The sequence below is a fragment of the Undibacterium sp. SXout20W genome (assembly GCF_049340285.1).
GTDB lineage: Bacteria > Pseudomonadota > Gammaproteobacteria > Burkholderiales > Burkholderiaceae_D > Undibacterium.
Genome location: NZ_JBMPPH010000011.1, coordinates 57,672 through 112,784 on the forward strand (window position 1 = coordinate 57,672; position 55,113 = coordinate 112,784).

General features: G+C 47.2%; 47 protein-coding genes and 5 pseudogenes (1 of these 52 cut by a window edge). 31 read left to right on the top strand and 21 right to left on the bottom strand.

The window, feature by feature from the left end; translation table 11 throughout:
* The 4 genes from ACO0K1_RS08135 to ACO0K1_RS08150 form a co-directional block, all read left to right on the top strand.
* Positions 1–36: the final stretch of an ABC transporter permease gene (locus ACO0K1_RS08135; protein ID WP_423024534.1), read on the top strand. It extends 831 nt beyond the left edge of the window; 36 of the gene's 867 nt are visible here — the last part of the coding sequence; its start codon lies off the left edge, out of view; its stop codon occupies positions 34–36.
* Entirely contained in the window at positions 33–893 is an 861-nt protein-coding gene (locus ACO0K1_RS08140) for an ABC transporter permease (RefSeq protein WP_423024536.1), read from the top strand. Before ACO0K1_RS08135 ends, ACO0K1_RS08140 begins: the two co-directional genes overlap by 4 nt.
* 219 nt (positions 894–1,112) lie before the next feature.
* Positions 1,113–2,678 carry an HD domain-containing phosphohydrolase gene (locus ACO0K1_RS08145; RefSeq protein ID WP_423024538.1) on the top strand — a complete coding sequence of 522 codons (1,566 nt, stop codon included), beginning with the start codon at positions 1,113–1,115 and terminating at the stop codon, positions 2,676–2,678.
* Positions 2,679–3,185: 507 nt separating this feature from the next.
* Positions 3,186–3,428, top strand: a complete 243-nt coding sequence (locus tag ACO0K1_RS08150) for a hypothetical protein (protein WP_423024540.1) — start codon at positions 3,186–3,188, stop codon at positions 3,426–3,428.
* Positions 3,429–3,586: 158 nt separating this feature from the next.
* On the opposite strand, the gene ACO0K1_RS08155 is transcribed toward ACO0K1_RS08150, so the two are convergent.
* Positions 3,587–4,474 (bottom strand): c-type cytochrome, encoded by an 888-nt coding sequence (locus tag ACO0K1_RS08155; RefSeq protein WP_423024542.1) that lies wholly within the window; start codon positions 4,472–4,474, stop codon positions 3,587–3,589.
* Between the two features lie 376 nt (positions 4,475–4,850).
* Between ACO0K1_RS08155 and ACO0K1_RS08160 the strand changes: the two genes are divergently transcribed.
* From ACO0K1_RS08160 to ACO0K1_RS08185, 6 genes are all read left to right on the top strand, one after another.
* A complete protein-coding gene (locus ACO0K1_RS08160) occupies positions 4,851–5,786 on the top strand; it encodes a cation diffusion facilitator family transporter (protein ID WP_423024544.1) in 936 nt (311 codons plus the stop codon).
* A gap of 146 nt (positions 5,787–5,932) precedes the next feature.
* Positions 5,933–7,360, top strand: coding sequence for an acid phosphatase (gene acpA, locus ACO0K1_RS08165; RefSeq protein ID WP_423024546.1), 1,428 nt, complete (start codon positions 5,933–5,935; stop codon positions 7,358–7,360).
* Between the two features lie 152 nt (positions 7,361–7,512).
* Positions 7,513–8,727, top strand: a complete 1,215-nt coding sequence (chrA, locus tag ACO0K1_RS08170; protein WP_423024548.1) for a chromate efflux transporter — start codon at positions 7,513–7,515, stop codon at positions 8,725–8,727.
* A gap of 103 nt (positions 8,728–8,830) precedes the next feature.
* Positions 8,831–9,211, top strand: coding sequence for a hypothetical protein (locus ACO0K1_RS08175; RefSeq protein ID WP_423024550.1), 381 nt, complete (start codon positions 8,831–8,833; stop codon positions 9,209–9,211).
* A 19-nt stretch (positions 9,212–9,230) separates the two neighbouring features.
* The gene (locus tag ACO0K1_RS08180; protein WP_423024552.1) at positions 9,231–9,569 is read left to right on the top strand and encodes a hypothetical protein; all 339 of its coding nucleotides are present in this window, start codon (positions 9,231–9,233) and stop codon (positions 9,567–9,569) included.
* A 20-nt stretch (positions 9,570–9,589) separates the two neighbouring features.
* Positions 9,590–9,763, top strand: coding sequence for a hypothetical protein (locus ACO0K1_RS08185; protein ID WP_423024554.1), 174 nt, complete (start codon positions 9,590–9,592; stop codon positions 9,761–9,763).
* A 284-nt stretch (positions 9,764–10,047) separates the two neighbouring features.
* Here the strand turns inward: ACO0K1_RS08185 and ACO0K1_RS08190 are convergent, their stop codons facing one another.
* Positions 10,048–10,689, bottom strand: coding sequence for a c-type cytochrome (locus ACO0K1_RS08190; RefSeq protein WP_423024556.1), 642 nt, complete (start codon positions 10,687–10,689; stop codon positions 10,048–10,050).
* A 40-nt stretch (positions 10,690–10,729) separates the two neighbouring features.
* Positions 10,730–12,121: a cytochrome C gene (locus tag ACO0K1_RS08195; RefSeq protein WP_423024558.1), complete on the bottom strand. Its 1,392-nt coding sequence runs from the start codon at positions 12,119–12,121 to the stop codon at positions 10,730–10,732.
* 494 nt (positions 12,122–12,615) lie between these two features.
* On the opposite strand from ACO0K1_RS08195, the gene ACO0K1_RS08200 reads away from it, so the two are divergent.
* The 4 genes from ACO0K1_RS08200 (at position 12,616) to ACO0K1_RS08215 (ending at position 14,983) form a co-directional block, all read left to right on the top strand.
* Entirely contained in the window at positions 12,616–12,894 is a 279-nt protein-coding gene (locus ACO0K1_RS08200) for a metal/formaldehyde-sensitive transcriptional repressor (protein ID WP_423024560.1), read from the top strand.
* Between the two features lie 95 nt (positions 12,895–12,989).
* Positions 12,990–14,381, top strand: a complete 1,392-nt coding sequence (dmeF, locus tag ACO0K1_RS08205) for a CDF family Co(II)/Ni(II) efflux transporter DmeF (protein ID WP_423024562.1) — start codon at positions 12,990–12,992, stop codon at positions 14,379–14,381.
* Complete coding sequence (locus ACO0K1_RS08210; protein ID WP_423024564.1) at positions 14,381–14,587, top strand: DUF1289 domain-containing protein; 207 nt, start codon at positions 14,381–14,383, stop codon at positions 14,585–14,587. Before dmeF ends, ACO0K1_RS08210 begins: the two co-directional genes overlap by 1 nt.
* 45 nt (positions 14,588–14,632) lie before the next feature.
* The gene (locus tag ACO0K1_RS08215) at positions 14,633–14,983 is read left to right on the top strand and encodes a DUF3147 family protein (protein WP_423024566.1); all 351 of its coding nucleotides are present in this window, start codon (positions 14,633–14,635) and stop codon (positions 14,981–14,983) included.
* 43 nt (positions 14,984–15,026) lie between these two features.
* On the opposite strand, the gene ACO0K1_RS08220 is transcribed toward ACO0K1_RS08215, so the two are convergent.
* Together ACO0K1_RS08220 and katG are read right to left on the bottom strand one after the other, a co-directional pair.
* The gene (locus ACO0K1_RS08220) at positions 15,027–15,812 is read right to left on the bottom strand and encodes an EAL domain-containing protein (protein ID WP_423024568.1); all 786 of its coding nucleotides are present in this window, start codon (positions 15,810–15,812) and stop codon (positions 15,027–15,029) included.
* 303 nt (positions 15,813–16,115) lie between these two features.
* Positions 16,116–18,308 carry a catalase/peroxidase HPI gene (gene katG / locus ACO0K1_RS08225; protein ID WP_423024570.1) on the bottom strand — a complete coding sequence of 731 codons (2,193 nt, stop codon included), beginning with the start codon at positions 18,306–18,308 and terminating at the stop codon, positions 16,116–16,118.
* A gap of 525 nt (positions 18,309–18,833) precedes the next feature.
* Between katG and ACO0K1_RS08230 the strand changes: the two are divergent.
* Positions 18,834–19,061: pseudogene (locus tag ACO0K1_RS08230) on the top strand (DDE-type integrase/transposase/recombinase); the annotation flags it as partial.
* A gap of 394 nt (positions 19,062–19,455) precedes the next feature.
* On the opposite strand, the gene ACO0K1_RS08235 reads toward ACO0K1_RS08230, so the two are convergent.
* Positions 19,456–19,686 (bottom strand): hypothetical protein, encoded by a 231-nt coding sequence (locus tag ACO0K1_RS08235; RefSeq protein ID WP_423024572.1) that lies wholly within the window; start codon positions 19,684–19,686, stop codon positions 19,456–19,458.
* A gap of 306 nt (positions 19,687–19,992) precedes the next feature.
* Here ACO0K1_RS08235 and ACO0K1_RS08240 point away from each other — a divergent pair.
* A protein-coding gene (locus ACO0K1_RS08240) for an IS6 family transposase (protein WP_423024624.1) occupies positions 19,993–20,630 on the top strand; the annotation gives its coding sequence in 2 pieces (ribosomal slippage) (positions 19,993–20,041 and positions 20,041–20,630; 639 coding nt in all).
* A gap of 384 nt (positions 20,631–21,014) precedes the next feature.
* Here the strand turns inward: ACO0K1_RS08240 and ACO0K1_RS08245 are convergent.
* Complete coding sequence (locus ACO0K1_RS08245) at positions 21,015–23,747, bottom strand: hypothetical protein (RefSeq protein WP_423024574.1); 2,733 nt, start codon at positions 23,745–23,747, stop codon at positions 21,015–21,017.
* Positions 23,748–23,876: 129 nt separating this feature from the next.
* A pseudogene (locus tag ACO0K1_RS08250) lies at positions 23,877–24,475 on the bottom strand (integrase core domain-containing protein); the annotation flags it as partial.
* A 63-nt stretch (positions 24,476–24,538) separates the two neighbouring features.
* Between ACO0K1_RS08250 and ACO0K1_RS08255 the strand changes: the two are divergent.
* Both ACO0K1_RS08255 and ACO0K1_RS08260 read left to right on the top strand, forming a co-directional pair.
* Positions 24,539–25,245, top strand: a protein-coding gene (locus tag ACO0K1_RS08255; protein ID WP_423024576.1) for an IS6 family transposase whose coding sequence is annotated in 2 segments (ribosomal slippage) — positions 24,539–24,650 and positions 24,650–25,245 — 708 coding nt in all. Because the reading frame shifts where the segments join, the coding sequence is not laid out codon by codon here.
* A gap of 228 nt (positions 25,246–25,473) precedes the next feature.
* Complete coding sequence (locus ACO0K1_RS08260; protein WP_423024578.1) at positions 25,474–26,787, top strand: ATP-binding protein; 1,314 nt, start codon at positions 25,474–25,476, stop codon at positions 26,785–26,787.
* Between the two features lie 125 nt (positions 26,788–26,912).
* On the opposite strand, the pseudogene ACO0K1_RS08265 reads toward ACO0K1_RS08260, so the two are convergent.
* The 5 genes and pseudogenes from ACO0K1_RS08265 to ACO0K1_RS08285 form a co-directional block, all read right to left on the bottom strand.
* Positions 26,913–27,470, bottom strand: a pseudogene (locus ACO0K1_RS08265) (IS6 family transposase).
* Positions 27,471–27,499: 29 nt separating this feature from the next.
* Entirely contained in the window at positions 27,500–28,237 is a 738-nt protein-coding gene (gene arsH, locus ACO0K1_RS08270) for an arsenical resistance protein ArsH (RefSeq protein ID WP_423024626.1), read from the bottom strand.
* Positions 28,203–28,637 carry an arsenate reductase (glutaredoxin) gene (arsC, locus tag ACO0K1_RS08275; RefSeq protein WP_423024628.1) on the bottom strand — a complete coding sequence of 145 codons (435 nt, stop codon included), beginning with the start codon at positions 28,635–28,637 and terminating at the stop codon, positions 28,203–28,205. Before arsC ends, arsH begins: the two co-directional genes overlap by 35 nt.
* Before the next feature lie 12 nt (positions 28,638–28,649).
* Positions 28,650–29,372 carry an aquaporin gene (locus tag ACO0K1_RS08280; RefSeq protein ID WP_423024580.1) on the bottom strand — a complete coding sequence of 241 codons (723 nt, stop codon included), beginning with the start codon at positions 29,370–29,372 and terminating at the stop codon, positions 28,650–28,652.
* A gap of 184 nt (positions 29,373–29,556) precedes the next feature.
* Entirely contained in the window at positions 29,557–29,898 is a 342-nt protein-coding gene (locus ACO0K1_RS08285; protein ID WP_423024582.1) for an ArsR/SmtB family transcription factor, read from the bottom strand.
* 206 nt (positions 29,899–30,104) lie between these two features.
* On the opposite strand from ACO0K1_RS08285, the gene ACO0K1_RS08290 reads away from it, so the two are divergent.
* Together ACO0K1_RS08290 and ACO0K1_RS08295 are read left to right on the top strand one after the other, a co-directional pair.
* Positions 30,105–31,829, top strand: coding sequence for a molecular chaperone HscC (locus ACO0K1_RS08290; protein ID WP_423024584.1), 1,725 nt, complete (start codon positions 30,105–30,107; stop codon positions 31,827–31,829).
* Positions 31,830–31,846: 17 nt separating this feature from the next.
* Positions 31,847–32,881, top strand: a complete 1,035-nt coding sequence (locus tag ACO0K1_RS08295) for a hypothetical protein (protein ID WP_423024586.1) — start codon at positions 31,847–31,849, stop codon at positions 32,879–32,881.
* A 12-nt stretch (positions 32,882–32,893) separates the two neighbouring features.
* On the opposite strand, the gene ACO0K1_RS08300 is transcribed toward ACO0K1_RS08295, so the two are convergent.
* Positions 32,894–33,691, bottom strand: coding sequence for an acyl-CoA thioesterase (locus ACO0K1_RS08300; protein ID WP_423024588.1), 798 nt, complete (start codon positions 33,689–33,691; stop codon positions 32,894–32,896).
* Between the two features lie 196 nt (positions 33,692–33,887).
* Between ACO0K1_RS08300 and ACO0K1_RS08305 the strand changes: the two genes are divergently transcribed.
* The 7 genes and pseudogenes from ACO0K1_RS08305 to ACO0K1_RS08335 all read left to right on the top strand — a co-directional run bounded on the left by ACO0K1_RS08305 (position 33,888) and on the right by ACO0K1_RS08335 (position 42,069).
* Positions 33,888–34,826, top strand: a complete 939-nt coding sequence (locus ACO0K1_RS08305; protein WP_423024590.1) for a LysR family transcriptional regulator — start codon at positions 33,888–33,890, stop codon at positions 34,824–34,826.
* A 203-nt stretch (positions 34,827–35,029) separates the two neighbouring features.
* Positions 35,030–36,340 (top strand): annotated as a pseudogene (locus ACO0K1_RS08310) (3-hydroxyacyl-CoA dehydrogenase NAD-binding domain-containing protein); the annotation flags it as partial.
* 70 nt (positions 36,341–36,410) lie between these two features.
* Positions 36,411–37,592: an acetyl-CoA C-acyltransferase gene (locus tag ACO0K1_RS08315; RefSeq protein ID WP_423024592.1), complete on the top strand. Its 1,182-nt coding sequence runs from the start codon at positions 36,411–36,413 to the stop codon at positions 37,590–37,592.
* 11 nt (positions 37,593–37,603) lie between these two features.
* Positions 37,604–38,740: pseudogene (locus ACO0K1_RS08320) on the top strand (acyl-CoA dehydrogenase family protein); the annotation flags it as partial.
* 81 nt (positions 38,741–38,821) lie between these two features.
* Positions 38,822–39,967 (top strand): acyl-CoA dehydrogenase family protein, encoded by a 1,146-nt coding sequence (locus tag ACO0K1_RS08325; RefSeq protein ID WP_423024594.1) that lies wholly within the window; start codon positions 38,822–38,824, stop codon positions 39,965–39,967.
* Positions 39,960–40,781: an oxepin-CoA hydrolase, alternative type gene (locus tag ACO0K1_RS08330; protein WP_423024596.1), complete on the top strand. Its 822-nt coding sequence runs from the start codon at positions 39,960–39,962 to the stop codon at positions 40,779–40,781. Before ACO0K1_RS08325 ends, ACO0K1_RS08330 begins: the two co-directional genes overlap by 8 nt.
* A gap of 79 nt (positions 40,782–40,860) precedes the next feature.
* Complete coding sequence (locus ACO0K1_RS08335) at positions 40,861–42,069, top strand: CaiB/BaiF CoA transferase family protein (protein ID WP_423024598.1); 1,209 nt, start codon at positions 40,861–40,863, stop codon at positions 42,067–42,069.
* A 614-nt stretch (positions 42,070–42,683) separates the two neighbouring features.
* Here the strand turns inward: ACO0K1_RS08335 and ACO0K1_RS08340 are convergent.
* The 3 genes from ACO0K1_RS08340 to ACO0K1_RS08350 form a co-directional block, all read right to left on the bottom strand.
* Positions 42,684–43,667: a tetratricopeptide repeat protein gene (locus ACO0K1_RS08340; protein WP_423024600.1), complete on the bottom strand. Its 984-nt coding sequence runs from the start codon at positions 43,665–43,667 to the stop codon at positions 42,684–42,686.
* A gap of 321 nt (positions 43,668–43,988) precedes the next feature.
* Positions 43,989–44,690, bottom strand: coding sequence for a DsbA family protein (locus ACO0K1_RS08345; RefSeq protein ID WP_423024602.1), 702 nt, complete (start codon positions 44,688–44,690; stop codon positions 43,989–43,991).
* A 49-nt stretch (positions 44,691–44,739) separates the two neighbouring features.
* The gene (locus ACO0K1_RS08350) at positions 44,740–45,636 is read right to left on the bottom strand and encodes an MBL fold metallo-hydrolase (RefSeq protein ID WP_423024604.1); all 897 of its coding nucleotides are present in this window, start codon (positions 45,634–45,636) and stop codon (positions 44,740–44,742) included.
* A 141-nt stretch (positions 45,637–45,777) separates the two neighbouring features.
* Between ACO0K1_RS08350 and ACO0K1_RS08355 the strand changes: the two genes are divergently transcribed.
* Positions 45,778–46,668 (top strand): LysR family transcriptional regulator, encoded by an 891-nt coding sequence (locus ACO0K1_RS08355; protein ID WP_423024606.1) that lies wholly within the window; start codon positions 45,778–45,780, stop codon positions 46,666–46,668.
* A gap of 212 nt (positions 46,669–46,880) precedes the next feature.
* Here ACO0K1_RS08355 and ACO0K1_RS08360 read toward each other — a convergent pair whose 3' ends face one another.
* Positions 46,881–47,528 carry a LysE/ArgO family amino acid transporter gene (locus tag ACO0K1_RS08360; protein WP_423024608.1) on the bottom strand — a complete coding sequence of 216 codons (648 nt, stop codon included), beginning with the start codon at positions 47,526–47,528 and terminating at the stop codon, positions 46,881–46,883.
* 73 nt (positions 47,529–47,601) lie between these two features.
* On the opposite strand from ACO0K1_RS08360, the gene ACO0K1_RS08365 reads away from it, so the two are divergent.
* Together ACO0K1_RS08365 and ACO0K1_RS08370 are read left to right on the top strand one after the other, a co-directional pair.
* Positions 47,602–48,504: a LysR family transcriptional regulator ArgP gene (locus tag ACO0K1_RS08365; RefSeq protein ID WP_423024610.1), complete on the top strand. Its 903-nt coding sequence runs from the start codon at positions 47,602–47,604 to the stop codon at positions 48,502–48,504.
* 18 nt (positions 48,505–48,522) lie between these two features.
* Entirely contained in the window at positions 48,523–50,907 is a 2,385-nt protein-coding gene (locus tag ACO0K1_RS08370; protein ID WP_423024612.1) for a DNA polymerase II, read from the top strand.
* Between the two features lie 70 nt (positions 50,908–50,977).
* Here the strand turns inward: ACO0K1_RS08370 and ACO0K1_RS08375 are convergent, their stop codons facing one another.
* The 3 genes from ACO0K1_RS08375 to ACO0K1_RS08385 all read right to left on the bottom strand — a co-directional run bounded on the left by ACO0K1_RS08375 (position 50,978) and on the right by ACO0K1_RS08385 (position 53,690).
* Entirely contained in the window at positions 50,978–51,547 is a 570-nt protein-coding gene (locus ACO0K1_RS08375) for a DUF7482 domain-containing protein (RefSeq protein WP_423024614.1), read from the bottom strand.
* A 949-nt stretch (positions 51,548–52,496) separates the two neighbouring features.
* Positions 52,497–52,895 carry a hypothetical protein gene (locus ACO0K1_RS08380; RefSeq protein WP_423024616.1) on the bottom strand — a complete coding sequence of 133 codons (399 nt, stop codon included), beginning with the start codon at positions 52,893–52,895 and terminating at the stop codon, positions 52,497–52,499.
* 165 nt (positions 52,896–53,060) lie between these two features.
* Positions 53,061–53,690, bottom strand: a complete 630-nt coding sequence (locus tag ACO0K1_RS08385) for an FMN-dependent NADH-azoreductase (RefSeq protein WP_423024618.1) — start codon at positions 53,688–53,690, stop codon at positions 53,061–53,063.
* 350 nt (positions 53,691–54,040) lie between these two features.
* Between ACO0K1_RS08385 and ACO0K1_RS08390 the strand changes: the two genes are divergently transcribed.
* Positions 54,041–54,865, top strand: a complete 825-nt coding sequence (locus ACO0K1_RS08390; RefSeq protein WP_423024620.1) for an AraC family transcriptional regulator — start codon at positions 54,041–54,043, stop codon at positions 54,863–54,865.
* Positions 54,866–55,113 lie beyond the last annotated feature (248 nt).

A 55,113-nucleotide genomic window follows, 5' to 3' on the forward strand; every position in this document is an offset into this window, starting at 1 on the left:
CGTCAATCATTCACTACCGTCATGAGGCGTACATGATTCCTACTATCCCTCAGTCCGCGACTACCCGGACATTACGGCTGACATATGTTGTTGCCTTCTTTTTGTTTTTATTTGTGCCTTTAATTGTGGTTGTGGCCTTTGCTTTTAACGATGCGGCCTACCCGATGCCACCGTGGCATGGCTTTACACTGGACTGGTTTTTTGCGGACGGCAGCAAGGAACGCACGGGTTTATTTTTTGACCAGGATATTCAAACCAGCTTGTGGTTTAGTCTCAAGGTCGCGGTCTCCGTTAGTTTGATCAGTGTTTTTCTTGGCACTTGCAATGCATTTTTATTGGAGCGCTTTAGTTTTCGTGGACAACAGGCTTTATCCGTGATGATGTTGTTGCCATTGGTGATACCTGGTGTCATTTTAGGCATCTCTATCCTCGCGTTGATGAGTCATATCGCCCAGTTTGCAGAAGACCTGACTGGCTTTGATCCGGATTTTTTACGGCCGGGTCTGGTCTTAGTCACAATAGGCCAAATTTCGTATATTGCGTCGATTACAACGCTCACAATTAGTGCCCGTTTGAAACGTTTTGATGTTAGCCTTGAAGAAGCGGCTTTAAATTTAGGGGCCACCAGATGGGAAATATTGCTCACGATTATTTTTCCATATTTAAAACCTGCCCTGGCAGGCGCGGCAATGATTGCGTTTTTGCTCTCGTTTGAGAATTTCAATACCACTTATATGCTCACTGGTAGCGACGCGCCATTGACTGTGATGGTATATGGCAGAATGAAAGACGGCGCAACGCCTGTTGTGAATGCGATCAGTCTGATGCTCATGCTGGTTTCGGCACTTTTGGTATTGTTTATGAATTTGCGTAAATCAAAAAATGATCAATAAGTTGCTATTGCTATTTTGTCACATACTGCACCAAATATAAGTTTAAAGATTGCTTTTAAGCTATTGTCGACATAGTATTCACTAAGTGCTTTTGGGCGCATAGCGAAGCAGCTTTTCGGGCAATTTATGATGTAAGCAATCCGAATAGCCAGGTGACGTAAGCCTTTTTGGGACGATAGGCCACCTAGCTACCTCAGTATCAACGATACGGACGGCCAAATGAATGCTACAGATTCACAAGCGTATGGAGACACGTCAATTTATGTTGGCGCGTGGCAACACTCCCTATTTCCGCTGTTAGCCATCAATCGGAATACTGGCGCTATCGTTGCAGTTAATAAAGCCACTGAGGATATCACCGGCTTCGATGCAACGGAATTGGTCGGACAGCCTTATCTTTTTTTGCATTTCCCAGAAGAACAAGCCTTGGTGACCGATGCCATTCGTGATTTGTCGATACCAACGGTCCTTCGAAACATTCATATTAAGCATAAAAACGCTCAGCAAATTCCGTTGGAAATTTCTTTTGCATGTACTCTCAAAGTAAAAAGCCAACCGATCATTATTGTCTCTTTCCGAGATCTGAATAAGGTCTCGCCAACTGAGCATGAAATGCAGGTCAAACGATGGGAATTGACTGCCTACGCCAGCGCTATTGCTGCTCTATCCAAGGCCAAATCGCGCGAAGAATTGATGCAAGCAGTGTGCGATGCGCTAACACACGAGCACAGGTATGTACTTGCATGGGTCGGCATTGCCGAAAATAACATCAACAAAGAAGTGCGGATTGCCGCTGCGTCGGGTCGTAGCAAAGCCTATCTCGATGATTTAACCATCAGTTGGGCGGTTGACTCACCGCATGGGCAGGGGCCAACTGGTACAGCCATCCGTAGCGGGATTAATCAGGTGTTAAGCGATGTAGAAACGCACCCTCACTTCAAGCCTTGGAGCGCGAAAGCTAAACACGCGAAGATCAGTTCAAGTGCAACGATTCCATTTACATTTGAACAGGACCGGCGCGGTGCCTTGATGGTTTATTCCTCTGAAGTCAGTAGTTTTGGTCCGGCTTTAATTGAATTGTTTGAACGTTTAGCCAATGAAATCGCACACGGACTTGATTTTTTTTCGCATTTTGACATCATCGACGAAGAGCGGCAAAAATGCATCGCTGCGGAAATGAAGTTATCCACAGCATTGTTAGAAACCATCAAGGCCATGGCAAAAACCATGGAAAACCGCGACCCTTATACGGCAGGTCATCAAGACAGGGTCTCCATTATCGCTTGTCATATTGGTCAACGGCTAGGTTGGTCAGATGATCAACTGAAAGCGCTCGAGATGGCTGCTCTCGTGCATGACATTGGAAAGATTGCTGTTCCGATTGAAATTTTGACCAAACCTAAAAGTTTGAGTGACGCTGAGTTCACCTTAATTAAAGAACATCCATTTAATGGCTACAATATTTTAAAAGATGTTCCTTTTCCGTGGCCGGTTGCAGAGATTGTCTATCAACATCATGAAAAAATGGATGGTTCAGGCTATCCGCGGGGTTTAAGTGGCGAGCAAATTTTACCTGAGGCACGCGTTCTGGCAGTCGCAGATATTGTCGAGGCGATGGCCTCTTATCGCCCTTATCGCCCTGCACTTGGTATTGATTTCGCCTTAGCAGAAATTCAAAAACAGTCTGGTCGTCAACTCGATCCTTTTGTCGTTGAAGCTTGCGTTAAGTTATTCAAAGAAGATCAGTTCATGGTGCCAATTCCCGGCCATTTACAGATGCGGTAAGGTTCCTGTCTCCTATGCAACAGAACTCAGACACGCTGTGAGGCAGAATAATGATCAAGCTTACAAAAGATCGGGACGATTTTTATTGATCTTTGATGGTCTTTACTATTATTAATAAATTTTATTTAAAGACGTATTTTTCAGCAAATATCAGAATAAATGATTATTTCTTAGGAGTATTTTTTTCATGTACGCCAGAGCTTATGCAAACGTTGCTAACTTGTCCTACACTGGCGTTTCAGATCTGGATTTTTTCCATGCAAAAAATAGTCTAAGAGTCTAAGAATCCAAGGATCTAAGGATCCAAGGATCTGTCAGACAGATTATAAAAATGCAGGCTCAGAAAATGCAGCTGGTGAAAACGCGGGCAGTAAAACTGCAGAAAAGTAGACACAATGAGTTCAGAAATCTGGGCGAATTTGAGTATATTTTTCAGTATGTTTGGCAGAACAATTGCCAATATAAAAAGTAATATTGAGTAAATTTGATCGATGTAGGGAGTGAGAAATGAGTATCAGTTCAATCAATACCAGCGGTTTTACCAGCGAAGCTGGCAATTTAAAAGCTGACCCACTGCAGGTAAAAAAAGCTGTGCAGCAAAATCATGATGTTAAAAATGCGGTCGCTTCTGCATTTACGCCCGCGGCGAAAGGCACAACACAAGCTCAGGCAATTCAACCGAGCCCGCTTATTCCATCCATCAACACAGATGGGCAAACGGTTGGACAATTCATCAGTATCAAAGCCTGACCACAACTTAAACGCTTGTCGTTCAAAAATACCAACTAGCGATCAATAACAGTGTTTGCCGGATTTTTGACGGTGTCGACGCTACGCAATATTGAATAAGCTCACATCGAATAAAGATGAAAAGATAACGATATCGACGCCATCTTTATTTAAAGCAACTAGTTACCGCGTTGAATGGCCATTTGGTGCAAATAGACCAGCAAGTCATCCAGCTCTGGCTCGGAAATCACCGCAGTTGTAAATCCTGGCATCGATGATTGAGACCATGTCCGCACCGATCCTGGATGTCGAATCAGATTACGCAAGGCCGACGCTTGAAAATATTCCGTCGGGTTCATTGGCAAATTCAAGTCGGGTCCTATTTTGGCATCACCGCCGTGATTCAGACTGTGGCACGTCGCACAATTCTTAGTAAATACCTGCAATCCCCGTTCCGCAGCTACTTGGCTCGCGCCTGCCGCATGTGGCAGCAATTGTGGATAGCGTGACTCTAACGGCGTGGAGGAACTGATTTTAGCAATTTGATAAGGCCATTGCTCACCGGATATATGCGATTTTTCAGGGGCAAGCCAGACCAGATAAAATGGCCCTGCGCTTGGCTGTCCGGGCTTTAAGGCATCCCAGGCTTGCGTGGCGCTTTCGATGGCCAGCCACGCTTGCGCCGCGTCATCTTGCGCTTGTATCAACTGATTTGGAATCGTCGCTACAAAGCCATCCAAAGCAGTAAATTGCAAACTACCTCCTGCAGGCAAAGCGGTCAGTAGCGACTGCAACGGGATTGCCTGATAGGTTTGCTGACGGTGATAGGAAGCATCTTCAGGAATGACAATGGTTTGCAGATGTGGTGAATGCAAGAGTTCAACCCTTGTCAGTTTTTTGATCTGACCATCGAGTTGCAATTGCAGGACTGGCTCGCCCGATTTGCCAGCGACGCTGTCTGGAGCCAAAGTGGCGCATGCACTAATCAAGCTACAGGCAAATATCGACACGAACATCGAGGCCAAGATTGACTTGGAAAGCGACGGTTTTGACAGAAGTGTGCGCATAATCGGATGGCGGATTAAAAAATGAACAATGATCAGAAAAAGTTAACGGCATTATCGCTCGATTTCTTTCATTGAGCACATCAGCATGAAAAATCAAAAACAAAAATCATGATCAATTTTTCTGCGTCAACTATTGGTCAAAAAAACGAATAGGAATTCTTTACTTTTTTAAATGCGAATCAGTTTTTATTCACATTAAATTTATTCCATTTCAGTTATAAAAATTGATGCAATACGAGATTAAGCACCCTACAATGGCGCCTGACGATAAAATCCGCTGGTGATGCCAGATCATGACCCCGGGGACTGACATCCAAGATCGCGCCAATTTTGGCGCGATCAATATGTAAACATTTTCTCCCAAGATAGAAATACCATGAACGAACCTGATTTTCACGATGAACATGACAGCCCCCAGTATAGTGCCGCCGAACGCGCCAAGGCGACTTCACGTAGTACCTGGACGAGTGTTGTCGTCAACGTGTTTCTGAGCGTGTTTCAAATCTCGATTGGTATCTTCGGAAAATCACAAGGTCTCATTGCTGACGGCATACATTCGCTATCAGATTTGGTCGCCGATTTTGTCGTTTTATTTGCCAGCCATCACAGTAAAAAAGATGCTGATGAAGACCACCCTTATGGTCATCATCGCTTCGAAACTGGTGCTTCACTCGCACTTGGTTTGATTTTGTTGGCGGTTGGTATTGGCATGTTATGGTCGGCGTTTCTGAAACTCCAATCCCCAGAAACAGTGCCGCATGTGCACCAAATTGCATTGTGGGTCGCTACGGTCGCTCTCATTTCCAAAGAACTGTTATTCCGTTATATGTTGGCGGTAGCCCAGCGCGTTAAGTCCAGCATGTTAGTAGCAAATGCCTGGCATGCAAGATCCGATGCGGCATCATCATTGGTGGTTGCCTTGGGCATTATTGGTAATCTGGCCGGTTATCCAATTCTGGACCCGATTGCAGTCTCCATTGTTGGCTTTATGGTCGCCAAAATGGGTTGGGAATTTGGCTGGGAAGCGTTAAACGACTTGATGGACAGAGCCGCCGACGATGAAGAAGTCCAGGCAATTCGTCGTACTTTGCAAGAAACGCCCGGCGTCATCGGCGTCCATGATGTCAATACCCGCAAAATGGGGGACATGATCGTGGTCGATGCACATATCGAAGTCGATGCAGACATTACCGTTGAAGAAGGCCATGACATCGCCGTCGAAGCCAGAAAGCGGGTTTTGCAACACCACCGCGTCTTGAATTTGATGACACATATCGACCCTTGGCGGCGTCCAGATGGTGACCACGATTAATAAGCATCTGTAAATACCTCTGAATCTGCACCTTTGCGATGACGAAGATTGCAAACTATGTAGGGTGATTTAGCTACATTTGTATCATCGAACGTTCATAAAATCGGATTAGAATAGGCGCATTATCTTTATTGCTGGCCTATCCTATGAAACATTTGCTGATTCCCGTGCTGCTTGCAGGTCTGTCTGGACCAACCGCTGTTGCAGCCAATAGTTTGGACAAAATTCAAAATGTCGTCATCATTTATGGCGAAAATCGCAGTTTCGATAATCTATACGGCTTGTTCCCTGGCGCGAATGGGATTGGAAAAGCGTTTGCCGATCAACGCTATGTCCAGGTCGATATGCAAGGCCAGGTTTTAAAGCAATTACCCGCCGCCTGGGACAAACCTGGCGTTCCGAATAAAGACATCCCACAAGCTCTACCCAATATGCCTTTCAGCATTGATGCTGCGCCGATCAATCAGGGTTTAGATAAAAAAACGGCCGATCTGGTACATCGCTTCTATCAGAATCAAATGCAGATCAATGGCGGCAAAAATGATCGATTTGCCGCGATCTCGGATGCGGGTGGTCTAAGCATGGGTCACTACAATGGTGCTGCATTGCCAATGTGGAAAATCGCCCAAGAATATACTTTGGCGGACAATTTCTTCATGGGCGCATTTGGTGGCTCATTTTTGAATCACATGTGGCTTGCTTGCGCCTGTACACCCGTATTCAAAGACGCGCCAGATTCCATGCGGGCGAAACTGGATGCGCAAGGTAACTTGCTCTTAAAAGCAAGCTCACCAACGGATCCCTTAGTCGGCGCGCCAGTATTCCAGGATGGTAGCGTGACGCCAGATGGCTATGGCGTGAACACTTTGCAGTCAAGCTATCAACCTAGTGGCATCCCTCCTGCGGCGGTATCGACTCTGGCCGATGGCAGTAAAAATCCGCTGCCACCCCAAACCCAAACCACCATCGGCGATACACTCAGTCAAAAAAATGTCAGCTGGAAATGGTATGCGGGCGGCTGGAATCAGGCGCTGGCAGATCGCGCACAAATTTACGCTGGCAAAATTAATTTTCAACCGCATCATCAGCCATTCAACTATTTCTTGCGCTTCGCCCCTGGCACCAAAGACCGCGCCGACCATCTCAAGGATGGTCAGGAACTGTTTGACGATATAGATCATGGTCGTTTGCCACAGGTGACATTCTATAAACCTCAGGGTGAATTGAACGAGCATCCGGGTTACGCCGATGTGATGTCAGGCGACGAACACATTGCAAAATTGGTCAAAAAACTGCAAGCGAGCCCGCAATGGAAAAACATGCTGATCATTGTTACCTACGATGAAAACGGTGGTTTCTGGGATCACGTCGCGCCACCAAAAGCGGATCGTTGGGGGCCGGGTAACCGCATTCCTGCCATCATTATTTCGCCATATGCGAAACGCGGCTTTGTCGATAGCACCCCATACGACACGACTTCGATTCTCAAATTGCTGACAAAACGTTTTAAACTCGCACCGTTACCAGGCGTTCGCGCGTCAGCGGGTGATTTGACGGGTGCATTGCAAGACTAATTGACGCACTTAGTCGAGGTGGGGATCAAAGGAGTGGCAGTATTTTGCCACTCCTTTGACTTTGGACTCCATCAATTTTGTGACCGCCAAAACTCGACGTCAAGACATCACTGGTCATCGATTTTGCATCGTCCTGGCATTAAAAATACAACATGAACCACACTGTGAGCACCGACACCCCTCCGGCATGGCGCCAATGGTGGACTATTTTTACGATTTTCCTGCGATTAGGATGTACATCATTTGGTGGCCCGATTGCGCATCTCGGGTATTTCCGGCAGGAATTTGTCGAAAAACGCGCTTGGCTGACGGCGAATAAATATGCCGATCTGGTGGCGCTTTGCCAGTTTTTACCTGGTCCTGCAAGTAGTCAGGTAGGAATTGCCTTAGGCCTTTCCCGAGCGGGAATACCCGGTGCCGTAGCGGCTTTTCTTGGTTTTACACTGCCATCCGCCATTCTGATGGCGCTGTTTGGTCTTTTTTATGCGCGCATTGGCAGCGCATGGGGTGCAGCGTGGTTACATGGGTTTAAATTAGTATCCGTCGCGGTCGTCGCTCAAGCGCTATGGGGAATGGGGAAAAATTTCTCCTCCGGCTGGCTACGCAGCATCATCACCATACTATCGGCGATTACAGTATTGTTACTGCCAGCCGTGATCGGACAAATTGTGGTGATTGTTGTTGCCGCAGCCGTGGGCATGGCTTTTCTAGCAGCGCCAGCCGACCCTATTGAACATGAGGGCAGCAAAAACATACCCAAAAGAGTCGCGACAACGGCACTCATTTCATTTTTTGTATTGTTAGTCGCGCTGCCAATATGTGCCAAAACGATGCAGCTATATCCCGTGACGCTGTTTGACGATTTTTATCGCACCGGTGCCCTCGTCTTTGGCGGCGGTCACGTTGTCCTGCCTTTGTTAGCATCGCAATTCGTTCAGAGCGGTTGGATTTCGGAAGAAGCCTTTCTGACTGGATATGGCGTTACCCAAGCGATGCCAGGCCCTTTGTTCACTTTCGCTGCTTTTGTCGGCGCGGTCTCTCGCCAACAACCAGCGGGCTGGCTGGGTGCGGGAATTGCGCTTTGCGCGATTTTTTTGCCGGCATTTTTACTGGTCATCGGCGCACTGCCATTCTGGGAACGATTACGCCATCAACAACAATTAAAAAATGCCTTGATGGGTATTAATGCCGCCGTCGTCGGTCTGCTTTTAGCTGCTTTTTATCATCCAATCTGGACCAGCACAATCCACCAACCGAGCGACTTTCTGGTCGCTGCAAGCGCATTCGCTCTCCTCTTATCGACGAAGCTACCTGCATGGCTGGTAGTCTTAATGACCGTTATTTTTTCCGGATTTTTTATGGCATAGCTTCGTACTTTGAAAACAGCGTTTGTACGACAGGTGCAACCTGCGCTGTCATCCGTGGCGTTAAGATAAGCGGGTTGCCCTCCTGCACTGAGTGTTGATATTGATGTTGATGTTGATGTTGATGTTGATGTTGATGTTGATGTTGATGTTAACGTCGATGTTGATGTTGAAGTGGACATTGATGCAGACCCTACCCGCTTTAGACAAAGCAATTTGTGCTTCACGGAAAACGGATCAGAAAGTGTCGTTGTCTGAGCGCAGCGAGTTTCGACACTTTCCCGTTTTTCGTGAAGCGCAAATTGTGCCGACACGCAGTGACGGCACCCGCAGGGCAAAGTCTCAGCGTCGCCTTTCTTTTGCTTACTTTACTTTGGCGAAGCAAAGAAAAGTAAGTGGCCGCCGGGCCACTCTCGGCCTGGTCGCCCGAAGTACAACACTAAAAATCAAAAAGAAACGAAGGCTTAAGGCTCAACCTGCACCCTGAGCGCTAAAGGTGAAGATAGATGTCGATGTCGATGTTGACGTTGACGTTGACGTTGAAGTGGGCGTTGATGCAGACCCTACCCGCTTTAGACAAAGCAATTTGCGCTTCACGGAAAACGGATCAGAAAGTGTCGTTGTCTGAGCGCAGCGAGTTTCGACACTTTCCCGTTTTTCGTGAAGCGCAAATTGTGCCGACACGCAGTGACGGCACCCGCAGGGCAAAGTCTCAGCGTCGCCTTTCTTTTGCTTACTTTACTTTGGCGAAGCAAAGAAAAGTAAGTGGCCGCCGGGCCACTCCCGGCTTGGTCGCCCGAAGTACAACACTACAAATCAACAAGAAACGAAAACTTGAGCGGTAGCCCCACGCTAAGCACTAAAGGTGGACGCAGAAGTAGACGTCGATGTTGATGTTGACGTTGACGTTGATGTTGATGTTGATGTTGATGTTGAAGTAGACGTTGATGTTGAAGTAGACGTTGATACAGACCTTACCCGCTTTAGACAAAGCAATTTGCGCTTCACGGAAAACGGATCAGAAAGTGTCGTTGTCTGAGCGCAGCGAGTTTCGACACTTTCCCGTTTTACGTGACGCGCAAATTGTGCCGACACGCAGTGACGGCACCCGCAGGGCAAAGTCTCAGCGTCGCCTTTCTTTTGCTTACTTTACTTTGGCGAAGCAAAGAAAAGTAAGTGGCCGCCGGGCCACTCCCGGCTTGTTTCCACGAAGAGCGATCGTTTTACATATAAAAAAATGATGCAATATTGACTCAAAAATGATGCAAAAAAGACCCAGCAAAGAAACCATCAGAATAAACTTGAATAACAAGTAGCTACTTTTTAACTACCTATCGATTCAAGGTAATAGCTCACATCATCCATATTTTCCTTGGTCAAAGCATGTGAGACGCCTTTCATAATTACACCGGCAGGACGTTGTTCGGTATTTTGAAACACGTTCAATTGCTTCAATAAGTAAGTCGAATGCTGTCCTGCCAGACGCGGGAAAATTTGATTCCCTTCAGCCTTTGTACCATGACAGGCAACACAGGCCGGCACATCTTTATCTGGTACGCCATGTTCGTAAATTTCCTGACCACGGGCTAACTTTTCGGCGGGATAAGGTTTCTTTAAAGGCGTTGCTTTTTGCTCTGAAAAATACGTCGCTAAACCTTGAATTTGTTCATCGCTCAGATTTGACGTAATCCCCCACATGTAATCGTAGCCATCCTTATCCGAGCGGGTATGTGCACGAAATCCTTGTAGCTGAGAGATGAGATAGGCTTCTTGCTGCGCGGCGAGATTGGGAAAGTTTGGTGAGTCAGAATTTCCGGCCATGCCGTGACAATTCGAGCATAGCTGGGTCACGATCGTTTTGATAGGCACATGCTGGGTAACGATAGAACGCGACCGTTCTGGCGTGCTACAAGCATTTAATAAAAATGCTGCCAGCATCAGGATGTAAATTGATTTTTGTTTCATGGTTTTCCTCAACAAAGTTGATCGTTACATTGCGCCATGCTTAATACGCAGCCCACACATACACAAACAACGTATTGTTATCTTTCGCATTACGACCAGCGCCATCGAAGTTACTACTTGCACCATTAAAACGGTTGAATTTGTAATACTGCACACCGACTCTGGCATACTGAACTGGCATCCAAAATAATTCGGGAATGACAATTCGGGTATCAGGATTATTATTCATGCTGCCACTGCCAGGAATTGGAATCATATTGCCCGTTCCTGTACCGTCATCTTGCAGACCTGGATACAGCGTTGCATCTGATGTGCCAGTCGTCTGTCGATAGGTCAGACTACCCCCATATTTGGCGCTATAAATATAACTACCCTTGATCTGAAATTGATTCAGAGTGTTTTCCGGATTACTGGCAATACCGGCAACATCACCCCCTTTCATCGATTCATGGATATAGCTTAATTGCGCGGTGAACGCATGTTCATCCAACAAATACTGATATTGCGCATCAATACCGCGGTCTCTATAATGCGTCGTCGGGCCGCCTGGATTGGTCGGATCTGGATACACGTCTGCGTTCATCCCAAATAGACCAACCATTGCACTGTGAGGCCCCCATTCGTGACTGGCGACTAAACGGACATACGGATTTGTACCGCTTAAACGGTTACCAATGTCATTACCAGACTTCAAAATCGTCAATGCACCTTTGGCGGTCTGATACAACGATACTTCCGCGTAGACTGTTTTATTCCAAAACGCGTAAGCACCTATTCCCGCAACCTGTTGCCCCAACTGAGACACCATCGGTGCCGCACTGGCACCAGTGTTTCCAAATTTGGTCGGTACATACTGAATCCAGGCGGGCGCCGTGTTCCAGACATCTGTCACAGAGGGATTATTATTTAAACTTAAGCCAACAATCAGATCGTTATTGTTGCTGATAAATCGGTCCGCGTAACGCAGGTCGATATTATCGGAATGTGAATGTCCACTCCATTGGTTGGTGTTTGGATCTTGATTCGCGTAGTTATCGTACGTTGCCTGCGCAAACAACCCAATGTTATCGGTAATTTTACCCGCCAAAAAGACGCTACCAGTCTGAAATAAGGCTACCGCATTTTTAGGAAAATCAGATGAAGGATCCGCATTAATCGTTTTGGTGTAACTGGCAACACCCATGACAGAAATGGGAACGAACGGCCGCTCACCCAGTGTATAGCCGGTTAGTTTAAAAAGACGTCCATATGGCGTCAGTTCAGGATATTGCCCTCCCGCATGGCAAGCGACACATGACTGCCCCGTTTGCCGCGCAAACGTCGGCAGCGCGTTAGCAGAATCCGATATGACCAGCATGGTCAAAGTCAGTAGCCCAAGCAAATACGAGGTCAATGAGCCACGGTTGTGGAATTTTTTTGTAGTACGCTGCATAAATGACCTCGATACATATCTGGGACAAAAGCGAAGTGACCGGATGAACTGTTCCTGCTGATCAGAAATCAGCGTTACATGAAGTAACCAATTTGATGAATTTGATGAATTTGATGAATTTAAAAATCTATCAAACTCCTTCATGTAGCCTATGCCTGCTGTTTTTACCCCCATTGATGCAGATCAAATGGTCCGTCATAGAAGGTGACCAATAGCGACATTTGTTGTTTTGCGGGACCGATGATCAATTTCTGGCTTTAATGAGCAATTGAATAATATTGGAATTGAATCGTTCCCATTTCCTATTTCCTATTTCCTATTTCCTATTTCCTATTTCCTATTTCCTATTTCCTATTTCTTATTTTCAGAATCTGCTGTCTTCCCATATGACATATGACCGAAAACAATACGTATTCATCGATTTTTTTGTGAATACCATTGGACATATTGCCCCGACAAATATACTATCCCCCCCTATATTATGAGAGGTCACTATGAGTCATACCATTCGCGAAAAACAAAAGCTTTTAAACCGCGTCCGGCGCATTCGTGGACAAATTGAAGCGATTGAACGGGCGCTGGTCGAAGAATCTGGATGTGATGATGTGTTACAACTCATTACCAGCTGTCGTGGTGCCATGAACGGTTTATTAGCCAACGTATTAGAAGACCATATCCGCACACATTTGGTCGATGCTGAAGCGGAACATGCAGGAAAACATGGCGATGCACGCGAGCAATTAATCGATGTTGTGCACAGCTACTTTAAATGATGCCTCGCTGAAGTAGCATGCTGCAATCAGCCAGAACCCAGAACCCTGACCCCTGCCCCCTATTCCAACCTTGAAGAACAGCGATAAGAGCAACGATGAACGATTTTTACGATACCCCATTTACTACAGAACACCAGCACGTATTTCTCGGTGCAGGTCACGAAAAAAGCGAGCGTAAAACCTGGAGCGTCATTGCGTTATGTAGCGCCATGATGGTGATCGAAATCGTGGGTGGCAGTTGGTTTGGTTCTTTGGCACTGGTGGCGGATGGCTTGCACATGTCTACCCATGCCGGTGCCATGCTAATTGCAGCAATGGCTTATACCTATGCGCGCAAACACGCCAATGATCCACGTTTCATCTTCGGCACCGGAAAACTGGGTGATCTTGCTGGTTTCACCAGCGCCATCATTCTGGCTATGATCGCTTTGCTGATTGGTTACGAAGCCGTAGCACGTCTGATATCACCTGTGCCGATTCAATTTGGCGAAGCGATCCCTATTGCGGTCGTTGGACTATTGGTTAATATTGCCAGTGCATGGCTGCTGAGCGGTGATCATCACGGGCACAGTCATGGTCATAGCCATGGGCATAGCCATGGGCATAGCCATGGGCATAGCCACGGTCATGATCATGGACATCATGATCATCATGCCAATGTCGTCCATCACGATGACGACCACCAGCACGATGAAGTTCAACAGATTCAAAGTAATGCGGGATTATTGGCGTTTTCAGTGTTTGAAGACCACGTTCCCCCTGTATTTCGGGTCAAACAAGTGTCGATGGATGGCTTGTTACTTGCAGAAGACCTTACTGCCGTCACTATTCGACCTGATGGTTCTCGTCAAACCTTTACCTTTACACAAAAAGCCGATTTTCTGGAATCAACGTCCGTTATTCCTGAACCACATGAATTCCAGGTGGAAGTCCGTGTGGTGAATGAGCAGCATCTCCTGACTTTTGAAGAACATAAACATCATAATCATCATAATCATCATAACCACGATGATCATCACGATCACCACGATCACCATGGCCACGAAGTGGATGCAACGGATCACAATATGCGCGCCGCATATGTGCACGTGATTGCGGATGCTGCTGTTTCAGTACTGGCCATCATCGGATTAATTTTGGCAAAAATGTTTGGTTGGGTTTGGATGGATGCCGTGGCCGGAATCGTCGGAGCGCTCGTCATTGCAAATTGGTCTTATGGTCTCGTCAGAGATACTGGCGCCATTTTGCTGGACATGAATATCGATCAAAAAATGATCAGTAAGGTTCGGACTACCATAGAAAAGAATGGTGATACCGTCGTCGATTTACACGTATGGCGTTTAGGGCCTGGGCATTTTGGGGCGATTGTTTCCCTCACCACGGCTGAACTTCAAGCGGTACCGGCGTTCTACCATCGGATGTTGAAACAAATTAAAGGGCTGTCTCATATCACGGTAGAAGTACATCCACGCACGCCAGGAAAATAATGCGTGTTAAGTCGCCATGCATTGAGATTTGTCGATTCGATGGCAAGACAGGTTGGTGTATCGCCTGTCTGCGGACAAAACCAGAATGCAAAGACTGGAACAAAATGAAAGATCACCGACGGCATCAGATCTTACGTGACCGATCTGCACGCGAAAAAAAATTAACGGAGAAAGGTGTCACGCTTTATATCAATCTTGACACTTGATCAGACACATAAAAGATAGAAAAGGTAGAAAAGGAGGAATCAACAATGCTTTGGACTATCGTTAAATTTCTGCTGACCTCGGCAGTTGTGGTTCTGGTATCGGAAGTGGCAAAACGCAGTGATCGTATTGGCGGTCTCATTGCTGCGTTGCCGCTGGTAACAATTCTGACCTTAATTTGGCTGCATCTTGAGAATCAGTCAAACGATAAAATTGCAAACCACGCCTGGTTCACATTTTGGTATGTCGTACCGACCTTGCCCATGTTTCTGGCATTTCCATGGTGTCTGGCGAGATTTGGTTTCTGGCCTGCACTGCTCTGCGCAGCGATTTTGTCTGTTATTTGCTTCTTTGTTTTCGCCCTCGTTGTACGTCGATTCGGGATCGTCCTTTGGTAAGGGTGATGGATTGCGGCAATAACCCAATCGCTAGTCAGATATCTTATTCCCAGGCGGCTGGGTCAATGATACCAACGGCTTGAAACGCGGGCTTGCAAAATAAATAACCCTGCATCAAATCAATACCTGCCGACAGCAAAAAATCTCGTTCCGCTGTAGTCTCAATGCCTTCTGCCAGCACTTGGATATTTAAGTCCTTACAAATACCGGTAATACCTTTGACAATCGCCTGTTTTGCTTTACTGGTGTCGATATTGCGCACCAATTCCATGTCGATCTTAACGATATCGGGCTGGTACTCGGACAGTAAATTGAGCCCCGCATAGCCGGCACCAAAGTCATCGATGGCGGTACTAAATCCAAAACGCTCATATTCACGAAAGATATTAACTAAATGCGGGCGATCCGTGACCTGTTCGCCCTCTGTCACTTCAAAAATAATACGCTCAATCGGGAAATCATACTTTCGTGCTGCTTCGAACGTCGTTTGGATACAAGCCGCAGGCTGATAAACGGCATTAGGAAGAAAATTAATCGACAATTTGCCTTGCATCTGCAAACGAGCAGCGCCCCGAATCGCCTCGACGCGGCATGCTTGATCAAAGTGATATCGATTGCTATCGGTTACCTGACTTAATACCGAATACGCGGATTCCCCATTCGGCCCACGCACCAGAGCTTCATGCGCGAATATCGCCTGGTCATGCACGCTGACGATGGGCTGATAAGCAAAAGTGAATTTAAAATCGAGGTCTTGGGATGTCTTACACTTTCCGCAGCCAGGTGCATGTGCATGAGCGCTTTCGGGATAAAGTTTGATCGTATCCATCAACATCGCCTCCCTAAAACAGGTATTTGAAACTTCTAAGATAGTCGTTAAATAATTAAAAAAGATTAAAAAAAGATTAAAAAAAAATTAAAAAACAAAATCAGAAGCAAATTTCAGGTAAAAAAGTATCAATACGTTAGACGCGCAAAAGACGGATTTCAATCCTTTTCAATTTGGCGGCGGTTATAGGCGCCTTCGATCATTCACCACTAGTTAATACGCTACAACCCCACTACTCAGGCATCCAGCACATTGCACTAAGTAGAGGGGTGTTCCAACATTGCTTAAAAACAGCAGACTTTATTATGCCAGATCAAAGCGATCCGCATTCATTACTTTATTCCATGCAGAAACGAAATCAAGTACAAATGCTTTTTGTGCATCTTTGCTCGCATACACCTCCGCGATGGCGCGCAACTGTGAGTTGGAGCCAAACACCAAATCGACGACCGTCGCAGTCCATTTGAGGTCACCGCTTTGACGGTAGTGTCCCTCTAAAACGCCCTCACTATTCGCTTTTTTCCATTCTGTACCCATATCCAATAAATTAACAAAAAAATCGTTACTTAGGGTTTCAGGGCGTTTCGTCAATACGCCGTGCTGGCTCGTTCCGTGATTAGTATTTAAAACCCGCATCCCGCCAATCAACACTGTCATTTCTGGCGCACTCAAATTGAGCAATTGCGCTTTGTCGATTAATAGCTCTGCCGCCGCATGGGCAAGACCTGGACGGACATAGTTACGGAAACCGTCAGCAGCTGGTTCCAATACCGCAAACGAATCAACATCAGTGTGCTCTGGGGACGCATCCATACGACCTGGGGTGAACGGCACAGTCACAGTCTGACCGGCATTTTGTGCGGCTTTTTCGATAGCAGCGGCGCCGCCTAATACAATCAAATCCGCCAGAGAAATCTTCTTACCGTTACTTTGTGCACCGTTAAATGCTTGCTGCACTGACTCTAATGTAGTTAGTACTTGCTGTAACTGCGCTGGTTGATTTACTTCCCAATCTTTCTGTGGCGCCAGACGAATACGTGCACCATTTGCCCCACCACGCTTGTCGCTACCACGGAACGTAGACGCTGATGCCCACGCCGTACTGACCAGTTGAGAAATCGATAGACCCGTATCGTGTATGCTTGCTTTCAGACCAGCAATATCAGCGTCATCCACTAAAGAATGATCGACGGCGGGAATTGGATCTTGCCATATCAATACTTCTTGCGGTACCAAAGGCCCCAGATAACGTGCAACTGGCCCCATATCACGATGCGTCAATTTGAACCAGGCACGAGCGAACGCATCTGCCAATTCTTGCGGGTTTTGCAGGAAACGGCGTGAAATCTTTTCATAAGCAGGATCGGCACGCAATGCCATGTCAGCAGTGGTCATCATCGGCGCGTGACGCAATGTCGGATCATGCGCATCAGGTACCGTTGTTTTCGCCGCCGGATCGGTTGGTGTCCATTGGTGCGCTCCGGCCGGGCTCTTGGTCAATTCCCATTCGTAACCAAATAGTGTTTCAAAATAGCCGTTATCCCACTGAATTGGATTCGGTGTCCACGCCCCTTCAATACCGCTGGTTGTTGTGTCAATGCCTTTACCTGTGCCAAGACTGTTTTTCCAGCCTAATCCTTGCTCTTCAATACCAGCCCCCTCAGGTTCTGCGCCAACCAATGCTGGGTCGCCTGCGCCATGGGCTTTACCAAACGTATGTCCGCCGGCGACCAATGCCACAGTTTCTTCATCGTTCATTGCCATACGGGCAAAGGTTTCACGGATATCGCGTGCCGAACCCAGCGGATCTGGTTTGCCATTCGGTCCTTCCGGATTCACATAAATCAAGCCCATCTGCACCGCAGCAAGTGGTTTCTCTAATTCGCGGTCACCGCTGTAACGTTGATCATCGAGCCATTTGCCCTCTGAACCCCAATAGATATCTTCTTCAGGTTCCCAGATATCTGGACGGCCGCCAGCGAAACCAAAAGTCTTAAATCCCATCGATTCCAATGCGACATTTCCCGCCAAAATCATTAAATCAGCCCATGAAAGCTGATTGCCGTACTTTTGTTTGATGGGCCACAATAAGCGCCGTGCCTTATCTAAGTTGCCGTTGTCTGGCCAGCTGTTAAGCGGCGCAAAACGCTGCGCGCCCGCGCCCGCCCCACCGCGTCCATCACTCACACGATAGGTACCGGCACTGTGCCACGCCATTCGAACAAAAAGTGGCCCATAGTGACCATAATCAGCAGGCCACCACTCTTGTGAATCAGTCATCAGGGCATTCAAATCTTCAACAACCGCCTTCAGGTCAAGCGCTTTAAACGCTTCTGCATAATTGAACTCACTCCCCAATGGATTAGAACTTGGTGAATGTTGATGCAAGATATTCAAATTTAATTGATTCGGCCACCAATTCGCATTTTTAGGATTACTGGCGACGGCGTTTTTACTTGGACTATGTGAAAAAGGGCATTTTGCTTCGTTTGACATGATTATCTCCTGTGGCGGGTTGAACGTTGGTATGGAGGGGATTCTAGAGTCGTGGCAGCAATTAATCCATTTGATTAAAAGTATCCAATCAATAAATTTTTACTATGAGTGAAAAAATTGAAGCTATGAAGGGATACTCATCACATATTCAAGGCAAGACTCATCCGTGTCACTCCCTATATATGGGGATGATCAAGGCGATCACCATGAAACAAATCGAAGCAATTAAAATCCTGACGATCATGCTGATCGCCATAAAGCTACTTCATGTTTTCTGAAAACGACATATTCGAAACGAGTGAGGAAAAAGATGAACTGCAAACGGTATGGTTGTGTCGCAATAAGCGTATCTGATAAAGCTTGATATGGACGATTTTTGTAAAAGCCTCATCAAAAGCACCCTCCGCAAGGTTCTTAAACGACTACATTATCCGTTGGAAGTCACACTGCTTTGTGTACGCTAGTACGTGGCATACCCATTGAGTTTTCGTCCTATCGAAGAGATAATGCAAGAACGCGGCGGCGATCACGATTGACAAAGGTGGCGCCAATACCGCGGCCGTCCTCAGTATTATCGCTGGCACCAGCGCTGACATTCAGATGCGCCAGAGCAAATTTCTTAACAACATCGTTGAACAAGACCACCGAGCCATCAAGCGCAGAACGCGACCTATGCTGGGATTGAAGAATTTCCATTGTGCACAGGCTATCATTGCGGGTATTGAAAACATGCATATGATTTACAAGGGATAGATGTTGCATGCCGCCAAAGATCAGCCTTTGTCCAAAGCTAAACAGTTTTCTAGCTTTGCTTTCTAGTTTTCCGGGGCCTCGCCGCATTTTTTGTCCGTTCGACCTTATTGCGACACAGCCAAAAACTCTACTGTTTTATTCTCCACAGGCCCAAACTGTCGGTCACTTACATTGCTTTTAATTGAATTCTAGATATTCTGAATGGCTTCTACTTTTTGCAAGGCGTCCATGGCGATTCAGTCGCCTTGTCTATTTAGACGATCCAAGATAACTCTGGATGCCTTGTGTAGATTTGCGTAAATCGATATGAAAAGGCCCTTTTAGACAAGACGGCCAATTAATATCAGGATCTGCAGAGAAACAGAGTGTTTTTTCATCATTGGCGAGTGTTAAATCAATTTTCTCCCCCCGATTGTATTGCGTGCTCTTCGCTAGATGAAGAATCATCTTTTCCAGTCTTAATATAACATTGTCCGTTTGTGGCATAAATACACGTAAATTTAGCTATTTTCTCCGCACTTACGTCAAGAGAATATTGGATCGTATGAACTTCTCCAGCATATGTAGGGTTGGAAATGGATAATATTGCTGCTTGGATCATAATTGAGTAAGAAACGAATTTCATATAGGCTCCGAAAGTTAAATTTGATACCTTTTTAGAAAGTGCCAAATTGATAATATCATGAAAAATAATTATATTTTATTTAACTATTAAGTTCGTGAATTTTAGCTAGATTGCCTTAGCCCCTAGGGTGTTTCGGATATTTGAAAGTCAATAACTTATCTCACGAAATTGATAGCGATATGCCTACTTGGGTTCTGTCGCGATAAGCCAAACTTGATAAAATGTTTAGATGAAATTACTGCCTAAACAAATGAAAAGTCTGTACTTCGCCAGGTTTTAAAACGCTTGCATTATCCGCTCGACGTGATGTTGTTATGTGTGCGGTGGTACGCGGCCTATGCGCTGAGTTTGCGCACCTGGAAGAAATAATGGCTGAACGTGGTGTACAGGTTGATCATGCGACGGTGCATCGTTGGGCGCTGAAGATATTGCCGGTTTTGGCCAAAGTGTTTCGTCGTCGCAAACATCCAGTTGGCCGAAGTAGGCGGATGGACGAAACCTACATTCAAGTCGGTGGGCAATGGAAGTATCTGTATTGCGCTGTTGACCAGCTTGGTCATACGGTGGATTTCCTGCTCACCGCCAAACGTGACCATGCTGCTGCGCGACGCTTATTCGAACGAGCGATCGGGTTGCACGACGTGCCGGAGAAGATCACCATCGACAAGAGCGGTGCCAATACCGCAGCGGTGCGCAGCATGATTGCCGACAGCGGCCTGGAAATCACGTTGCGCCAATCGAAATATTTGAACAATCTTGTGGAACAAAACCACCGAGCCATCAAGCGCAGAACGCGACCTATGCTGGGATTCAAAAAATTTCATTGTGTCACCAAACTTATCGCCGGCATTGAAACGATGCACATGGTCAAAAAGGGACAGCTCAATTGTCCCGATGGTCAAGTTGCATCTGCTGCAGATCAATCCTACTCTTTCGCTTTCTGATTTTTCCGGTAAGTCGCTGCTTCAACTCAAATTTAGTTCCTTATCGCGACAGAACCGGACGCGCATCTGAAGAGTGGATTGACGGAACCGGTGGAGGCACAAAGGGCGGAACGTTCGTTGAGATAACAGCGAAGAACGCGACTTCGACGGTGCGTATCCAAACGGTGACTACAATGGCTGACGGTGTGCCCCAACAGCGAGTACGGCGACTGCTGCAGCAAGAATTCGTGCAGCATTCCCGAATGATCAATTGCAACTAATTCCTAAGTGATAATAAGGTGGTTTTTGAGACGGTTTTGATAAGAGATAATTTCACTTTCATGGCATTGCCCATCTAGAAAACATTTAACATCCGTTTTACTAAATACAGTTCTGCGCTATATGTCACTGACATCGATAAGCGACACTCAAACTACCGCTTCTCCCATTGGCATTAAAGAATGCATCAGATAAATCATCATTCATTGAAAAATCAACAGTCGATGCAGGAGTTACCGCTAAACTAAAGGAATTCCCTGCCAATCTAAAAGCATTAGTGCCATAAGCTTGATTTATTGTATATACCAGTGCAGCCACAGGGGCATTATTTGAAGCCCATTGAATATATGGATTTGCCACGGCTGCTGGTGTTCCGACAAAGCCATTCGCATCCACTGATGTTCCTTTAACCCATTGCCCTGTTGCAGTAAATGAGCAATTGGAAACACCTTGAGGTACAGTAAATATTCCACCATCCTGTAGCCTACTAGCAAGCACAGGAAAGTTGCCAGTCACTACAGCACTCGGAATAATTTTCGTCACCGTCAAAGTCGTATTGAACCGTCGCCCGTAGCTATCCCCTGATTCAACATTAGCTGATGCGCCAATTGACCCGCAGGACAGGTTAAATTGCGGGTTACTTGAGGTACGGCTCGAAGGAATTGAATACCAAGGTGCCGTAGTCGCTACACCATTCGGACAGAGATCAGCATAAGTGGTGAGTATGACGCTTGGAAATGCGGCAGTTGCGCCCTCTTGTGGCGTGACGAGCTTTGCGGCCAAAGTGACTGACTGAGTAGCGACGAGATTAATTCCCTTGTAGAGCCTAACCGTGTATATCGAACCAGCAGGGATATAGTCCGTTGCTATAGGAGCTTGAATCTGTAGGACATCTCCAGAAACTGTGCCGTTACTTTGCATCACTTGCAGGTACGCTTGACCCGATACAGTTTGCAACACCGCCACGCCGCCAGTAAGGTTTTCTGTGCCGATACCTGCTACGGTGGCATTATCGTATGCCGTAGAGGTTGGCATATAGAGAACTAACCCTGAGTTATAGGTGGTAGTGCCGTCATTGGTATTTTTGAAGATTATGGGGTTTATTTGAAATTTTGTGGCAACTACTAGATTAGTAGGATCAATTATCGAAAAATAATATGTGCCAAAGAGTTGCATAAAATTAACATAATAACTATGCCACGCATTTCTAACTTCCATTTCGTATTGGGTAGTAGCTGCCAATACATTAGCATCCATTTTCTTAGATGCTGCAATTTTCAATTTCCAACCAGCAATGCTTGCATTTGCATATTGAATCGTAATATCACCAGCAGCAATTATTTTTTGGGTAATAGGATCGACTACAAATGGATCAATTAAGTCTTTAATCGTCGATAAAAACGTAACATAAAGCTCCAGATTCGCAATAGATAGTTCCTCTTCAGATAATCCATCACTAAAGCCACCAGCAGCCTTCATAATTGCTAAGCCCATCTTTGTTCGTTTTTTGTTTTTCAATATAGATACGCTATCTGCTTGTAAGCCAATAATAATCCCTCCACACTTAGTGACTAGCTGTACTATGTCGTTTGGTAACTCATCAGATGTGGCTGTATCAATATCACTTGCCGCCTTAAAGCACGCCGCGGAATCTATGCCGCTTTGCAGCACTTCTACCGTTTTCTTAAACGACTTCAAACTTTGAGAATAATTTGTAGGGCGTCCAACTTTTGGCCTTGTTGCTACAAGAGTTGCACCGTCAATCGCCAGACTGCCAGCATCCGATAAGTTTTCAACCAACCAATCGACTGAAGCCGATGGATCATTAGTGAAAAATGTAGTCCAGCTAGTTTCGTCAGCTATTGATGTATTAAACTGTGTCGATACTGCTGCAAACTTCGCATTACGAATTTTTTGTAGATTTTGTAATGCCGTTTGATATGTCGAATCTGTATTCGATATATTTGCTTTGTTAATTGTTTTGAAATAGCTAGTTAATTCACTATCGCTAAACAACTCCCAATTCAAGTTACCGTATTTAGCGGCTTGTCTTGCATTCAGTTTTGCTGTAATCGCATCTAATTCACTATTAACAGAAGAATCAGATGAAGTAACTGCTCTGATAACATATAAACTATTATCGCCATTCAATGTTTTAGATAGAGTAGATGTAATCGAATTATATCTATCAATAAATGGCTTAATTCCAACTAGTATAGAATTAACGAATCCACTTGAATTGAATGAATTTTTAATATCGTCATATGCAGCACTAATACTGGTGCTAAGTGCTACAGATTGCTTTTGTTGTTTTGAGATTGATTCCGCAACAACGGCAGCTGCAATACCCATACCAGAAGTATTGGCCGTAACTGCTGGGTTTTTATAATCAGTTAATAATTTTGAATCAATTCCGATGATTTTTGATAAATCAGACTCCGCTTGATCTACCGACAATCCCGCCGTAGTATCTAATTTCCCAGCTATAAGCGTACTAAAAGGAGTAATTAAATTATAATGTCCAATCACCGCTTTAAGCGTATAGGATTGCCCAATTTTCTGTGGTTGATCTTCGTCAATTGAGGTAGGAATAACATTAGCCAGTAATTGACAACCATCAGCACTTTTATCTTGAATTGTATAAACTCCACCTGCGCCCGTAGTTGTTGATATTTCCCCAATATCAAGCACACTGTTATTATTGCAATCCCAATACACGATTGCTCCAGAAATATATCCATCAATAACCTTTCCGTTTATTGAGGCAGTAGTTGATCCATTTGATAATCCAGCACTACCCCCACCGCCACCACAACCATTTAATACTGCTACCAATAAAATTGCATAATAGTATTTCATTTATTATCTTTCTAGTATAGTTGTAGTATGCCAATTTTTTGGATCGGTTGAGTTAACAGGCTTATGTGTAGTAGTTGCGACCAGATCTGACAGTCACCCGGTTTGAAGTGCGGAATTATCAGATCAAATTCAGTTATTTGGTTTTGTAATTTTATCGTGCCACGCCTCCTTTCCGTCAATTAGTGTTTGAATTGGTGTGCGACCACAACACATTTTTCCTTGATGAGTACATTCGTGATTGTAGTAAGGCAGCCAGTCGTCCAGGTCTTGCTGCAACGCATCAATCGACAAGTAAATCTTGTCCCGGCAAGTGACCTGGTAAAACTCATTCAGAATGGTTTTATGGAAGCGTTCGCAGATGCCATTGGTCTGAGGATGACGCACTTTGGTTTTTGTGTGTTCGATTTCATTTAACGCAAGATAGAGTTGGTAGTCGTGTGCCTCTGGTCTGCCGCAATACTCGGTTCCGCGATCAGTCAGGATTCGAATTAAGCCCATTTCGTATTCAGCAAAGAGCGGCAATACTTTGTCATTGAGCAGGTCAGCAGCCGTAATCGGGTTTTGGTGCTGTAGAGCTTAGCTGTCGCAACCTTCGAATACGTATCAACAAATGTCTGCTGATAAATGCGTACAACGCCTTTAATAGTGCCAACGTAAAACGTATCCTGACTGCCAAGATAACCAGGATGTGCGGTTTCAATTTCACCGATGGCAACATCATCATCTTGCGGTCTGTCGCAATAAGCAGTCGCTGTTAGACTACCGGTCAAACCAAATTTCTGATCCATCTGATGATAGACGCGCTACGTAAGGTGATCAAGCGAATGCATTATCCGCTCGAGGTGATGCTGACCTGTGTGCGCTGGTACGCAGCCTATCCGCTGAGTGTGCGACATGCCGAAGAATGATCGCGGAGCGTGGTGTATTCGTTGATCATTCAACGGTCAGCCGCTGGGCGATCCGATTGCTACCGGTACGGGAAAAGATATTCAGAAAGTACAAACGGCCGGCCGGTAGAAGCAGGCGGATGGACGAGACGTACGTGAAGGTCAACGGCAAATGGAAGTACCTTTACTACGCCGGAGACAAGGAAGGGAAAACGATTGATTTTCTTCTGACTGCCAAACGAGATAAGGCAGCAGCCAAGCGGTTTTTCGACAAGGCCATGGCAGGGAACGGCGCACCTGAAAAAATCACGATGGATAAAAGTGGCGCGAACAAAGCGGCGATTAACGATATCAACGCCGACATGGAAAGAGCTATGGTGGTTCGTCAGATCAAGTACCTAAATAATATTGTGGAACAAGACCATCGCGCGGTGAAGCGAATAACAAAACCAATGCTCGGATTCAAATCGTTCCAATCGGCCAAAAGCATCCTGGCTGGTATCGAACTCATGCACATGATTCGCAAGGGTCAACTGATGATGGAAGGCACAAATGATCTGTCGTTTGCCGACCAATTTTATGCTTTGGCAGGAAAAATCCGCCCTGTTTAATGAGGGGTGGTATCCGCCTGGCAAAAGTTCGCCTCGGGTTCGTTATTGCGACAAAACGCTTTTTCGCGCATATAATCGCGTAAATTTACATTATTATGCGCATATAAATGTATATTTACCCATTTAACGCGCATAAAAATGTAAATTTACGTATAATCAAATCTGAAATCTTGCAGGAAAAATATATCGGCGCCGCTGATATTGGCACATGCCTGAGGGGGGGTAACATTGAAACGACAATTACTTGATAAGCTAATTAATTGGAAATCGCAGCAGCAACGCAAGCCATTATTAATTGACGGGGCGCGTCAGACCGGAAAAACGTATCTACTGAAACAATTGTTAGGACAGGGATTTACCAACACGCTCCATCTCGATTTTCTGGAACGCCCTGATCTTGCCCAAGCATTTGCGGGATCACTAGCCCCAAACGATATTCTGCTCAATATTGAATTACTTACAGGACAAGTTTTTAATCCTGCTACCGATTTATTAATACTCGACGAAATTGGTGAGTGTGAGCGCGCAATATCATCTTTAAAATATTTTGCTGAAAAAACGCCAGACTATTACATCGCTGCCAGTGGTTCTAATATCGGATTGCTCAATTCTTTCCCCGTTGGCAAGGTCGAGCAATATAATTTGCGTCCCCTGACGTTTTACGAATTCCTGCTAGCTTCAAACGAGCCTGCACAGATTAAAGCTTTCGAAACGCAAGTTAATAGTCCCGCAGCACACAGCATATTGTTTGATAAACTAACTGATTACTATTTCACCGGCGGAATGCCTGAGGCAGTAGCAGCGTGGTTTGCAAATCCAGACGCAAGCATACTCGAACGTATTTCAAACGTCACACAGATTCATGCAAATTTAGTAGAAGGGTACCGTCGCGATTTTGGAAAATATTCGAACAAAGGCGACGCGCAGTTAATTGAAGCCGTCTTCAATCAAATTCCTGCTCAATTGTCCGCAGTTGTCGACGAGTCAGTCAATCGTTTCAAATTCAAAGGTGTCTATAGAAACAAAGCACGCTATGCTGAATTTGAAACAGCGATCAATTGGTTACACAGAAGTCGCCTTGCATTGAAAAACCACCCAATAGAAGGGATGCCCAGAACACCGCTCGCTGCTTACCAAGAAGAAAACAAGGTTAAGCTCTTCCTATTTGACGTGGGTCTTCTCAACAATATGCTCGGCATCGGCTATCGAGAAATCAAACAGCAAGCATTCGAATACAAAGGCTATATCGCCGAAAATTTCGTCCAACAAGAATTGGCCGCAATCGGCATAGAACCTAGCTTTTCATGGAATGACGCGCGCGCAGAAATTGAATTCATTGTCGCCAATGATCAAGGCCAAATTATTCCGGTCGAAGTCAAAAGCGGCAAACGCACACGTGCAAAGTCGCTGCAATCATATATTGAAAAATGCAAACCACACAAAACTATTAAACTCACTGGAACGCAGGGTTCAACAGAAATCGAGCAAACTCATATCGTGATGCCGCTTTACTATACAAAATATTTGCCAACTCGATGGTAATTGGCGTTATTGAATAAATCGGAGGCAATTAAATTTTGGTCAAATTGGCCCGATGCCGGACCATTTTTTTAGGTTGTGTCGCAATAAGGTAGAACAAGCACGTAAAGTGACAGTGCCTCGCGAAATTAAAATGCCAGGCTGTAAAATTGTTTAGCTTTGGATAAAATTCGGGTTTTGGGGTCTAACTTAAACTTTCCCTTGTGAATCATATGCATGGTTTCAATACCCGCAATGATAGTCTGTGCAAAATGGAAATTCTTCAATCCCATCATGGGACGGGTTAACCGCTTGATGGCTCGGTGGTCTTGCTCGACCATGTTATTCAGATATTTGCTCTGGCGCATCTGAAGGTCAGCGCCGGTGTCAGCGATGATACTGAGGACGGTCGCGGTATTGGCTCCACTTTTGTCAATCAATGATCGACGGGCGCGATACAACTATTTCCATTACCCCTTTACCTTGATATCCGTCTCATCCATGCACCAACTCCGACCGACGGAACGCTGACGTGAACGAAATATCTTAGCCAGCACAGGCAATATCTTCACTGCCCGACGATGTACTGTGGCGTGGTCAACGACAACGCCGCGTTCTCCCATCATTTTTTCGATATGACGAAAACTCAACGGGTACGCGACGTACCAGCGTACACAAAGCAGCGATACGATACCCGAGTAAGTCAGTTTTACTCTTGCGACTTAGCAAATGCATTTCAAAGTTTGTTCTGATTTACGCGCTTTGATAGTTCTTCTGCACTTTCCTTGCGTTCGCTGTATCGATCGACCAGATATGGAGAAATGTCGCGGGTAAGCAAAGTAAATTTCATGAGTTCTTCCATGACGTCGACCACGCGATCATAATAGGCAGACGGCTTCATTCGTCCTGCGTCATCAAATTCCAAAAACGCTTTCGGTACCGATGATTGGTTGGGTATGGTAATCATGCGCATCCAACGTCCTAAAATGCGCAGTTGGTTGACGGCATTAAACGATTGCGAGCCACCAGAAACCTCCATGACAGCCAGCGTTTTCCCCTGAGTCGGGCGCACGGCGCCAACTTGGAGCGGTATCCAATCAATTTGGGCTTTCATAATTCCAGTCATTGCACCATGACGCTCTGGCGTACACCACACCATGCCTTCTGCCCACAGTGTCAGTTCACGCAATTCTTTCACTTTTGGATGATCTTCTGGCGCGCCATCTGGCAATGGTAAGTCCTGTGGATTAAAAATTTTCACCTCGCCCCCCATCGCTGTCAGCAACCGTGCTGCTTCTAAGGTCAGTAGCTTGCTATAGGAACGCTCACGTAAAGAGCCATATAGCAATAAAAAGCGAGGTGCATGCGTGGACGCTTTTTTGGTGGCTAATTTTTCAATGTCTGGCACCTGAAACAAATCAGCATGAAGATTCGGTAGATCAATGTGATGCTGTGACACGTTTGCCCTCGCTATCAATCACTTTTTCGCCATCTTCTTTCTTGAACTCTCCAAGCTGGGGCAACGGCAAAATCTCCAATACTACCTCGGAAGGCCGGCATAATCTGACGCCAAGCGACGTTACGACGATAGGGCGGTTCATCAAAATGGGATGCGCCATTATGTGATCCAATAATGCATCATCCGTCCATTTCGGATCCTCTAACCCCAACTCTTCGTAAGGAGTCCCTTTTTTGCGCAAGATGTCGCGCACCGATACGCCCATGCTCGCCACTAACGAAGCGAGTTCTCGTTTGCCTGGCGGATTAGTCAAGTACTCGATAATAGTGGGTTCTACGCCAGTGTTACGAATGAGAGCAAGTGTATTTCTGGATGTGCCGCATTGAGGATTGTGATAGATCGTGATGGTCATTATTGATTCCTTTATTTATTTGATCGTGTCGGTGCCATCAGTAGCATCGGTGGCATCGGTGGCATCGACTGCACTGGTGGCGAGAGCAGCAGGATATAACCAGGTAAACAACCAAATTGCCACGAATTCGCCGCAAAGTTGAGCAATAATAAATCCCGTTACATCCATAGGGCGGATACCAGCAAATGTATTACTCGCTGCGCGTGCCATTGTTACTGCAGGGTTAGCAAATGAAGTAGATGAAGTGAACCAATACGCGGCAGTGATATAGGAGGCAACTGCAAAGGGCGTGACTGATGGTCTGTTTCTGGACGTGCTGATAATGACTGCAATCAAGCCAAAGGTAGCGACGAATTCACTCCACCATTGAGCCCATCCGGTTCTGACATGAACTGATGCGAAAAAAAGAGGTTCACCAAACATGCAATGTGCAATCGCAACACCAGCAAAAGCGCCCGCAATTTGTACGATGATATAAGGAAAAACTTCTGCCAGCGGCAGATTTTTTTGCCATGCCTCAGACAGCGTGACGACAGGATTGAAATGGGCACCTGATATCGGTCCAAACATCAAAATCAAGGCAATCAAACCTGCGCCGGTCGCGATCGAATTTGCCAGCAAGGCAAGAGCAACATTCCCACCTGACAAGCCTTCCCCCATGATGCCCGACCCAATCACCACGGCGAGCAATAAAGCGGACCCTAAACCTTCGGCCACCAATCGTTTGGTCAATGTCATGCTGGCACCATCGAAGTTTGATTCGTCAAATCAAACCAGCGAACTGCTGGGGCAGTTTGCCAAACGCAAGCATGCTTTGCGTTTGCACTGCAAGGCGTGTTAACACAAGGAGAAGTTATCATTATCAAACGGTTTCTCAATCAAAGATGGCGAAATAATGGCGACATGCTGGCGAAATCATGGATCAGCAAGAAGCAGAGCGACAAACCGCTGCCGTCGATGTCGATGTCGATAAACAAGGGTTACCCCCGCAACAGTTGTCAGTGAGAAAACTCAGCAGTCCATTCATGGTGTCAAAATTGGCCGTGTAGATCATAAAACGACCGTCCTGTTTCACCGCGACCATCTCCGCATAACTTAATTCTTTCAAATGAAATGACAATGACGAAGCAGGAATACCGAGTTGCTCACTGATTTTGCTCGCAATCAGTCCCTCTGGCCCTGCCTGCACCAATAGCCTGAATATCGCTAATCGCGACTCTTGTGCGATGGCCGATAAGGCGGAAATTGCTTCTTTGGTTTCCATAAATACTCACGTTGAAAATTATATTTCTATAATAATCGAAATATCGAATTAAATAAACCATTTGTGTTTATCTCGCTCCTTTTTCGTTCACCACGGCAAGGGGCACGCCTTGACGAGTATTTATTTAAATTCTCATGCAGTCTATCGATAAGAAATTTTTGATACTATCTGAATAAAGATGTTAAAAATACTATTAAAGGATGCGCATGATTATTGGTATCGATTTGGGGACAACAAATAGTTTAGTAGCTGTCTGGGAGGAGAATGGCCCACGACTTATTCCGAATAGCATAGGCGACGTTTTGACGCCTTCTTGCGTCAGTATCGATGCGGACGGTACCGTACTTGTCGGCAAAGCAGCACGCGAACGCCTGCAAACGCACCCTGACCGCTCTGCCGCCTTATTTAAACGCTACATGGGCAGCGACCGCATCGTCCGTATCGGAAAAAAAGAATTTCGTGCAGAAGAACTGTCCGCCTTGATTCTGCGAGCTTTAAAAGAAGATGCCGAAGCCTATCTGGGTTCCCCGGTCACCGAGGCGGTCATTACTGTCCCCGCTTATTTTTCCGAAGCGCAACGTAAAGCAACCAAAGCCGCCGGAAAATTAGCCGGCCTGCATGTTGAACGCCTCCTGAATGAACCTACTGCCGCAGCTTTAGCGTATGGCATTCATCAACGTGATAGTGAAAGCAAATTTTTGGTATTTGATCTTGGCGGCGGCACCTTCGACGTATCGGTACTCGATTTATTCGACGGTGTGATGGAAGTCCGTGCCACTACGGGAGATAATTTTCTTGGTGGTGAGGATTTTGTCGGCGTTATTAATGATCTCTTCTTTGCGGCGAATCAGAGCGCCCTCAAATTCAAAAAAGAAGCTCACTTCATGCAGCGCCTGTTTGCCGCCTCGGAACTAGCCAAGCGCCAACTGAGCAAAGAAGCCAATGTCAGTATGGACCTGCATTATGATGGTCAACAATATCAACTTGCACTGACAGAAGCAGACTATGAAAAAGCCTGCGCGTCGCTGCTGGTACGTTTGCGCGATCCGGTTGAGCGTGCGTTACGTGACTCCAATATCCATCCTTCCGAGCTCGATAGTATCGTGCTCGCCGGAGGCGCGACCCGCATGCCAATTGTTAAGCGCATGGTATCAAGGATGTTTGGCCGCTTCCCTTCTGTCGACATCAATCCAGACGAAGTCGTCGCATTAGGTGCGGCAGTTCAGGCTGGCCTAAAAATGAAAAACGTCGCCCTCAATGAAATCGTGATGACCGATGTGGCGCCCTATTCTCTCGGCATAGAAATTTCAAAGCAGCTCTCTGATGACAGTGTGTCACATGGTCATTTTGATCCTATCATTGAGCGCAATAGCGTCATTCCTGTCAGCCGGGTTAAAAATTATTGTCCGATTTCAGAAAAGCAAACGCATCTGATGCTGAATGTCTACCAAGGCGAATCAAGGATGGTACGCGACAATATTAAGCTGGGCAGTTTGAAAGTTTCTTTGCATGGCGGAGCGCCGGAAAATAATACGGTGGACGTGCGTTTTACCTATGACGTCAATGGTCTTCTACAAGTGGAAGCGAAAACCGCACAACGCAGCGAACCATATACCTTAGTGATCGAAGGCAACCCAGGTATATTATCCGATGCCGACATCACACAACGATTAGCGGCACTTGCCGATCTTAAGATACATCCGCGTGATCGTCTTGAATCGCGCACCTTATTAGCCAAATCCGAACGTATTTATCAACAATTACTTGGCGATGAACGCGAGTGGTTCAGTAAACAAATTTTCCACTTTGAACAGGCATTAGAATCGCAAGATAATAAAGTGATAGCGCCTGCAAAAAAAAATATCGAAGCGGCGATCGACCATATAGAACAACATAATCGTCTTCAACCAAGCCCTGACCCTAGCTGGTAAGGTATTGATTTATTTTCATGAATAATATTCCACCGTTTTTACAACGCCTTGATCTTGACGTCGATGCCGACGAACGGGCGATAAAGCGTGCCTATGCACGCGAACTCAAACTGATTGATCAGACGACTGAAGCTGCGCGTTTTCAAGAATTAAGAGAAAACTATGAAACGGCTTTAAGCTGGAAACGACATTCGCTGTATGAAGCCAACGCCGACGCCGCATCAACATCAACATCAACATCAAACTCCGCTGACGCAACGCCGTCTGCAGTAACGGCGCAGCCTTCAGCAATCGAAGCTGATCTTTCAACCGTATTTCCACAGCCAGTTGCCAGCAATGATGCCAATGATGCCGAGCGCGTAGAACCTGAGGCTTCTAGCACCAATGAGAACCTGCGTTTAGCTGACGCGCTGTTCTTTGAATTTCAAGAACGATTTCAACTGACAATCGCCACCAATAAAACACCCGGCGAAGCTACGATCAAAGCGGTGCTCGATCAAAGTATTCATGCTGCTGACATGGATAATTTTATTGTCCGGGAAATTTTTGAAGCGAGAATCGTCGACCTGTTACTTAGCGGATGGCGGCCAGGGCACGAGGTGTTATTAGTCGTTGCTGGCACATCTTTTCAATGGCTGGTTGATCGTTCCCGTTTGCAGCGTTTAGGTAGAATCGGCTACATTCTGGATCAAGCCTATACCGAACGTGAAATATTTTTCCAACAGTCAGATGCAACCCGTGACTTGTGTCGCAAAGCCATTACCCGTTTCCGTAATCCTCAACGGCCAAAAATTTCTGAATTACTAGAATTGTTACCGGTAATTGAAAAAATTCTGGAAGTCTATCCGTATCTGATGCCCGTCATCATCGATAGCCATCAACTTCAAGTTTGGCAGAGGTGGGACAGCGAAATTCCTTCATGGCGACGTATTAATCCACAATCCTGGCTAATAAAAGTCAATAATAAGTTGCCAAAAATTAGCTGGCTGACGCCATGGCGCGTGGCCTGGTTGCTGTTTATCGTTATCAAAGTTTATTTTTTTAGTCGCTAATACCGAATTATTCTAAGCAAACACCGTCGTCACCTGTCGGCTGATCGCCACCAGATTTTTTTCATCGTCCCAGATGTGAGCAACGGCGTGGGCGTAGCCTGAATGTGCGTAATCTGTGGTGACTTGATATTGCCACCAATCTTTACTACTTTTATTAAAAGAGTGCGATAAAAATTCAATGTTCCAGCTCAGGGTACTGGCGTTACCTGGACCTTTCAACATTGGCAATACGGAAGGTGGCCATGCATCAATGAGGCCGAGTAAATGGGTGATAGACATGCTTGAAAAATCATCGTTCCAACGCATCCATCCGCCAAAATCGGGCTGCGCAGTGCCGCTAAAAGGCATCGCACCTTGCGCCCAGCGTAAATCGACTTGCTGAATAAACTCAGGCATCACACCTGGAATATAAGCAAACTTGATCGCCTCATCAGGCGCTTGGTATTCTGGTGCGGTAGAGGTTGCCGGAATATCAATCGCTGATACTCTGGCGCTGCCAAAATTGGCCAGCAACAGGGCTAACACTTCACCATTCTGCATTAATTTAGCTGATGCCTGTGTGACCGATTTACCACTCCGAAAAATTTCAGTGCTGAGTTCCACCTCACCCGGTGCGACAGCACCGATGAACGAAATCGTTGCCGAACGCAACACTCTGTCATGCATTAAATCACCGAGTACTGCCGTCAGGCGACTTAACATCAAACTGCTCAATAGACCACCAAACGTCGCGCGCCCCTGACCCCATCCTGCGGGAATCTGAACGGTCGATTGTGTCTGAACTTGCTTTAGTAGTTGATCAATTGCCATCGTTTCAACCTTCCCTGTTTCTCTTCGTTATTGTTCGTCGGCGTTCATTATGGCTTTCAGCCATCGATGAATGGTAAACCAAGATACGCAAATGCGCTTGTTGCAACATCACCCGTAATGGTCAGCGTGGACGATTGTTGAACGTCATAAAACCCATTACTATCAAGATCTCTGTTTAATTGTATTCAACAAAACGATGAATTTGAATTTGATTAGCATGTTTTTAGAAATGGTCGATGCACGCAGTCTGAGCGCGGCGGCGCGGCGGCTGGGGATGACGCGTTCGAACATTAGCCACCAACTAAAGCTTCTGGAACGTGAAGCCGGTGCTCAGTTGCTCCGTCGCTCAACACGTAGCCTTGAATTAACCCAGGAGGGACAGATTTTGTACGAATACGGGCAGAGGATGATGGCAGATTTGAGTGCCACTCGCGCCTCTATCGATAACCTTGGACAGTCTTTGCGAGGCCACGTCAGAATCAGCGTCCCGACCGGTTTTGGGCGGATGTATGCGGGCGCCATGTTGCTCGAGTTTGCCAAACAACATCCCGGTATCACGCTGAATGTCATTTTCAATAATAGGATTCAGGATCTGATTGCGGCGGAGGTGGATGTCGCCCTGAAAATTACCACGACGCCACCGATGGATTGTGTCGCCAAGTACCTTTGCCCGATTAACTGGCAATTATTTGCCTCCGCTGATTATGTGGCGAGACATAACGCCATTGCGCAACCCGCCGATCTGGAACAACACGCATTGGTTGCATCGCCCTACCCCGGGCACCGCGTAACCTTGAAACTCGCTCATCGCGAATATGAAAACGATATCCGCACTGTCGAACTTGCCACCGCCCTGCAATCCGATGATTTTCCGTTATTGACGGACGCCGTCTCGCAAGGTTTGGGGGTAGGCTTATTACCCGGTTACGTCCAATATATGCCAGGTTACGCTGGCATTGTGCCGCTGTTACCGGACTATCGGATTGCTGATCTGGGCGGCAACCTGTATCTCCTCACCCTGCCCAATCGTTATCCTTCGCCATCGACGCGTGCCGTCATTCATTTTCTGAGCGAAAAAATCGTCGCCCTGAGCCAGACTTGGGGTGAAACAAGCAATGTTGTAGCACAGAGTTAATGTCAAATTTAATTTGACATACTGTCAAGGCATAAACAGATTGTCAGCGCTTTCTATTCCCATGACAATCTAGAAAGTTCAACAGCTGATCGACGTCATCAGCCATGACATTGCGACGCCGCATCATGCATAAAAAGTAAAAATTCAAAATTCAAAATTCAAAATTCAAAATTCAGGAGATCAGCGTGGATGAAAAAAACAGCAAGGAAGCAGCACTAAACCATGTTGCCTATGCCGAACAAGCCGTTTTTCAAGCCCCGGAAACCAAAACCGCGCAAGCACGACCAATAGCGTCCGTTGGTGTCATTGGTGGTGGCACTATGGGCGCGGGGATCGCCGTTGCATTGTTGCAAAACGGCCTGCCAGTCACCCTCATAGAACGCGATAACAATGCACTTGCAAGAGCGCTGCAATACATAGAAAAAACCTTCGATAGTCTGATTGCCAAAGGGCGTCTTACTCTAGCTCAAAAAGGCGACATCATGGCGCAGTATCAAGGCAGCCTCAGCTACCAGTCGCTCGCCGATGTTGATTTGGTGATTGAAGCGGTGTTTGAAGATGTGGAAGTAAAGAAAGCCGTTTTCAGCGAGCTTGATCATGTCTGCAAACCTGGCGCAGTATTGGCGACCAACACTTCCTACCTCGATGTCAATGTGATTGCGGCCAGTATTTCAAGACCAGCCGATGTGATTGGCTTACATTTCTTTTCGCCAGCCAACATCATGAAGTTATTAGAGATCGTCGTACCAGATAAAGCTGCAGCAGATGTCGTTGCTACCGCCTTTGCACTCGCAAAGACATTGAAAAAAATCCCTGTCAGAGCGGGTGTGTGCGATGGTTTTATTGGCAATCGTATTCTGGCAGTGTATCGGCAGGCGGCAGATTACATGATGGAAGATGGCGCCACGCCTTACCAGATCGATCAAGCCTTAGTGAATTTTGGTTTTGCAATGGGGCCATTTCAAGTTTCAGATCTGGCCGGTGGCGATATCGGCTGGGCGACCCGCAAGCGCAGAGCAGCAACGCGCGATCCAAAGGCGCGCTACGTGCAAATCGCTGACCGCATTTGTGAACGCGGCTGGTTCGGACAAAAAACGGGGCGTGGTTATTATCGATATTCTGAAGGCAGCCGTACTGGTCAGCAGGATCCAGAAATAGCTGACATCATCAAGGCCGAACAAATTCGCGTCGGCATTACGCCTCGCCAGTTTTCCGATGAGGAAATTGTGCGGCGTTATATGGCGGCCATGATCAACGAAGGTGCTAACGTCGTTCATCAGCAGATTGCATTACGTCCGCTCGATGTTGACGTCACGTTCATTAATGGCTACGGCTTCCCGCGTTTGCGTGGTGGTCCTATGTACTATGCCGACAGTGTTGGATTAGAAAAAATACTGGCAGACATACAGGAATTTGCAAAAGAAGATCCGCTATTTTGGAAGCCATCACCGCTACTGATCGACCTGGTGCAACGCGGAGCGAATTTCAATTCGCTCAACCAGGTAAGCCAATAGTTCTATAAAAATAAAAAATAAAAAATGAGTAAGTCTAAATAAATAGTTCAAAATTCAGGAGACCACTATCATGCGCGAAGCCGTCATTGTTTCAACCGCCCGTACGCCACTCACGAAGGCACATCGAGGTGAATTCAATATTACGTCCGGCCCGGCACTCGCCGCGTTTGCCGTCGGTGCAGCGGTACAGCGCGCAGGGATTGATCCTGCGTTGATCGAAGATGCGATTATTGGTTGTGGCTACCCAGAAGGGACAACCGGTCGTAACATCGCACGTCAGACGATCATCCGCGCTGGACTACCGATCAGCATTGCAGGCACAACGGTCAATCGCTTTTGTGCGTCTGGCTTGCAAGCCATTGCCATGGCCGCAGGGCGGATCGTGGTTGACGGTGCGCCCGCGATGATCGCCGGTGGTGTCGAAAGTATTTCTCAAATACGTACCCGTGAAGACGGCGCTTCCAGCCTTGATCCATGGATCCTGGAAAATAAACCAGATTTGTATTTATCCATGATAGAAACCGCTGATATTGTCGCCGCACGCTACGGCATCAGCCGCGAAGCGCAAGATATTTTTTCTGAACAAAGTCAGCGCAAAACCGCCGCAGCCCAAGCGGCTGGGCGCTACCGCGACGAGATCGTCGCCTGCAGTACCGTTATGGCAGTCACCGACAAGGCCACTGGCACCGTATCGCAACGCGCTGTGACGGTGGATGCAGATACCTGCAATCGTATCGACACGAATTTAGCGGGGCTGGCCAAACTGGCGCCGGTGCGGGGTGCCGAGCACTTCATCACGGCGGGCAATTCATCGCAGTTATCAGATGGCGCATCCGCCTGCGTGTTAATGGAAGCCAAAGAAGCGAGTCGCGCCAACTTGACACCATTAGGCGCGTTTCGTGGCATGGTCGTCGCCGGATGTGAGCCAGATGAAATGGGCATCGGGCCTGTTTTTGCGGTGCCAAAATTACTCGCTCGTCATGGCTTAACAATGGACGACATTGGCTTGTGGGAACTGAATGAAGCATTTGCTTCCCAGGGCATTTATTGTCAGCAGCGGCTGGGGATTCCAGATGAACGTCTGAATGTGAATGGCGGCGCGATCTCCATTGGTCATCCATTTGGCATGACGGGTGCACGTCTGGCAGGTCATGTACTGATCGAAGGTCGTCGGCGTGGTATCAAATATGCGGTCGTTACGATGTGTATTGCAGGTGGCATGGGTGCAGCCGGTTTATTTGAAATTTATTGAGGCAAAACCAAATGGATTTAAATTTTACCGCGGCGGAAGAAAATTTCCGCCAGGAAGTACGGACGTTTTTGCATGAGAATCTACCAGCATATCTCGCTGACAAAGTCAGGCTAGGTGAACACTTAAGCAAAACGGATATGGAACAATGGCACGCGATTTTGCATGCGCGTGGCTGGTTGGCAAATCATTGGCCTAAAGAATACGGTGGCCCCGATTGGACGGCCTTTGAAAAATTTATCTTCGAACATGAATGCTGTCTTGCTCATGCGCCCCGCGTGGTACCGTTTGGCGTCAATATGTTGGGGCCAGTGCTGATCAAATATGGAAATCAAGCGCAGAAGGATTATTGGTTGCCACGGATTTTAGATGGCTCTGATTGGTGGTGTCAGGGCTATTCAGAACCGGGGGCTGGTTCCGATCTGGCAGCGGTGAAAACGAGCGCTGTGCGTGCGACCGATAGTCAGGGTGATCACTATATCGTCAACGGCCAAAAAACCTGGACCACCCTCGGTCATCACGCCAACATGATCTTTTGTCTGGTGCGCACCAACCCTGAAGCGCGCAAACAAGAGGGTATTAGCTTTTTGTTGATTGACATGCAGACACCCGGCGTTGAAGTCCGCCCGATTATTACTTTAGATGGGGCGCATGAAGTCAACGAAGTGTTTTTTACTGATGTCAGAGTGCCTATCAGCAATCTGGTCGGCGAAGAAAACAAGGGCTGGACCTGTGCCAAATATTTGCTCACCTACGAGCGCACCAATATTGCAGGGATTGGCTTTTCTGTCGCCGCCTTAAAGCGCTTAAAACACGTCGCCGCGACGCACCTGCGTCAGGGGCGGCCATTGGCCGACGATCCCGCTTTTGCGGCACGTATCGCACGCGTAGAAATTGATCTGGAAAACATGAAAACCACCAATATGCGCGTCATTGCGAGCGTAGCAGGTGGTGGCGTGCCGGGAGCAGAAAGCTCGATGCTGAAAATTCGTGGCACAGAAATTCGCCAAGAAATCTATTCTTTAACGCGACGGGCAATGGGGCCTTATGCGCGTGTTGCGCTGCCAGATCACAATGCGCATGATAGCGCCAACTTACCTGTTGAACTAATCAAGTCAAATGGTAGTGCCGCTTCTTATTTTAATAGTCGCAAACTGTCGATTTTTGGCGGCTCCAATGAAATTCAAAAAAATATCATCAGCAAGATGCTATTGGGATTGTGAGAACGGATCATGAACTTTGACCATACCGACGAAAGACGCATGCTCTCTGATAGCGTGAACCGTTTTATCAGTGAACAATATACGTTTGATGTACGTAATACGCACCAGCGGGATAAGCAAGGAATGAATCCCGCTATATGGCAGCAGTTGGCCGACATCGGTGTGCTTGCCGGGCTATTCAGAGAAGAAGACGGCGGGCTGGGCGGTGCAGGATTCGATTTGGCCGTTGTATTTGAAGCGCTGGGGCGCGGCCTCGTCGTAGAGCCAGTATTAAGCAGTGCCGTACTGGCGGGTGAGGCGATTGCTGTTGCAGGAAATGAAAAGCAAAGGGCTTTGCTTGACGATATTATCAGCGGTGCGGTGATTGCCGCATTTGCGCATGAAGAATCGCAATCAAACGATGCTTTGCCCCATGTTACAAGCATGGCTACACCCCATGCGGACGGCTGGCTATTGCACGGTGCAAAAGCGCTCGTCTTGCATGGTGAACAAGCTGGTTGGTTCGTCGTCTCGGCTCGAACGAGTGGCGAGATCGATCAGGAAGAAGGGATTTCTTTATTTTTATTTCCTGCCAATACGCCTGGATTATCGGTTCAAGGTTATCCGCTGATTGACGGTGGCCGCGCCGCCGAATTACGTTTGGATAATGTAAAACTCAGTCAAGACGCGTTGCTGGGCAAAGTGGATGCCGCGTATCCGCTAATTGAGAAAGTGACTGCACGCGGCATCCTTGCGCTCTGCGCAGAAGCACTAGGCGCGATGGAAGTAGCGAAAGCAGCAACACTCGATTATCTGCAAACCCGCAAGCAGTTTGGTGTTGCGATCGGACAATTTCAAGCGTTGCAGCACAGAATGGCGGATTTGTTGCTAGAAATTGAACAAGCACGTTCCGCCGTCATCAATGCCGCCGCTGCGCTCGACAGCGACCGTCTCACACGCGAATGTGCGATTTCTGCGGCAAAGTTTAGCATCGGTCGCATTGGTGCACTGGTTGCCGAAGAAAGCATACAACTGCACGGCGGCATCGGCATGACTTGGGAATTGCCGCTGTCGCATTATGCGAAACGTCTGGTAATGATCGATCATCAACTAGGTGATGAGGACTACCATTTGCAACGCTACATCTCATTAATAAAGCAGGTACAAGATGAATGATCATGCAAATAATGCGAACGATGCGCTTTTAAGCGAGCGCCACGGGTCAGTCTTAGTCCTGACCAACAATAATCCTGCTGCACGCAATGCGCTGAGCCTGGGTTTTTATCAAGCCCTACCATCAACATTGGCAGCGGCACAAGCCGACCCATCGATCGGTGCGATTGTCTTGACTGGCGCAGGTGAATTTTTTTGTTCTGGCGGCGATTTAAATCAATTAATCATACGACGTCAATTGCCGTTAGCACAAAGGCTGGAAACCCTGGAAGGGCTGCATACCCTGATCCGTTCGATCCGGTATTGTGAAAAACCAATCATCGCTGCCGTCGAAGGCGGTGCTGCCGGCGCGGGCATGTCTTTGGCCTTCGCTTGCGATATGCTGGTTGCTGCGCGAGACGCAATATTTTCCTTAGCGTATATAAAAGTAGGCTTAAGCCCGGATGGTGGCATCACGCAGTTTTTATCAGAAATTTTGTCGCGCCAGGTATTGACGGAATTTAGTTTGACCGGCGATCGTGTGCCCTGCGAACGCTTGTATGCGCTCGGAGCAATTAACCTTGTCACCGAACGTGGCGCCGCTTTGGCGGAAGCGATTGCCTTGGCTGAACGCGTAGCACAAGGACCACAACGTGCAACGGCACGCATTAAGAATTTATGTCAACAAGCATATACAAATCATTTTGAAGACCAACTCATGTTGGAGGCAAAATTAATGGCTGAATCACAAGGTGATGTCGAATCGGCCGAGGGAATAGCAGCATTTCTCGAAAAACGCCGCGCTGATTTTGTGAGCTTGCGTGGCAAGTCTGAATAACGATCAAGATAAAAACTAAAAAAATCTAAGCATCGATGCAAACACGATGCAAATACGCTGCAAAAGTAATGGAGACAATATGTCAGAAAAAAATTCCTCGCTGCCGTTAGCGGGCATAAGGATACTGGATTTTTCAAGAGTACTGGCAGGTCCTTGGTGCGGTATGGTATTGGGCGATCTGGGGGCTGAAGTCATCAAGGTCGAACATCCTGAACGCGGTGACGACACTCGCGATTGGGGTCTACGCATCGGCGACACAGAAACACCTTACTTCAATAGTGTGAACCGCAACAAGCGTTCTGTTTGTCTGGATTTACAAACTGCCGAAGGTCAAAAGCTCGCTCGCGAACTAGCCTTAAAAAGTGACGTCGTGATTCAAAATTTTAAGTTCGGTGGTATCGAAAAAATGGGGCTCGGCTACCAACAACTGAGTGCTGAGCATCCTGGATTAATTTATTGCTCAATCACTGGTTACGATCGAACCGGACCGGAAGCTAGTCGCCCTGGCTACGATTTAGTCATCCAAGGTGAAGCTGGGTTGATGGCCTTGAACGGTGAAGCCACGCAGCCGCCATTGAAATTTGGCACAGCCGTGGTCGATATGATGACCGGCATGTACGCTGCGCAAGCAATCCTCGCAGCTTTGTATGAGCGCCGTGAAACGGGTAAAGGTCGCGACATCGGTATGGCCTTGTTCGATTGTGGTCTGATGATCACTGCCTACTATGGCTTGGAAGCCTTACTGCAAGAAAAAGATCCGCCACGTTTTGGCAATGCCCATCCTTCTATCGTGCCGTATGGTGTATTTGATGCTGCAGATGGTCCGGTGGTCATTGCAGTCGGCAACAATGCGCAATTCGCGCGGTTTTGTAACGAAGTAATTGAGCGCCCTGATATTCCGACAGATGAGCGTTTCCAGACCAATTTAAAGCGCGCTGCGAATCGTGATGTACTTTTCCCGCTCATCAGACAAGAACTGGTCAGCCGTCCGCGTCAGTTATTACTAGATCGCCTGAGTAAAGCCGGTATTCCTTGCGGAATGGTCGCTGGTTTGTATGAAAGCCTGACCTCGCAACGTGTCAGCGATGCGGGTCTGGTCACGACGCAAGCGCATCCTGTTGCAGGCAGCGTCAAAGTGCTCGCGCCTCCCTACTTATTTGACGGCAAGCGGCTACCAGTGCGGCATGCGCCACCTGTGTTAGGCGAAGCAACGGACGATATTCTGCAATCCCTATTAGGCTTACCGGCAGACGAAATCGCCAGTTTAAAACAGAGTGGCGTGATTTAATCGTTGATGTGTATGGTAAGGAGCGCAACCCACCAAAACAAGGCAGAGATAATAACAGCGCGGGCTGCACCAACCCTACAACACTTTTTCTTTGCCTGATGATGATTGCCATTCGGGTAGAAACTGTTATCCAAGGCTATACAGATATCCTCATTATTGCGTGGTTTTTGGGGTGTTTTTGTGTCGGTTTTGTGTCGGTTTTGCGCAGGTTTTGCGCAGGTTTTGATATGTAAAACGATTGCTCTTCGTAGAGCCAAACCGGGGAGCCCGGCGGCCACTTACCGTTCTTGCTTCGCCAAGAAAGGTAAGCAAAAGAGAGGCGACGTTGAGACTTTGCCCTGCGGGTGCCGTCACTGCGTGTCGGCATAATTTGTGCGTCACGTAAAGCGGGAAAGTGTCGAAACTCGCTGCGCTCAGACAACCACATTTTCTAGTCCGTTTTCCGTGAAGCACAAATTGCTTTGTCTACAGCGGTGAAAGTCAAATTCAACACTGCTTAGGGCTTTGGTGATTTCGGGTAGGGCGGCTGCTACCCGCTGGTATCTTCCTCCACTCTACTTCTACTCTATTTCTACTCTATTTCTACTCTACTTCACGCTAACACTAGTACGGCGTTAAGTTCTCAATGACTTCAATTGATCTTGAATCTCAGTTTTTGTCTGGCTGTTTAATTGCTGTCTCGCAGTCAAGGCCTTTTCGTAGGCATTAATGGCCTTGGCTTTGTCTTGCAGCTGTTGCCAGCATTGGCCTAAACGGTAATAGGTTCGTGCGTTTTCTTCAATTTCTAACGCAGCATCAAGACTTGCAATGGCATCTTTTTGCTTTCCTTGTATTAGCAAGGACTTACCCAAGCCGAAGTAACCATCCGGTGATTCTGGATAACGCTTGATCAGGTCTCTGAAAATCCGATCACTATCTGCAAATTTCTTCTGCGCAATATACGCATGCCCAAGGTTCGTCAATATCGCCCGCTGTTGGTCGATCAAACGATCAGCGTCGGACACCTTTGCTGCTGAAGCCAAATTTTCAGCCTCAGCGAATTTATCTTCACTCAGATTAGCCGTTGCTTGCAACAGTGAAGCTGCTACAGGATTGATTTTCGACGTCTCTACGATCAACGCTTGTGCCTTTCCTTTATCGCCGCCAACAAAACCAGGTGCTTGCAGATAAAAAGTAAGTAAGTGTGAACGCGCAGCATAATTTTTCGGATCGAGTTCTACGGCTTTTTGGAAAGAATCACGAATCTTACCCACATAGCCCATTGCGGACATAATGCCGCCACGCATTGCCTTCGTGCCTAAGACACTACCCATGACATCGTAACATTCAGAATTATCAGGGTGCTGTGCAATACAAGTCTCGGCATACTTTGCGGCATCATCGAGCCGCTTTTCATTGCCGTCGATCAGAATAAGTTCCGCTTTGGTTATTAAGGCGGGTGCATAGTGCGGGTCGGCAAGCAACTTCGTATTAACGGCAGATTCTACCTCTGCATATTTTTTTGCTTTCATTCCTGCCGTGTATTCATGTGCGCTGGCAGGATTTAAGACGATCGCACCGCACACAAAGATACTTCCAGATAGAGCAAAAATTTTCATAGATCTCTCAGCTAATTGTTGGTGTGTAGATATTCATTAAAAGCAAGGGCAAGTCATTATCAGCAAAAATTTACCGACGAGAATGACGTTTAAAAACTTACCAGATGCCGCTTCCTCATTGTTGAAACCTTTGAATAATTTTCAAAAAATAGGGAAGCGATGGATATGACAGTCAAATGTAAATCCAGTTCAATTTGATTGATGGAAATGACATTCACTCATTGAATTGCATTGCTGCAACCGTGGAGAGTTTCGCTCTTGGAGGGGCGGAACTGTTGCGCCCGCCCCTCCAAAACGACATCAAATGGCGTTGAAGCGTCTTTAGATTGAACAGCTATCAATGAAACAAGCAGGATCACTACTAAATGATTTTGTTGTTGGTGTACTGACCGCGATATTGCGTAAGTAGTCGGTCCATTCTACGGTATGCCCCAACCATTTACCGAGCTCGATTCGCTGCATAGCCCCATCGGAATGCTCCAGTACTAGCGTCGGAAAACCCTGACCACCGACGCGTGCCAGTAATTCTCTACTGTGAGAAAAATGGCCCTGCGTTTGAACACCATCTAATCGTGAGTATGCCTCCATAAATTCGGCGGTATCTAACCCTATGTTTTCTGCGATACTTTGCAGCACTGGGATATCGGCAATACGTTGGCCATGAACATAATGCGCAATTTGAAGCTGTTCAAGCATATCGAGTCCACGACCTGCTAATTCCTCTGCGACGAGAATTGCCGTGCTCGGTGGCGCAGAATCGAGGACGGCACTGCTATCGCACAGCAAACCGTCGATATACTCTTTACCAAAAACCTGACCAGTCAATTGTGCAATCCGTTCATCGTTGAAGATGACGTATTTACGTAATTGCGGTGTTACCGGACGGCGATTCATATCAGTCATCATCCCCCCGGCATGAAACACAATTTGAAGACCTGGAATATTGCGTGCCGCCGAAATAAGCGGTGCAGCACCGTAACACCAACCGCATACTGGATCGAAAATATAGTGAAGCTGAGTCATTCTTTTTCCTTTATTTGTTTTTTCGGCGGACTTATTTATGCAAACCTGATTACTGGGGCCACTTCATCTCGCCTTTGATGACCTTGGCACTGATATCTAACGAAGCAGGCAAACCCGCTTGGGGATAACGCGCTTTCATGGCGTCGACCAATGCAGTTGAGTCTTTCGCTTTAGTCGCTTCATCGTCAAACGCTTTGACGTAGTCACTGGTGTAGGTCACGGCACTTAAGCCATTGGGTGCAGCACCCAGGAAATGACCGGGAACAACCGTCGTTGGTTTTAACGCAGCGATATTTCTCAGCGTTGCTTGCCATTCCTGGCGCGACGCTACTGTTTGCGTATCAGCCATCCAGACGTGAATGCCATTCGCAACAACGACGCCTCCAGCCACCGTTTTCAAGGAAGGAATCCACAGATAACTACGGTCTGGGCTTGGGCCCTTGAGGCCTTTAATCGCAATGGTTTTACCTTCCAGATTCAGATGATCCGCTTTCAATACTTGTGGCAGCACTAATTTTTGTGGCGCATTGTCTTTAAGAATCGGACTCCAATACGCTTTTTTACCTTCCATATTGGATTTGATCGCCGCAACGGTTTGCGGTGTTGCTACGATCTTGGCGTTTGGGAATGCCGCCTGAATCACATCCAGACCAAAGTAATAGTCAGGATCGCTGTGGCTGACATACACCGTGCTAAGTTTTTTACCGCTTTGTTTAATCTGCTGCACCAGTTGTTCGGCATCATTACGCTGAAATTGCGCATCGATCAGAATCGCATCATGCTTACCGCTAACGATGACGGATGAGACCGGGAATATCGATTTTTCACCTGGGTTATAAACCTCCAACTGCAACGCTTGTGCAGCATGCGTTGTGATCGCTACGAGGCTTAAGCAAATGGCGGACAGGGCAGTAGTAAGCTTACGAGTGAGCTTAAGAACGGTCATACGAATTCCTCTTTGGCAGTGAGTGAAACTAAATAAAATTGGGTTACGAGCCCAATCTTAGTAGGTTCCAATTGTTTTATAAATCACCTAAAATGAAATGAATTATTGCGTCAATCGATCAAATAGACAGGAATCTCCCATATGGACCGCATCATTGCTGCGCAAGTGTTTGTCACAATCGCTGAACGCGGCAGTCTGAGTAGTGCCGCTGAATTACTCGATATGTCACGTGCAATGGTGACGCGCTATCTGGCAGAAATGGAAAATTGGTCGGGGACCCGCTTATTTCATCGTACGACGCGTCGCATTAATCTGACCTCGGCCGGCGAGACGACCCTGATTCGTTGTCGAGAAATGCTCGTCCTGGCGGAACAAATGTCCGCAGTCTCAAATACCGAAAAAGATGAACCGCGCGGCACATTGCGTATCGCTTGCTCGCAGGTGCTGGCACAAGATTCGCTATCCGCCGCAATTACCGCCTATTTACGACAATACCCCCGAACTGCCGTGGATTTACGGGTGGATAATCGGACTGTTAATTTGGTCGAAGATCGCATTGATTTAGCAATCCGCATTACCAATCAACTTGATCCGGGCTTGATTGCACGCCGACTCGGCGATTGTCCTTCCGTGATCTGTGCATCACCAGCGTATCTTAAAGAGCATGGAATTCCTAAAAATGCCGAAGATCTGGCTTTACACAACTGCCTGACGTATTCATATTTCGGCAAAAATTTATGGCATTTTGAACGCGCTGGCGAACCGCTCAGCGTGCCGGTGAGTGGCAATTTCAGTGCTAATGATTCTGTCGTGATATTGCGGGCAGCGCTGGAAGGCGCTGGTATTGCCATGCAGCCGGTGATTTCTGCTGGCCCCTACATCGCGAGCGGTCAACTAGTCGAATTAGTGCCAAAAGATAAGCCGATCACTTTAGGCATTTATGGTGTATATATCTCGCGCCAGAATCAAGCTTTGATCATGCGCAGCATGTTGGATTTTTTGACCAAGTGGTTTGGGTCTATTAAGACCTGAATAGAAAGCGGCGGCGACGACAGTGCAAGGCTAAGGCTAAGGCTAAGGCTAAGGCTAAGCACTATAACGCTGCTGGGGCGGTTTTGCGTAAGTCCTATATGATTGCGATGAGACTCGCCGGTAGCTCAGGTGGAACCCGCGCTGTGCTTACCGTTCACAAGGTGTGGCGGCTTGCACCTGCCCTACCAAACCATTAAATCGACACCACGGTTTCACGCAAAGAAAGTATGCTGCAATAATAAAAATGCCAGCAGCCACATCGTCACGCCGATTAATCCATCCAGAATTTGCCAGGCTTTCGGGCGGGCGAACCACGGTGCCAACCAACGGGCACCGAACCCCAGCATGCTAAACCACAACACGCTCGCGCAACTTGCACCAATGACAAACCACGGGCGTAGCGCTGGGGCTTGTTGGGCGCCGATACTCCCAAGCAATAACACGGTATCCAGATACACATGAGGATTAAGCAAAGTAAATCCGGCTGCTTGCAGAATGACCGCCGCCAGCTTGCCTTGCACACCCGACTCAGCGGGACGTAACTGATTCGATTGCTGCGCCCGGCGTAAAGCTTGCCAACCATAGGTCGCCAAAAATACAGCGCCAGCCAGAGACAGTGCTTTGGTAATTATCGGGCGCTCACCCAATGCTTTTGCCATCCCAAATACGCCGGCGGCGATTAATATAGCATCTGCGAGGGCACAAAATAAAACGATGCTGGCGACATATTCACGTCTCAGCCCCTGCCGCAACACAAAAGCATTTTGAGCGCCAATGGCAACAATAAGACCAAGGCTTAACACCAGTCCTTGTGTATAGGCTGGCAGGATGTAATAGAAGGTGTCGGATAGATTTGTCATGCAGCTAGCTTGCATCTCAGGGTAAATGAAGTCAAACTACAATTTCTTACCTAAATTAAGTAAAACTAATCTTATGCTTGACTACGCATCGCTGTCTGTCTTGGCAGCTGTGGTACGTGAAGGAAGTTTTGAGCGCGCTGCCCGCATACTTCATGTCACACCATCGGCGGTATCACAACGCATACGGCTGCTAGAAGAATCCATCGGTGGCGCCTTGATCATTCGTGGGCAGCCATGCTTACCGACAGAAACCGGAAGGCGGCTTTGCCAACACGTGGATCAGGTACGTTTGTTGGAACATGAATTAAAAAGTGCGGTCCCCGTTTTAGGTGAGGACGAACCTGGACGTGTACCCTTGCCCGTCGCGGTCAATGCGGACAGTCTGGCAACCTGGTTTGTGCCCGCGATGACTGCTTTTGCCACGACCTCACCGGTGTTGATGGACGTTGCAATCGACGACCAGGATCATACTGCCGAATGGTTGCGCTCGGGCACGGTGCTAGCGGCGGTAACTGGCACGGCGCAAGCGGCTTCTGGTTGCAATAGCCGACCGTTGGGTGCAATGCGCTATCTGGCGACGGCCAGTCCTGGCTTTATTGCACGTTATTTTCCGAATGGTGTTGGTGCCGGGAGTCTGGCGCAAGCGCCTAGTCTGGTGTTTAACAGTAAAGACGAACTTCAAAATCGTTGGGCGCGTCGCTTGTGTCATCGCCACGTTGAGTTGCCACGGCATACCCTCCCGGACGCCCATGCCTTCGTCGCAGCCGCAGTTGCCGGTATGGGCTGGGGTATGCATCCACACAAAATGATCCAAGATCATCTGCAAGCTGGCACACTCGTCGAATTGGTTCCAGCCACACCGCTGGATGTGCCACTATACTGGCAACAGGCACGCGCCGCGTCGTCATTATTGGATGGTCTGACCCGTGCGGTGTCGACGGCGGCGAATGCAGCATTGTTGCAGTCTTCATATTAGTCATATCGGAAATTCAGCATGACCGAGCTTCAACCAGGATTTATTCTCACTCGCCATTGGCGCGATACGTCGGCTGGCACCGAGATCGAATTTTGGCTGACCAGCGATCATGGGCCGCGGCGTTTGCGATTACAGCAGCAAACGTCGGTTGCCTTTATCCCCGCTGAGCAACGTGAACAAGCCGAATTCATTATTCGCAGCCAGACCCAAAGTGAACTAAAAGAAGCGGAATTGCGCGAACTGGCTTTGCAAGATTTTCAGCAACGTCCTGTGCTCGGGCTGTATTGCAATCAATATAAACATCTGGGTACGCTGGAACGCCGCCTGCGGCAAGGTGGCGTGGACGTGTATGAAGCCGATATTTTCCCGCCGGACCGCTATTTGATGGAACGTTTCATCACCGCGCCCGTGTTATTTCACGATCAAGCGCTCAACGCCGGCGAGGCGTTAAGCGGAGACCTCAAGCCCGCCACCGATTATCGCCCGCAGCTACGACTAGTGTCGCTCGATATCGAAACCAGCGTGCATGGCGACTTGTATTCGATTGCTTTAGAAGGTTGCGGTCAGCGTCAGGTCTATATGCTGGGCCCTGCGAATGGCGATGATGCAACGGTAAAAATCGATTTTGCACTTGAATATTGCGACACGCGCGCCGACTTGCTGGAGAGACTCAACAGCTGGATCGCAACCCATGATCCTGATGCCATCATCGGTTGGAATCTGGTGCAATTTGACCTGCGCATTTTGCAGCAACATGCAGAACAATACCGGATACCTTTGCGACTCGGACGCGACGGCAGCGTCATGGAATGGCGCAAGCACAACCGGCAAGATCATTACTTTGCCGGCATTGCCGGGCGTCTGGTCATTGATGGCATCGAAGCACTGAAATCTGCAACCTGGAATTTTGCGTCATTTAGTCTGGAATTCGTTTCGCAAACACTGTTGGGCGAAGGCAAAGCCAGTGACAATCCGTACCAACGCATGGATGAAATCCAGCGTCGTTTTGATGAAGACAAACCGGCATTAGCCAAGTACAACCTCAAAGACTGCGAACTGGTGACGCGGATTTTTGCTAAAACCGAACTGATCTCGTTTTTGCTGGAACGCGCGACGGTCACCGGTTTAGCTGCTGACCGCAGTGGCGGTTCGGTCGCCGCATTCACGCATCGCTATCTGCCGTTGATGCATCGTCAAGGATATGTCGCACCGAATATTGGCGACATCCACGGTGAACCGAGCCCCGGCGGCTTTGTGATGAACTCGCAGCCGGGCTTGTACGATTCGGTGCTGGTACTCGATTACAAAAGCCTTTATCCGTCGATCATTCGCAGCTTTTTGATTGATCCTGTGGGCTTGATTGAAGGCGTCAATAATCCTGATGACGAAACCTCGGTACCTGGCTTTATCGGTGCCCGCTTTTCCAGAAATAAGCATTGTTTGCCTTCAATCGTCACCCAGATCTGGCAAGCACGTGATGTCGCCAAACGCGAACGTAACGCACCCTTATCACAAGCACTAAAGATCATCATGAATTCATTTTATGGTGTACTTGGCTCGACCGGTTGTCGCTTCTTTGATCCGCGACTCGCTTCGTCTATCACCATGCGCGGCCATCAAATTATGCACCAGACCCGCAAGTTGATTGAGCAAAAGGGCTATGTCGTCATTTATGGCGATACCGATTCGACCTTTGTCTGGTTAAAAGAAGCTCGCAGCGAAGACGATGCAACGCAAATAGGCAAGAGTTTAGTCACGAACATCAATAGTTGGTGGAAAGAGCATCTGCAATCGCAGTTCAAACTGACGAGTGCCTTAGAAATTCAATTCGAACGACACTACAGTCGCTTCTTCATGCCGACAATACGTGGCACCGAAGAAGGCAGTAAAAAGCGCTATGCCGGTTTATCCATTCTTGCCGATGGCAGCGATGATGTCGTCTACAAAGGCTTAGAAACCGTCCGTTCCGACTGGACTCCGCTGGCACAAGAATTTCAACAAACGCTGTACGGAAAAATCTTCAGACGGCAACCATATAAAGAATTTTTGCGCGACTATGTAGAGCGCACCTTGCGCGGCGAATTTGATCAGGCGTTGGTTTACCGCAAACGCCTACGCCGCACGCTAGCTGATTACCAACGCAACGTACCGCCGCATGTGCGTGCTGCACGCATCGCTGATGAATATAATCTCCAAAGAGGACGACCATTACAATATCAAAACGGTGGCTGGATCAGTTATGTCATCACCCGTAACGGACCAGAACCGCTAGAGATCCGGCAAGCAGCAATCGATTATGAGCACTATATTTCCAACCAGCTCAAGCCGATTGCTGATGCGATCTTGCCTTTGCTGGATGATAGTTTTGATGCGCTGATCAGCCGTCAACAACAATTATTTTGAGAAACAAACACATCTGCATTGGCAGCGACTGATAGCCTACACCCGTTGATCCCAGCGACTTGCCAACAGACTATGGCAATCGCGTACCCGGTAGCAACGAATTCTCCACCCTTACCACTGGACAATTGACAATGATGCGAAGCGGCTTGATCTGAATAAGATTCTGATCTTGCGCGTCTAACACTTCTTGCTCTGAGTGCAGTTCGTGTGGTGTTTGATCAGGCAACCAATAAACCGCATACAACTGCCACAGCGGGCTGTAATTTGCATTACCATTGCCACCGCCTAATGGCTGCGGGATCGAAGGCAAGACGCTACCTTGATCAAAATTCATAAACTTATAAATGCGATCAACTGAAGACGGCTTTCCCGGCACGGGAGGGTCTGGCGGCAATGCATTCGCCAGTCTGGCTACAAAATTAATGTTTGCTTGCTTTGCCATCGATTCATCCGAGATATCGGTCGTGAGATACCACACCCGCTTACCCTCGAACCAGCCTGGAACCAATGGCAGCGTCAGAAACTGATTCTCCGCATGGGAAGCAGGTACGCTGGCACAACCGCTCATAAGTAGAGTACTCAGCAATGCTACGGTGAAACTCAGCGAGACAAACTGGCGGCTAGGTTTACCTCGGTTCATGTCAATTTTCCTTGGTGAAAAGTTCATGTTTCTAAAAAGTTGATCAAACTTGATATTTTCTTAACTTAGTCAAAGTATGTCACGAGAACTTACATTCACATCAAAATAATTCACTACCCCGTCGATCAGTGATCATATTTTCTATCGTTCTGACTGCATGTCAAATAAGCCGTCAATCGACACCTCAAGAAAGCCATCCTCCGGGCTTAAAATATGTGGAGCGTTGTCTGATTCAGCTATAGAGTCTGCTAATAGCAACACGAATTTTAACGCCAATAAAATTGCTATTTTTTTTATTTTTAATTTACTGTGCTCTATCACGAATGGCGGCTATGTGTGGTCAGCGGTCGCTTGGATTTTGAGGTGACTCGCGCTTTGTGGCACGAAGCAGTCAATGGGTCACCCATACAATTTTTAAAAGAACGGTATTTGGTTTTAAAAATCAAAGTTAAATAATCGGAACGGGGTCAAGTCTAACAATACGACATTGGAAAATTTAGATGTTGGAAAGTTAGACTTGCCCCCCGTTGGTGCAGAGCAGCCGCCCATGATCATGCGCATGCACTCTGGTATAAATCTGCCCGCAAAGTGGTGATGTCGACAACCCTGTAGATGCATGACCATGCCAATACCCAAATCATCAGCAGCAATTTAAGCGATGAGATCAACAAACTCAGGCACGGCGAGGGTAGCGAAATTTTGGTATTTGGCAGCCCTTCCGCCACGCACGCTCAAATGGCAGAAAACCTGATCGACGAGTATTGGCTGTTCATCAAACCTCGAAGCGGGCACGCTGTTGCGAAATGCGTACGCGATAAATGAATTCAAACTACTTTTCTTTTAATTCGGAGCTGGAAAGCTCGAATGGCTAACCTTCCCCCCAGAACCTGCATTGGAATTTATTCATGATAGTTATCGGCTTTTGGCGTTAGTGGCAGCCAGCCCTCTGTTATGAACCCGGCTTACCCAGCAATAATTTGAATGGACCTTCCAAAATCCCGTCACGGCGATGAAACTCGATCAACCCTTTTTTGGGTAAAAAAACGGTCACACAGCCGCTTTTTTGTGGATCATCGCTGACAAGACACAGATTATTTCCAAATCGGATTTGCCATGCATCTACAAACTTGCCGTTAGCACGCGATGAGCCATACGCGTTTCCATCACGATCGAAATAGAACCTGACGCGGTCTTTAGCATCATTTTGAAATTCGATGGTATTTCCGACTACTTTTGCCAATATTTCTTGCACTGATATTTGCTGCGCAACCTCACCTGAGTGCACCGGTGTACAAAATGTCATGACTGCAACCGGACAAAAGATAACGAACAGATTTTTAAATGTCATTGTTGACTCCTGATTGAACGCCGGATTGATGTGGCTCTCATCACAAAAAATAATCATGCGTTGCAGATGAATTTTTCTGTCTCTGCAACTTCAGGCCACATTGATCTTTCCAGCATCAATGTGGCCGCTGCGGTTGGCCAGCGCTGCACCACCAGTCCCGATTGTTCAACCCAATGCGGCTTTTCTGGCATCGGCCAACGCTTGCTCAAAAGCAGATTTTGTATCCTCCTCGCTACGCATCTTGCTGCCGTAGAACCACACGCTGGTCACATCATCGATTCCTGCGAAATTGAGCCAGTCGACCAGAGGTGGCGTCGTGTGATCGGTGCCATATGCCTTGCTCAGTCCTGGCATATAAATTGCCGCGGTAGAGACGATCGTCGCACGTTTATTGTTGAGCAGCCCGATATATCCTTTTGACGGTTCGAAACCAAACAAGGTCCCTGGCATGGATAGCAGATCGATATACTGTTTTAATTTATACGGCATACCAAAATTCCACATCGGTGTCGCTATCAAATAGTCGTCCGCAGCGTTAAAACGATTGAAAATCGCCACCAGCTCTTCATAGACCGTTTTTTGTTTTTCATTCATGGCAGGCTCGCCGAAGAAGGACACTTTTGCTGCAGCACTGTCACCGTCAAATTCGGGTAAATTGGCCTCCCAAAGATCAATTTCATCGATGTGGGCATCCGGATATTTTTGCTTGTACGCCGCTAGATAGGCATCACCAAGTTGCAGGCTGACTGATTTTTCTGCGCGGGGAGAAGCTTTGATATAAAGTAATTTTTTCATATTGAATCCTGTCGGGAGTAGTTAATTAAACGGGTTGGCATTTCTGACTCAATGCAGACTTTGTCCTGCGATTCTGCGCGATGCTTTTCGCTGAGTGCACAATTCAGGCATCCATCGTTTCCTTGAGGTTGCCGTAGCGGTGCACCCAGTGTATGAACTAACGACAAGCCCGCAACTTTGGCCAATAAGGTGTGTTTGGACAGTCAATAAAAAGAGGGGGAATTCGATTTATGCTGCGTCCTGTTTGGTCTAAGACTTAAAGCAGTGTCGAAATGCATGACACGAATCTTAGTCTGTTAGTAGGGACGATAGGGTACTATCAGTGCTTAATTATTTACTATTCGTACATTATGGATACCCTGACAAATTTTCTCGATCGTTATCACCTCAGAACCTCGATGTTCTACGCCGGGAATTTTTGCGGACGGTCGCACTATAAATCGACTGCAGGTGTGGGCCATATTCATTTCGTCGAATCTGGCAATATTGAGTTAAAAATGCCTGGCAAAAAGACGATCACCATCAAGGAACCGTCCGTAATCTTCCTGACTTCTTCGGAAGAACATAATCTGAATACAAAGCCGCATGACTCAGTTCATTTGGTGTGTGGCACGATTGATCTGGGGCTGCAGGAGGGCAGCCAACTTTTCAAAGGCATGCCTGACTGTCTGGTGCTCTCACTGGTCGAATTTCCGGAGTTAAAAGATATCATGTCCCTGCTGTTTGCCGAGGCGGGAAAAAATAAATTGGGGGCAGGCAAGGCAATCAATTCGTTACTGGAATATTTCGTGATTCTATTGCTGCGTCACGTAACCGATCACGAACTGGTCGGGCAAGGCGTGCTGGCAGCGTTGGGTAACAAGGAACTCGGGCAGTTAATGGTGAAGTTGCACCAGTCCCCAAACGAGAATTGGACGGTCCAGAGTATGGGACAGGAGATAGGCATGTCAAGGACAAAGTTTTCCAACTATTTTAAACACTGTCTGGGCGAGACGCCGCTGCAGTATTTGACGCATTGGCGATTGAATTTGGCACGCCAACTGATCGATCAAGGCTGCTCGCTCAAGTTAATCCCCGGAAAAGTTGGCTATGCAAGTGAACTTGCTTTATCCAGGGCATATCAAAAAAAATTCAATATCACGCCTGCTACCTATAGATACAGTCTCAGGCGTTAGCCTTCGCAGATGACGTTCATTCACCACGTATCTTAGCGTCGATTTAGTTTGACGATTCCCCCCTATGTCAGGATAGATGTCGCGTCAATTAATTCACATCAACCGTATTGGGGCGGAGTAAAGACATGCAGTGAATCGTTATCCAGCAGAACGCAAGGAGGCCATCCTTAAGCAGATGATGCCGCCAATGAATAAATCAGTTTCAGTATTGGCCCGTGAGAACGGCATAACGGAGCAAACACTCTATA

What these genes read in the sequence shown, in the direction of transcription:
- ACO0K1_RS08370 (WP_423024612.1), top strand. Translation starts at nt 48,523, where the DNA reads ATGACCGAGCTTCAACCAGGATTTATTCTCACTCGCCATTGGCGCGAT.
- ACO0K1_RS08355 (WP_423024606.1), top strand. Translation starts at nt 45,778, where the DNA reads ATGGACCGCATCATTGCTGCGCAAGTGTTTGTCACAATCGCTGAACGC.
- ACO0K1_RS08300 (WP_423024588.1), bottom strand. Translation starts at nt 33,691, where the DNA reads ATGGCAATTGATCAACTACTAAAGCAAGTTCAGACACAATCGACCGTT.
- ACO0K1_RS08330 (WP_423024596.1), top strand. Translation starts at nt 39,960, where the DNA reads ATGAATGATCATGCAAATAATGCGAACGATGCGCTTTTAAGCGAGCGC.
- ACO0K1_RS08375 (WP_423024614.1), bottom strand. Translation starts at nt 51,547, where the DNA reads ATGAACCGAGGTAAACCTAGCCGCCAGTTTGTCTCGCTGAGTTTCACC.
- ACO0K1_RS08325 (WP_423024594.1), top strand. Translation starts at nt 38,822, where the DNA reads ATGAACTTTGACCATACCGACGAAAGACGCATGCTCTCTGATAGCGTG.
- ACO0K1_RS08190 (WP_423024556.1), bottom strand. Translation starts at nt 10,689, where the DNA reads ATGAAACAAAAATCAATTTACATCCTGATGCTGGCAGCATTTTTATTA.
- ACO0K1_RS08335 (WP_423024598.1), top strand. Translation starts at nt 40,861, where the DNA reads ATGTCAGAAAAAAATTCCTCGCTGCCGTTAGCGGGCATAAGGATACTG.
- ACO0K1_RS08140 (WP_423024536.1), top strand. Translation starts at nt 33, where the DNA reads ATGATTCCTACTATCCCTCAGTCCGCGACTACCCGGACATTACGGCTG.
- ACO0K1_RS08390 (WP_423024620.1), top strand. Translation starts at nt 54,041, where the DNA reads ATGGATACCCTGACAAATTTTCTCGATCGTTATCACCTCAGAACCTCG.
- ACO0K1_RS08315 (WP_423024592.1), top strand. Translation starts at nt 36,411, where the DNA reads ATGCGCGAAGCCGTCATTGTTTCAACCGCCCGTACGCCACTCACGAAG.
- ACO0K1_RS08210 (WP_423024564.1), top strand. Translation starts at nt 14,381, where the DNA reads ATGCGTGTTAAGTCGCCATGCATTGAGATTTGTCGATTCGATGGCAAG.
- ACO0K1_RS08360 (WP_423024608.1), bottom strand. Translation starts at nt 47,528, where the DNA reads ATGACAAATCTATCCGACACCTTCTATTACATCCTGCCAGCCTATACA.
- ACO0K1_RS08245 (WP_423024574.1), bottom strand. Translation starts at nt 23,747, where the DNA reads ATGAAATACTATTATGCAATTTTATTGGTAGCAGTATTAAATGGTTGT.
- ACO0K1_RS08160 (WP_423024544.1), top strand. Translation starts at nt 4,851, where the DNA reads ATGAACGAACCTGATTTTCACGATGAACATGACAGCCCCCAGTATAGT.
- ACO0K1_RS08180 (WP_423024552.1), top strand. Translation starts at nt 9,231, where the DNA reads ATGTCGATGTCGATGTTGACGTTGACGTTGACGTTGAAGTGGGCGTTG.
- acpA (WP_423024546.1), top strand. Translation starts at nt 5,933, where the DNA reads ATGAAACATTTGCTGATTCCCGTGCTGCTTGCAGGTCTGTCTGGACCA.
- ACO0K1_RS08150 (WP_423024540.1), top strand. Translation starts at nt 3,186, where the DNA reads ATGAGTATCAGTTCAATCAATACCAGCGGTTTTACCAGCGAAGCTGGC.
- ACO0K1_RS08290 (WP_423024584.1), top strand. Translation starts at nt 30,105, where the DNA reads ATGATTATTGGTATCGATTTGGGGACAACAAATAGTTTAGTAGCTGTC.
- chrA (WP_423024548.1), top strand. Translation starts at nt 7,513, where the DNA reads ATGAACCACACTGTGAGCACCGACACCCCTCCGGCATGGCGCCAATGG.
- ACO0K1_RS08340 (WP_423024600.1), bottom strand. Translation starts at nt 43,667, where the DNA reads ATGAAAATTTTTGCTCTATCTGGAAGTATCTTTGTGTGCGGTGCGATC.
- ACO0K1_RS08280 (WP_423024580.1), bottom strand. Translation starts at nt 29,372, where the DNA reads ATGACATTGACCAAACGATTGGTGGCCGAAGGTTTAGGGTCCGCTTTA.
- ACO0K1_RS08295 (WP_423024586.1), top strand. Translation starts at nt 31,847, where the DNA reads ATGAATAATATTCCACCGTTTTTACAACGCCTTGATCTTGACGTCGAT.
- ACO0K1_RS08345 (WP_423024602.1), bottom strand. Translation starts at nt 44,690, where the DNA reads ATGACTCAGCTTCACTATATTTTCGATCCAGTATGCGGTTGGTGTTAC.
- ACO0K1_RS08155 (WP_423024542.1), bottom strand. Translation starts at nt 4,474, where the DNA reads ATGCGCACACTTCTGTCAAAACCGTCGCTTTCCAAGTCAATCTTGGCC.
- ACO0K1_RS08305 (WP_423024590.1), top strand. Translation starts at nt 33,888, where the DNA reads ATGAATTTGAATTTGATTAGCATGTTTTTAGAAATGGTCGATGCACGC.
- ACO0K1_RS08195 (WP_423024558.1), bottom strand. Translation starts at nt 12,121, where the DNA reads ATGCAGCGTACTACAAAAAAATTCCACAACCGTGGCTCATTGACCTCG.
- ACO0K1_RS08350 (WP_423024604.1), bottom strand. Translation starts at nt 45,636, where the DNA reads ATGACCGTTCTTAAGCTCACTCGTAAGCTTACTACTGCCCTGTCCGCC.
- ACO0K1_RS08215 (WP_423024566.1), top strand. Translation starts at nt 14,633, where the DNA reads ATGCTTTGGACTATCGTTAAATTTCTGCTGACCTCGGCAGTTGTGGTT.
- ACO0K1_RS08220 (WP_423024568.1), bottom strand. Translation starts at nt 15,812, where the DNA reads ATGGATACGATCAAACTTTATCCCGAAAGCGCTCATGCACATGCACCT.
- ACO0K1_RS08235 (WP_423024572.1), bottom strand. Translation starts at nt 19,686, where the DNA reads ATGAAATTCGTTTCTTACTCAATTATGATCCAAGCAGCAATATTATCC.
- ACO0K1_RS08380 (WP_423024616.1), bottom strand. Translation starts at nt 52,895, where the DNA reads ATGACATTTAAAAATCTGTTCGTTATCTTTTGTCCGGTTGCAGTCATG.
- ACO0K1_RS08365 (WP_423024610.1), top strand. Translation starts at nt 47,602, where the DNA reads ATGCTTGACTACGCATCGCTGTCTGTCTTGGCAGCTGTGGTACGTGAA.
- ACO0K1_RS08385 (WP_423024618.1), bottom strand. Translation starts at nt 53,690, where the DNA reads ATGAAAAAATTACTTTATATCAAAGCTTCTCCCCGCGCAGAAAAATCA.
- ACO0K1_RS08175 (WP_423024550.1), top strand. Translation starts at nt 8,831, where the DNA reads ATGTTGATGTTGATGTTGATGTTGATGTTGATGTTGATGTTGATGTTA.
- ACO0K1_RS08200 (WP_423024560.1), top strand. Translation starts at nt 12,616, where the DNA reads ATGAGTCATACCATTCGCGAAAAACAAAAGCTTTTAAACCGCGTCCGG.
- ACO0K1_RS08145 (WP_423024538.1), top strand. Translation starts at nt 1,113, where the DNA reads ATGAATGCTACAGATTCACAAGCGTATGGAGACACGTCAATTTATGTT.
- ACO0K1_RS08285 (WP_423024582.1), bottom strand. Translation starts at nt 29,898, where the DNA reads ATGGAAACCAAAGAAGCAATTTCCGCCTTATCGGCCATCGCACAAGAG.
- dmeF (WP_423024562.1), top strand. Translation starts at nt 12,990, where the DNA reads ATGAACGATTTTTACGATACCCCATTTACTACAGAACACCAGCACGTA.
- katG (WP_423024570.1), bottom strand. Translation starts at nt 18,308, where the DNA reads ATGTCAAACGAAGCAAAATGCCCTTTTTCACATAGTCCAAGTAAAAAC.